Origin of the sequence: Thioalkalivibrio sp. ALE22 (genome assembly GCF_000381445.1) — a bacterium.
Classification (GTDB): Bacteria; Pseudomonadota; Gammaproteobacteria; order Ectothiorhodospirales; family Ectothiorhodospiraceae; genus Thioalkalivibrio.
Genome location: NZ_KB906500.1, coordinates 55,629 through 111,994, shown reverse-complemented (window position 1 = coordinate 111,994; position 56,366 = coordinate 55,629). Strand labels below are relative to the sequence as shown.

The following is a 56,366-nucleotide window of genomic DNA, read 5'->3' as shown; positions in this document are numbered from 1 at the left end:
GGCTTCGCCGACGGGGCTTCCGCAGGTTCGTCGCCCGCGGGGCTGGGGACCGCCCCGGTAGCGGCCGGCCCGGCGCCCTTGGCCTGCAACTCGTCCAGCAGGTTCTCGAATTCGTCGTCTGTGATCAGGTCGCCGGAGCCACCCTCACCCTCCGCAGCCGGTTCTTCTCCGGCCGCATCGCCCGCGGTGGAGTCCGTCTCCACCGGCTTCGGCGGCTGATCGCCGTGCAGGCTGTCGAGCAGGGCCTCGAATTCGTCGTCGGTGATCTCGTCACCGGCACCGACCATCGCGTCGCCATCCGCCGCCGGTTCCGCATCCGTATCCGCTTGCGGTTCGGGTTCTGGCTCCGGCTCGGGTTCCGGGGGTGGCGGCGCGGCGGGCTCCGCCGCCACGTCCTCGTTGTTCGCCATGCGCCGGAGGTTTTCCACCAGATCGGCCTCGGCGGGTGTGGGATCCACGCCGGAGCGCAGGTCCCCGAACATTACGTTCAGGGTGTCCAGCACCCGCAGCATGGTGTCCATCAGGTGACTGTCCGCCCGCCGCTCACCGTTACGCAGCAGGTTGAAGACGTCCTCCGCGTGATGGCACACGGTCACCAGGGGATCCAGGCTCAGGAAGCCGGCTCCACCCTTGATGGTATGGAAGCTACGAAAGACCGCATTCAGCAGATCCCGGTCATCGGGATTCTGTTCCAGGTCGATGAGTTGCTCGTTGAGCCCCTCCAGCAGTTCCCCGGCCTCGATCAGGAAGTCCTGAAGGATTTCGTCATTGGGGTCGATGGCCATTCAGTCTCTCCGGTCGCGTGGCGCCATTCGCATGAGGGGAACTGCCTAGAAGCCCAGGCTCGATAGCAGATCGTCCACCTCGTCCTGTCCTTGAACGACATCCGCGGCGGAATCTTGAGTCTTGGGCACGCTGGGACCGTGACCCTTGCGGTCCGCCTCGCGCTCCTCCTCGCGTTGTTCAAGCGACGCCTCGGCCGCCTCGACCTGCTCCATGCGCCCGCTGGAGAGCCGGATCAGGGACACCAGGTTCTCTTCCAGGTCGGTCACCAGCTGGATCACGCGGCGAATCACCTGGCCGGTAATGTCCTGATAGCTCTGTGCCATCAGCACCTCGGAGAGCAGCCGGCGCAGCTCCTCGGTGTCTTCCCCCGCCTGCGCGAAGAACGTGTCGAGCTCGCGGGCAAAGTCCCGGAACTCCTCCACCGAGAGCTGGCGGTTGCGAAAGCGCGTCCACTTCGCCGTCAGGTCGGCCGCCTGCTGGCTGAACGACTCCGCGATCGGCAGGCTCGACTCGATGGCATTCATGGTGTCGTGGGCCGCCTGTTCGGTCATCGTGACCACGTAATTCAGGCGTTCCTTTGCGTCCGGGATCTCCGCCTGGGTCAGTTCGACCAGACGCGAATCGCCGCGGAAGCTTTGCAGGGCCTCGTGAAGATCACGGGTCAGCTTGCCCAGCTCGTCGAAGAGTTCGCGGTCATAGGGGCGCGCCAGATCCTGCACCAGCGCCCGGGCGCCCGTGTCGTCGCCCGCCTCCAGCGTCTTGACCAACTGCCGCGCAAGCTCCAGCTGATCGTCGCGTGGTGGGTGTTCCTGTTCAGTCATGAGAAGCCTCTTGCGGGTACGGCGCGGAAGGTTTCGGACGACGCCCGCGGCGGTCGGTGCCACGGGCGTCGGGCATATCGGTCACAGGCCCATGATTATCCCTGTGCTTCAATGCGTTCGAAGATCTTGTCGATCTTTTCCTTCAGCGTCTCGGCGGTGAACGGCTTGACCACGTAGCCGTTCACGCCCGCCTCGGCCGCCTCGACGATCTGGTCGCGCTTGGCCTCCGCCGTCACCATCAGCACCGGCATGGACTTGAGGTTCGGGTCGGCGCGCACGGCCTTCAGCAAGTCGATCCCCGGCATGTTGGGCATGTTCCAGTCGGTGATCAGAAAGTCGAAATCGCCGTTCTGCAGCATCGGCAGCGCAGTGCTGCCGTCGTCGGCTTCCTGGGTATTGTTGAAGCCAAGATCACGCAACAGGTTCTTGATAATGCGCCGCATCGTGGAAAAGTCGTCCACGATGAGAATCTTCATTCCCTTGTCCACACGTCACTCCGGGATTCGTAGGGTGGGTTTTAGAATAACTGCAAAGCCGTACCGTCTTCGAGCCACGAACCCAGGCGGGCACGCAGTCGAATGGTGGCCTGACTTCGGATCTGGCTGACGCGCGACTCGGTCACGCCCAGCACGGCACCGATCTCGCGCAGGTTGAGCTCTTCGATGTAGTAGAGCGACAGCACCAGCCGCTCGCGTTCGGGGAGGTCGCCGAGGGCTTCGGCCAGTTCCTGACGGAACTCACCGGCCTCGAGGGTGCGGGCCGGCGACACCTCCTGCCCTTCGATCACGCGATCAGCCCCGTCGTCACCCCCGCCGAGGTCGTCCAAAGCGAACAGGTGGGCCCCGGCGTGATCCTGCAGCATCTCGTAGTACTGGTCGATCGGCACGTCCAGCTCGGCGGCGACCTCGCTGCCACGCGCCGCCCGCCCCTCGCGCGCCTCGACGGTCTGGATCGCCGCGGCAATACGCCGACTGTTGCGGTGCACCGAACGCGGTGTCCAGTCACTGCGGCGCAGCTCGTCGATCATCGCGCCACGGATGCGGATGCCGGCGTAGGTGGCAAAGGTCGCGCCCTGGCCGCCCTCGAACTGGCGCGCCGCCTCGAGCAGCCCGATCATGCCCGCCTGAATCAGATCATCCACCTGCACCGAGGCGGGGAGCCGCGCCATCAGGTGATGGGCGATGCGGTGGACCAGCTCGACGTGATCGGCAATCAGCTGTTCGTGTCCGCCGCTGGCCGCGGAGGTCGCCTGATAGCCGGAAAGTCGATTACGCGTCGTCATCATGCGCTCTGCAGCATCCGTTCCACGAAAAACCCGACGCCACCGTGGTCACCGCCCCCCACCGGCCAGCGGTCCACGGTCCGTGCCAGTTCGGCAAAGGCCTTCCCCGCCGGGCTCCCGGGGTACTGCTGTACCACTGGCGCGCGTTTCTGCACCGCCTTTCGCAGGTGATCGTCCATCGGAATATAGCCGGCCAGGTCGAGCACCACCTCCGGCAGGTAGTTGCCGCAGACGGTATTGAGCTTCTGCATCAGTCGCTCGGCGCCTTCGCGGCCGTCGACCATGTTCGTCACCATGCGGAAGCGACGCAGGCCATGATCGCGGTGCAGGACCTTGATCAGGGCATAGGCGTCGGTAATCGAGGCGGGCTCGTCGCAGACCACCACCAGGGTCTCCTGGACCGCGCGGCAGAACGACGTCACGGATTCCTGCAGGCCGGCCGCGGTGTCCACGATCAGCACATCCAGGGGTTTGCGATAGGCGCTGAAGGCATGGATCAGACCGGCATGCTCGGCCGGCGTCAGGTTGGCCATCGCCGCGATCCCCGAAGCCGATGGCACCACCTTCACCCCGTCCGGCCCCTGGACGAGCACGTCCTCCAGGCTGTCCACGTCCCCGGTCACCAGGTCGTGCAGCGTGCGCTCGGGACGCATCCCCAACAGCAGGTCCACGTTGGCCAGGCCCAGATCGGCGTCGAACAGCATGACCTCGCGCCCGAGCCGGGCCAAGCCCACCGACAGGTTCACCGATACGTTGGTCTTGCCCACCCCGCCCTTGCCCGAGGCAACCGCGATGACCTTCAACGGCTTGTTAGTGCGTGGCATAGCGCCCCTTCCCGACCGGTTGAATCAGTTCCAGCGTGGCGGGCTCCGCCGCCCGTGCCGGACGTGCCTGGGCGCGCGCGCGTCGCGGCGGTTCCATCTCCGCCAGGCGCTCGGCCGCCCAGGTCTCGCGGGCATTGGCCGCTGCCCCGGCCCCATCGGCGGCATCGTCCAGGGCCAGTCGGGTCAGATAACCGGTATCGACCCGGTGAAAGTCCTCGGCAAAACGCTGGCCATCGCTGACGAACCCCAGCCCCAGGTGCTGATCGAGCAGTACGGACAGGACCTCGCCCAGCTCCTCGGCCTCGTCCAGCTTGGTCAGCACCAGCGCCGAGGGCTCCGCCTTGCGAAATGCCTCCAGCACCCGCCGCAATGCGCTGCCCTGGGTCGTCGCCGACACCACCAGCCAGCTCTCGGCCCGGATGTCCGGCGGAAGGTGCGCGAACAGGGATTCGTCCTCCACTGCCCGCGGGGCCTGTCCCGCCGTATCCACCAGGATCAGGTGCCCATCCTCCACGCGGCGCGCCAGTTCGCGCAACTCTCTCGCGTTCTGCAGCACACGCACCGAGATCCCCGCCATCTGGGCGAAGGCCTGCAACTGGCGCGTGGCCCCGATGCGCTGGCTGTCCAGGGTCACCAGCGTAACCGAATCCGGGCCCATGCGGCGGATCTGGCGCAGCGCGATGCGGGCCAGCGTGGTGGTCTTGCCAACGCCGGTAGGCCCGACCAGTGCCAGCAGGCCGCCCTCGTCCAGGATGTCCGGCCGGTGGGTGGCAATCGCGCCCGACAACCGTGCCCGCAGGCGTTCCCAGGCCTGTTCCGGCGAGCTGTCATCGAGAATGCTTCCGGCCAGGCTGCGCGCCAGGGATTCGCTGAACCCGCGGTCGATCAGGCGCGCCTTGCATTCCGCCGCCAGCGGGTGGCGGGCCGCCCAGCGCGCCTCTTCGCTCTCCGCATACTGGCGCGTCATCAGGCTGCGCAGGTCGCGCAGCTCCTGCCGCATGGCGGTCAGCTCCGGGTCGGCCGGCCACGACGCCGCGGCCTGACCGGCGCCGCGCTCGCGGGCCGGCCGGGCGGTTGTGCTCGCTTCGCGGCTCGTCGCGGGCGCGTCCTGCGCGGCTACCGGCTCCGACGCTGCGCCGTCCTCCAGCGCCGCGACCACCTCCAGCCAGCCGTCGACCCGGCGACTGGACAGGATGACCGCGTCCTCGCCCTGCTGCTCGCGCACCTGGCGCATCGCGTCACGCATGTCCCGGGCCCGATATCGTCTGACGTTCATGCTTTTTCTCCTGCGCCGCTCGCGCGGCGGAACCCTTCATCGTGTCGTTCAGGCGGACTGCTTCTGCGACTCTTCCTGGCCGACCGTGGCGACCACCCGAATCCGGCGGTTGTCCGGAATCTCGGTAAAGGCCAGCACGGTCAGACTGCGGACCGCGCCGCGCAGCCACCCGGCGATCCAGGAGCGGATCTCCGGTGCCACCACCAGGACCGCCGGCTGTCCGGCCGTCTCCTGGCGGCGGGCCGCATCGGCCACCGAGCGCTGCAGCCGCTCCGCCAGCCCGGGCTCCAGTCCAACCGTGCCGCCCGAGCTCCCCTGCAGGGACTTATGCAAGAGCTGTTCCAACGACGGATCCAGCGCGATCAGGGGCAGCTCGTCCTCCGGCCCCACCAGGTCCTGCACGATCGAGCGCGCCAGGGCCACCCGCACCGCCGCGGTCAAAGTGCCGGGATCCTGACTCTTGACCCCCTCGTCTGCCAGGGTTTCGGCGATCGTGCGCAGGTCGCGGATCGAGACCTGCTCGGCCAGCAGGTTCTGCAGCACCTTCAGCACGATGGACAGGGACAGCGTCTTGGGCACCAGGTTTTCCACCAGCTTCGGCGAATGGCGCGCCAGCTGGTCCAGCAGGTGCTGCGCCTCCTCGTGGCCGATCAGGCGATGCGCGTTCTCGCGGAACACCTGTGACAGATGGGTCGCGATCACCGTGGCGCAGTCGACCACGGTATAGCCGGCACCCTGGGCCTGGTCGCGGTCCGCCGGGTCGATCCACAGCGCATCCAGATTGAACGTCGGGTCCTTGGTCGGCGTGCCCGGCACCGTCCCGAACACCTCGCCCGGATTGATCGCCAGTTCGCGCTCGGGGAAGACCTCGGCCTCGGCCACGGTCACGCCCAGCAGGCTGATGCGGTAGGCATTCGGGCTCAGTTCGAGGTTGTCGCGGATATGCACCGGCTGCAGCAGGAATCCCAGCTCCTGCGAGAGCTTGCGCCGCACGCCCTTGATCCGGCCCATCAGCTGGCCGTCCTGGGTGCGATCCACCAGCGGGATCAGGCGATAGCCCACCTCCAGCGACACCAGATCCACCGGCGGCACGTCTTCCCAGGTCAGGTCGCGATCCTCGGACCGGGCCCCGCCCTCGTCTTCCTGCGGGATGCGCTCCACCTCCACCTCGGCCTCGCGGGCCTGGCGCTTGAGCAGGTACGCTCCGCCGAAGATCAGCGCGGCCAGGCCCAGGAACACGGCATTGGGCATGCCCGGCACGATCCCCAGTGCGGCGATCACACCCCCGGCCACGTACAGCACGCGCGGGTTGGAGAACATCTGGCCGAAGACCTGCTGCCCCATGTCCTGGCTGCTGGTCACGCGGGTCACGATGATCGCGGTCGCGGAGGACAGCACCAGCGACGGGATCTGCGCGACCAGACCATCGCCGATGGTCAGTAGCACGTAATTGGTCGCGGCATCGCCGATCGTCATGCCGTGCTGGACGGCCCCGATGGTCAGGCCGCCGATGATGTTCACGAACAGGATCAGGATGCCGGCGATCGCGTCACCGCGAACAAACTTTGAGGCCCCGTCCATGGAGCCATAGAAGTCCGCCTCGCTGGCGATCTCCTCGCGGCGCTTGCGCGCCTCTTCCTGGGTCAGGATGCCCGCGTTCAGGTCGGCGTCGATCGCCATCTGCTTGCCGGGCATGGAATCCAGGGTGAAGCGGGCGCTGACCTCGGAGACTCGCCCCGCGCCCTTGGTCACCACCACGAAGTTGATGATGATCAGGATGGCGAACACCACCAGGCCGACGGTGTAGTTGCCGCCCACCACGAAGTCGCCGAAGGCCTGGATCACCTTGCCCGCCGCGTCGGTCCCGGTATGGCCTTCCAGCAGGATCACCCGCGTAGACGCGATGTTCAGCGCCAGGCGCAGCAGCGTGGCGACCAGCAACACGGTCGGGAACACGGCGAATTCCAGCGGCCGCGGCGTATACACCGCAACCATGATGACCACCAGCGACAGCGCGATATTGAAGGTGAACAGCACGTCCAGCGCCAGCGGCGGGAGCGGCAGCACCATCATCGACAGCATGGCGATCAGCAGGATCGGCGCGCCGAGCCCCCACTTGCCGACGTTCCCGAGGCGGTCGAAGAAGGCCATCAGCGATCCCTCCGCTTGCCGCGCTGTTTGTCCGGATCGAGGTAATCCTCCGGCACTGGCAGGTCATCCGGCATCTGCGCGTCGGCGTCGGCCCGCTTGAGCTGGTAGACATAGGCCAGGATGCGTGCGACGGCGACGAACAGGCCGTTGGGGATCTCCTGGTTCAGGTCCGTGGTGAAATAGATCGCGCGGGCGACGCGCGGCGCCTCGACGCGGACGATCGCGTGTTCGTCGGCGACCGCACGGATCGAGGCCGCGACCTCGTCGGCGCCCTTGGCCACTACCTTGGGCGCCGCCATGCGCGAGGCCTCGTAGACGATGGCCACGGCGTAATGGGTCGGGTTGGTGATGATCACGTCGGCCTTCGGGACCTCCTCCATCATCCGCCGCTGCGCCATCTCCTGCTGCAGCTGGCGGACCTTCTGCTTGACCTCCGGCTTGCCGTCGGTCTCCTTGTATTCGTCCTTGACCTCCTGGCGCGTCATGCGGAGCTGCTTCTGGTGGTTCCACATCTGGAACGGCGCATCGATGGCCGCCACCACGATCAGCGCGGCCGATACCGCGATAAAGGTCCCCAGCACCAGCTGGGCGGTATGCGCGATACCCTGATGGATCGGCTCGTAGCCCAGCATCAGCAGGCGATCGGAAAAGGTGGCGAGCACCGCGACCGCGACGCTGGAGATCAGCACGAACTTGGCGAAGGTCTTGCCGAACTCCATCAGCCCCTGCCAGGAGAAGATGCGCTTGAGCCCCTTTCCGGGATTCAGCTTGGAGGCCTTCGGGGCCGCCGCCTTCCAGGAGAAGTTCGCGCCCCCGATCACGATCGGCGCCATCACCGCCGCAACGATCAGCACACCGAACAGCGGAAACAACGTGCGCAGGGTGCGGAAGAGTTCCTGGACCAGGTAGGGCAGCAGCAGCGACGAGTCGTACGCCATTTCGGGATCGAAATCGAAACGACTGGTCATCTGTTCAGCGAGTTGCGCGCCCATGTTCGGGCCATACATCAACATGAACGCCCCCGCGGTCATCAGCACCAGGAAGGTGCTGAGCTCGCGTGACCGCGGGACCTGACCCTTCTCCTTCGCCTCGCGCAGGCGTTTCGGAGTGGGCTCTTCGGTTTTTTCCTGCCCGTTCTCGTTCTCGGCCATGTCAGAACCCCATCCGGGTCTGCATCAGGTTGAAGGCCTCGAGCATCAGCTCCCCGAAGCGTTCCGGCAGCCCCGGAAAAGTGAACATGAGCAGCACAAAGCCGATCAGGATCATCATCGGGAAGCCCACCGCGAAGATGTTGAGCTGCGGCGAGGCGCGGGTGATCACGCCCATGGAGATATTCACCAGCAGCAGCGAGGCGACCGCCGGAAGCGCCACCAGCACCGCGCCAACGAACATCGTCGATCCGAACGCGACCAGCGCGTAGAAGGCCTCCGCATTCAGGCCGGTCGGCGCGATGGGCATGGTCTCGAAGCTGGTCAGCATCAGTTCCAGCGCGATCAGATGGCCGTTCATCGCCAGGAACAGCAGCGTCGAGAAGATCACGAAGATGGTCGACACCACCGGCACCTGCACGCCCTGGGCCGGGTCCACGATGGACGCGAAACCCAGCCCCATGCCCAGTGCGATCACCTCGCCCGCCTGGGTCACGGCGGAGAAGACCATCTGCAGGATGAAGCCCATGAACACCCCGATCGCGATCTGGTGCAACGTCACCACCACGCCTTCGAGGCTCAGGGGGTCGATATCGGGGAGCACCGGCCCCTGCATGGCGACAAAGATGGCCAGCAGCAGCGCCAGCCCCATGCGCACCCGTGCGTTGACCGTGTCGGCGCCGAAGATCGGCATGGCGACGAGCATGGCGCCAATGCGCGCGAACGGCCACAGGACCGCCCCCACCCACAGCACCAGCTGTTCCGCCGCCAGGGTCATCGGTCTACCCCACCATCCCCGGCGCGCCCTCGTAGAGGCGCTCGGTGTAGTCGATCAGCAGCGCCAGCATCCAGTGCCCACTGATCAGCAGGGCCGCGAACATGGCCAGCAGCTTGGGGATGAACGACAGGGTCATTTCCTGCACCTGGGTGGCGGCCTGAAGCATGCCGATCGCCAGGCCCACCGCCAGCGCCGTCAGCAGCGGCGGCGCGGCCAGCAGGACCACCACCGTGAGCGTCTCGCGCCCGATATCGACCACCAGTTCGGGTGTCATCGGAACCTCCTAAACAAAAAAGCTGGTGGCAAGGGTGTTCATCATCAGCGCCCAGCCATCGACCAGAACGAACAGCATCACCTTGAACGGCAACGAGATGATCAGCGGCGAGAGCATCACCATCCCCATCGACATCAGGACCGAGGCCACCACCAGGTCGATGATCAGGAACGGGATCAGGATCAGGAAGCCGATCTGGAACGCGGTCTTGAGTTCGCTGGTGATAAACGCCGGCACCAGCAGGCTTAGCGGGATATCGTCGGCATCCTCGAAGCCGTCGATCCCGTTGATCTCGGCGAACATCGCCAGGTCACTCTCGCGGGTATGCGCCAGCATGAACTCGCGCAGGGGCTGCACCCCGGCCTGCAGCACCTCCTCGGTCCCCATCTCCTCGTTCACGTAGGGCACGAACGCGGTGTCGTAGATCTCCTCGAACACCGGGGCCATCACGAACAGGGTCAGGAAAAACGCCAGACCAATGAGGATCTGGTTGGACGGCGTCTGGGTCGTACCCAGGCCCTGGCGCAGGATGGCCAGCACCACCAGGATGCGCGTAAACGCGGTCATCATGATCAGGATCGACGGCAGCAGGGTCAGCAGCGTCATCAGCAGGATGATCTGCAGCGTCACCGAATAGGTCTCGCCACCATCGCCGTTGGTGGTCACCGTCAGGGCCTCGATGCCCTGCGCGACCTGCGCTCCGGCCAGGCCCGGCAGGGCCAGCAGAGCCAGCCCCAGACCAATCCGCAGCAGCACCGACATCACGATTGCCCCCGCTCGCCGGTGGCCGGCGCACGCCGCGTCACCGCGCGCTTCAACGCGCTGGAGAAGTCCGGAGTCTCGCCGGCCGGCGCCAGCACCGGTTCGCTCATGGTGTGCAGCGTGCGCATGCCGGCGGGTCCAACCCCGACCAGGACCTGTTCGTCCCCGACCTGGACCAGCACCAGGCGCTCGCGCGCGCCCACCGAGCGCGCCGCGACGATCTCGATCACCTGCGAGCCGCGATTGAGTCCGCCCTGTGTGCGCCGCAGGATCCAGCCCAGCACCACGATGGCGCCGATCACCAGGACCAGGCCGCCGATCAGCTGGGCCAGATACCCGGCGGCACCGCCGCTATCCCCCTCGGCGAGGGCGGTCAGTGGCCAGAGGCTCCCCGAGGCGGCCGTCAGGACGAGGGCCGCGATGTGCGTATAGCGTTGATTCATGGCTATTTGAGCTTGCGGATCCGTTCGCTGGGGCTGATCACGTCGGTCAGTCGAATACCGAACTTCTCGTTGACCACCACCACCTCGCCATGCGCAATCAGCGTCCCGTTCACCAGCACATCCAGGGGCTCGCCGGCCAGGCGGTCCAGTTCCACCACCGAGCCCTGGTTCAGCTGGAGGAGGTTGCGGATCGGGATGCGCGTGCGGCCGATCTCCATGGAGATGGTCACCGGTACATCCAGGACCATCTCCAGGTTCATCTCCTCCCCGTCGCCCTGCACCGCGCCCGATAGCTGCTCCGGTTGCAGGGTTTCCGCGCCCGGGTCCGGCTTGTGCTTGCGGTCCCGCTTCTCGGCCTTCGGCGCTTCCTGCGCCGGTTCGTCGGACGCCCCGCCCTGCGCCTCGTTCAGCAGCGCGTCGGGGTCGCCGGCCGCCTCGCCATCCTCGTCCTTCTGCTCCGCAAGGGCGGCCGCCCATTCGTCGGCCAGGGCCTGGTCATCGGAACCGCCCTCCGTCTCCGGATTCTCGGCGGCGGCCTCCGCGTCGGGGCCGGGGGTGTCCTGTTTGGGATCGTCGGTGTCTGCCATGCTGCGGCCCTCTATCGTTTGATGATGCGTTCCGAAATCTGGATCGCATTCAGCCCATTGGATACGCCGAACTTCCCGCGGAACATCGGGATGTCTTCGACCTGCAGGGAAATCTTTTCGGGGAGATCAACCGGGATGATGTCGCCCGGCTGGATATCCAGCAGCTCGCGCACGGTCACCTCGGTCTCGGCCAGGATGGAGCTGATCTCGACCTCGGCGGTCTGGATCTCCTCCTCGAGTGCGTGCATCCAGCGCTGGTCCACGTCGGAGCGGTCCGACTGAATACCGGTATCCAGCTGCTCGCGGATCGGCTCGATCATCGAGTACGGCAGGGTCACGTGCAGGTTGCCACCGCCCCCGTCGAGCTCGATGTGGAACTCGCTGATCACCACGATCTCGGTCGGCGAGACGATATTCGCGAACTGCGGGTTGACCTCGGAGTTCAGGAACTCGAACTCCAGGTCCATGACCGGCTGCCAGGCCTTCTGCATGTCCTCGAACGCGCCTTCCAGCACGCCGTGCACCACCTTCATCTCCATCGGGGTGAAGTCACGTCCCTCGATGCGGGTGTAGTAGCGCCCGTCGCCGCCGAAGAAGTTGTCCACCAGGATGAACACCAGCTTCGGGTCGAACACAAACAGCCCGGTACCGTGCAACGGATGCGCGCGCACCAGGTTCAGGCTGGTGGGCACGAACAGCGAATGCATGTACTCGGAGAACTTGGTGATGCGGGTGCCGACCACCGAGATCTCGGCGGAGCGACGCAGCACGTTGAACAGACGGACCCGCAGGTGACGCGCGAAGCGCTCGTTGATCATCTCCAGCGTGGGCATGCGCCCACGCACGATCCGGTCCTGGGTGGCGAAGTTGAATTCGCGTGCCTGGCCATCACTCGGATACGGGTCTTCGGTCTCGACGTCGCCCTCGTCCACGCCGTGCAGGAGGGCATCGATCTCGTCCTGGCTGAGGATATCCGTCTGTGCCATGACGGGGCTCCTACTGCATCACCAGTTCGTTGAACAGCACGGCCTCGACCGCGTCCGGGGCATCGCGGGAACGCAGGATCCCGGCGATCGTCTCTTTCAGTTCTTCCGCCAGGGCCTCCTTGCCCGCGCGGGTATTGAGATCCTCGTAGCGCTGTTCCGCCAGGATGCCCAGGAGGTCGTTTCGGATTGCCGGCAGGTGCCGTTCGAAGGCCTCGGCGACCGCCGGGTCATGGGTCACCAGCGACAGTTCCGCGCGCAGGTAACGGATGCGCCCCGGGGCCTCGATGTTCACCGTCATCGGCTCGAGGCTGGTGTACAGCCGCTCGGGCGGGCCGGCTTCGACCTGCTCGGTATCGTCACCGTCCGCCATCAGGAAGAACCAGGCGGCCGCCGCACCGCCGGCTACGAGAAACAGGACGACCAGGATCAGGACGATCAGCTTGCCCTTCCCGCCCTTCTTCGGGGCGCCGCCTTCGTCGTCGTCCAGATTGACTTCCTTCTCTGCCATATCGCACCCGCTGTCCGGTAAACCGAGGATTCGTTCTCGGTACAGACCATAGCAAGGCTGATGCCAGAAGTCGTTTTAGTCTTTTTAATCCGTCAGTTACGGGTGGTCACTGGCGGTTTTCCGGGGCAAACGCGGGCGCGGAAAACATGAAGAACGTCAAGAATCGGCCGCCCGGCCGCCGTGAAAGACGGAATCTTGGCGGCACACGGGAACATGGGGGAAGCCGGCATAAGCGCAGGAACGGGCCTGCAGCCACGGCCGCAGGCCGCGGCTGCACCCAAGCACGGCCGGTCAGGCAAACAGGTCCAGGCGCCGGTTCAGCATGGAGAGCGTGCTGCCATCGGCGGCCTCGCGGTCCTCGGCCTCGGCGGCCTCGTCATCCGCCGCGAGCGCCGTCTCGCCGGCCTCCTGCTCCGCCTGCTCCTCGGCCGCGTGGTCGGACACGGTCGCATCGTCCAGCATCAGGCCGCTCTCGGCCAGGCTGTCACGCAGGCGCGGCATGGCCGCCTCCAGCACCTCGCGGGTCACCGGGTTGGCACTGATGAACTGGATACTGGTGCGATCACCCTCGACCAGCACACGCACATCCAGGCTGCCCAGTTGCGGCGGGTGCAGCTTGAGTTCGGTACGCCCGCCCTGCGCCTGGGCCAGCATGCGCACCTGGTCGGCCAGCTCCCGGGCCCCGTTGGGCTGCTGCAGGAGTCGTGTCAGATCGAGGCGCGGCAGCGCCCGCGCCCCGTCCGTCCCTTCGGCTTGCCCGAGCCCCTGGGCCGGCAGCACCCCGCTCAGGGGGTCGGAACGGCCGCGGCGCGCCTCGTCACCCCCCTGCCCCATCCACTGGGCGAGGATCTCCAGGACGTTGTCGCGGGCCATGCCTCCCTGCGCACCCACCACGTCGGGCTTCAGGGCAACCGCGCCATCCCGTCCGGCATTGGCCTGGGCCGCTTCGACGAACAGCCGCATGACCGCGGCCGGCAGCGGCTTCACTGGCAGGGCCCGCTCCTCGCCTCCTCCCCGGGCCGGGGTACCTTCGGCGCGGGGCACCTCGGCTCGTCCCGGTTCCTGGGTCGCAGCCATCAGCGCGGCGACCGGCAAGGCATTGCCACCCCCTTCGGGATCCGCGGCCAGGGGCTGCCCGTCCAGCAAGTCCTGGAGTCGCGCCAGCATCGCCTCCAGGTCCAGGCCTTCCAGTTCCTCGCCGGGAACGCCCAGGCTGGCCAGCAGCGACTCCATCTGGGGCTCCAGGATGGCCAGGAAGTCCTCGCCGTCCTGGCCCTTGAGGCGGCCTTGCAGGCCTTTCAGGTCGTCCAGGCCCTGCATCGAGCTGCCGCCCAGCAGTTGCAGCAGCGGCAGCATGCCCTGGCCCGTATTCTGTGTTGCGATCATTGCCGGATCCTCGGTCTGCCGGGGTCATCCCCGGGCCCATGCCTCAATCGATACTCAGGGTCCATTCAAGAACCCTGCCAACGCGCGTCTGCCTCGCGCGCATGGGCCTGGCGGGTGGCCCACATATCCTGTTCTGTCTGCTGGCGCCGCGCGTCATGCCGCGCGGTCTCGGCCCGCCGGCGCTCGAGCAGCTTCTCCAGCGAGAGGCTGTTTCGATGGCGTTCCAGCCACTCCTGGCGCGCCGTCTCCACCTGGGACTCGGCCGCCTGGATGCGCAGATCCTGCTGCTCCAGCGCGGAGCGCAACTGGTCGCGCATGCCGGCCAGCCACTTCAGCGCATTGGCATCGTCCGGCAGGGTTGCCTGCAGGTATTCCCGCTGATAGGTCTCCAGGCGCTCGCGCTGGCCGGCGATGGCATCCAGTTGCTGCAGCCGCTCGCCCAGCTGGCGCGTCGCCTCGCTTTCCTCGATCTTGCGCAGCCGCAGCAGGCGCTCCAGGCGCTTCGGGTTCATGCCGCGCCACCCCCGACCAGGGCCAGCAGATCATCCCGGGCGCGGTCGAAGCTGACGGCCTCGTCGCGGCCCTGCCCCAGATAGGCCTCCAGGCGTTCATGCATCGCCACCGCCTCATCCAGATGCGGATCGGCGCCCTTGCGGTAGGCCCCCACCGCGATGAGGTCGCGATTGCGCATGTAGGTGGCGGCCAGATCACGAAAGCGGCGGGCCGCGCGTTCGTGTTCCGGAGTGATCAGTGACGACATCACACGCGAGACCGACGCCCCGACATCAATGGCCGGGTAGCGGCCCGTCTCCGCGATCTCCCGCGAGAGCACCACATGACCGTCGAGGATGGCCCGCGCTGCGTCCACGATCGGGTCGTTCTGGTCATCACCCTCGGCCAGCACGGTGTAGAAGGCCGTGATCGAGCCCCCGCCGACATCGCCATTGCCCGCTCGCTCCACCAACTGTGGCAGGCGCGCGAACACCGACGCCGCATAGCCTTTGGAAGCCGGTGGCTCGCCAATGGCCATCGCGATCTCGCGCGCCCCCTGGGCAAACCGGGTCAGGGAGTCCATCAGCAGGAGCACGTGCAGCCCCTGGTCCCGGAAATGCTCGGCCACCGCCGTGGCCACCCAGGCACCATGCTGGCGCAGCAGCGGCGACTGATCCGCGGGAACCGCGACCACCACGGTACGGGTACGCGACTCCTCGTCCAGGATCTCGTGGATGAACTCATTCACCTCGCGACCACGCTCGCCGATCAGGCCGACCACGATTACGTCCGCTGTGGTGTTGCGCGTCATCATGCCCAGCAGAACGCTCTTGCCGACCCCCGAACCCGCGAACAGGCCCAGCCGCTGGCCGCGCCCCACCGACAGCAGGCCGTTGATCGCCCGGATCCCGACATCCAGCGGCTCGCGCACGGGCGCACGCTGCAGCGGGTTGATCGGACGCCCGGCCAGCGGCCCAAAATCATGGGTGCGGATCGGCCCCTGGCCATCCAGGGGTGCCCCGTTGGCATCGATCACCCGTCCCAGAAGCCCCTCGCCCACCGGGATCTGGCGCTGGTTGTCCAGCGGTTCGATGCGCGCCCCGGGGGTCAACCCGGTGGCCAGCTCCTCCGGCATCAGGAAGGTGCGCTCGTTCTGGAAACCGACCACCTCCGCCGGCACCGGCTCCCCGGTTTCGCCGTGGATCAGGGCGCGCCCGCCAATCGGCAGGCGCAGACCCTCGGCCTCCAGCGTCAGGCCGGTCAGGCGCGACAGATGCCCCTCCGCCTGGGGTGGGTTGACCCGCTCCACGCGCCCCCGGGACTGCTGCAACCGGTCCAGAAGCCCCGTGCTCAGACGTTCGCGGCCCTTGCGGCGCAGTTCGTCGATCGGAGTGCTCATGACTCCTCCGCATCCGGGCGGTCGGACGCCTGATGGGCGCTGTCATCCCGGGGCTCGGTGTCAGCGGCCGGGGCATACTCGCCGTTCCACAGGGCCTCGACCGCATGCTGCAAGCGCCGCTCCAGGCTCGCGTCCACGCTCGCCGCGCCCGCCTCCACCCGGCACCCGCCGCGTGCCAGGCCCGGATCCGAGACCCAGGTGATGCGCGCGTCCGCGCGCTCGGCGTAGGTCTCGACCAGCCCCTGGTCCTCCGGGTTCAGATGCACCCGCACCTCCTGGTTGCGTCCCGGCAACTGAGCCAGCGCGCCCTCGAGAACCGCCCGGATCTGCTCCGGCCGGGACTCCAGCTCGCTTTGCACGACCTTGCGCGCCAGGACCGTCACCAGGGCCAAAAGCTCCGGCTCCAGGGCGTCGGCTGCATCGGCCAGCGGATCGGCGAGACTGCCGGCCACCGCCTCCAGTGCGGCCACCGTTTCGCGCAGTTTCTTGTCCTCGCGCGCCCGGGCCGCCTTTTCCGCCTCCTTCTGGCCCAGTTCGTGACCTTCGGCATAGCCAGACTCGAAACCGTTCTTGCGCGCCTCTTCCTCGATCGCCTCGATCTCGGCGGCGGTGGGCAGACGGCGCGGCGGATGGACACCGTCGTCACCGATCTCCGGCGGCTCCCACAGCGACGCCGAGGCGTCGGTATACAGCCTGGCCGCCGAGCTGTCGCTCACAACATGGCCTCGCTACCGCCACCGCCAAGCACAATGTCGCCGTTCTCGGCCAGGCGCCGAGCCACCGACAGGATCTCCTTCTGCGCGGCCTCGACCTCGCTGACACGCACCGGGCCCTTGGCCTCGAGATCCTCGCGCAGCATCTCGCCGGCACGTTTGGACATATTGCGAAAGATCTTGTCCTTCAGGTCGTCGTCGGCGCCCTTCAGCGCAAGCACCAGGGATTCGGTCTGGATCTCGCGCATCAGCGTCTGGATGCCACGGTCGTCGATATCCACCAGGTTATCGAAGACAAACATCTCTTCCTCGATACGCGTGCCCAGATCGGAATCCGACTCCTTGATCGTCTCCATGATCTCGGCCTCCCGCGAACCCTCCATCAGGTTCATGATGTTGGCCGCCGAGCGCACGCCCCCCAGCATCGAGGTCTTGCTCGCCGCATTACCGGAGAGTTGCCGGTCGAGGATCTCGTCGAGTTCCTGCAGGGCCTGGGGCTGCACGCCATCCATGGTGGCGATGCGCATCACGATGTCGGACTGCACCCGCGCGGGCAGGTACTGCAGGGTGTCGGAGGCCTGGTCGGAATCGAGATGGGACAGCACGATGGCCACGATCTGCGGATGCTCATTGCGCAGCATGTCCGCGATGGCGCGCGGGTCCAGCCACTTGAGGGCCTCGATGCCCTTGGAATTGCGTCCCAGCAGGATGCGGTCGATCAGGCCCGAGGCCTTGTCGCCCAGCGCGCTCTCCATGACGCTGCGCACGTATTCGTCGGCGCCCACGCCCAGCGCGGTCTGTTCCTGCACATGGGTGGAGAACTCGTGCAGCGCGGCGTTCACATCGCTGCGCGAGATGCGGTCCATCGAGGCCATGGCGGTGCCGATCTTCTGCACCTCCTTGGGCCCCATGTGGCGCATGACCTCGGCGGCGGCATCCTCGCCCAGGCTCATCATGAACACGGCGGCGCGCTCGGCGCCTTCCAGCTTGGAGTTCTTGTCAGCGGCCATCGTCACCCAACCAGGTCTTCATTACCTGCGCCACGCGCTTGGGATCCTCGCGGACCATCTCGCGCACGGCCTCCAGATCCATCTCCTGCTGATCCGGACCCTTGGGACCCGTCAGCGCGGCCACGGCCGAACCCTCGCTCGGCCCCATGCCGGCCTCGCCGCCGGACTCGTCGGTCAGGGCCTCGCGGTCATCCTCGCGCCGCGGGGGCGGTGCCGGACGCTTCATCAGTTGCTTCATTGCCGGGCGCACCACCGTCAGCAGGATGATCAGGGCCAGCAACAGCGCCGCCACGATCTTCAGCACCTCGATAAACCAGGGCTGCTCCCAGAAGGCGATCTCCTCCGCCGGGATCTCGTCCGCGGGCGCCTCGAACGGCGCGGTCACCACATTGATCGTATCGCCTCGTTCGGCGTTGAATCCAACCGCCTCGCGCACCAATGCCTCGATGCGCTCCAGTTCCTCGGCGTCCCGCGCCACCTGCACCGTCTCGCCGTCCTCGTTGACCTCCTGACGGAAGTCCACGACCACCGCGGTGGAGACCCGGCGCACGCCGCCCGGCATCTCGCGGATGTGGTTGATGCGGCGATCGACCTCGTAGTTTCTGGTCACGTTGGTGCTGCGACTGCCCGGGAGCGGCGCCGGAGCAGCGGCACCTTCCTCGCCCTCTTCCCCGACCACGCCGCCCTCGGGGGGCTGATTGGTCAGCGCGCCCGGGACGCCCCCGGCACCGCCTTCGGGACCCGTGCGCTCTTCCTCCCGGCTTTGTTCGGACCGCAGCGCGATGGTCTCGGGATCGTACAGCTCCTCGGTTCGCTCCACGCGCGAGAAATCAATATCGGCATTGACCTGAACGCGCACCTTGTCGCGCCCGACGATCGGGATCAGGAGATCCCGAACGCGGTCGGTATAGCGGTTCTCCACATCCCGTGTGAAGTTCAGGCGATCGCCACTGCCGCCCATGCCCGCCTCGCCGCCGTCCTGGGTCAGCAGCGTGCCGCGCTGGTCGACCACGGTGACCCGCTCGGGATCCAGATCGGAGGTGCTGGAGGCCACCAGATGCACGATGGCTCCCACCTGCGTCTCGCTCAGGGAGCGTCCGCCGCGCAGGTGCACCACCACGGAGGCGCTGGCCGGCCGGCGGTCGCGCACGAACACCGACTGTTCCCCCTCGGCAATGTGCACCCGCGCGCGATCCACCGCATCCAGGGAGGCGACCGTGCGCGCCAGCTCGCCTTCCATCGCCCGGTGATGACGCGCCCCCTCGATCATCCGACTGGTGCCAAGCCCGGTGTCCTCCTGCAACAGTTCGAAGCCGAGGTCGCCGGAGCGCGGCAGCCCTTCGCCGGCCAGCTGCAGCCGCGCGTCGGCGACATCGCCCTGCGGGACCTTCACCTGCCCGGTCGTGGAATCCACCTGGTACTGGATGCCGGCCTGCGACAGCACCTGCACGACCTCGGCCGCGTCCTCGGCGTCCATGCGCGGGAACAGCGGCACGTAGGTGGGGCGCATGGCCCAGTAGAGCAGCGCCACGATCACCACGATCGCGCCGGCCAGCATCCCGATCAGGGCAAGCTGGCGGCCCGCGGGCATCCCGTTGAACTCCTTGAATCCCCCGGTCACCACCGCGGGCAGGGACTGTGCATTGTCGGCCATCGTCCGTTCTCTCCCTCAGCCCGTCCGGCCGATCAGACCTGCATCCGCATGATTTCCTGGTACGCCGTCAGCAGCCGGTTGCGCACCTGGTTGGTCGCCTCGAAGGCGATACTGGATTTGCTCATTGCGGTCATCACCTGCGGCAGGCTGACGCTGTCGTCGCCCAGCTCGAAGCGCGTCTGTAGATCCGAAGCGGCCTGCTGGGTCTGGTTCACGCCGCGCAGCGACTCGGTCAGCACGTTCTGGAAATCCGCCCCGCCCACCCGCTGCGGTTCGCGATTGGGGTGGGCCGGGTTGGTCCCCTCGATCCCGCTGGTCTGCGTCAGCTGACGCATCTGCTGCAGGACGTTCTGAATCTGCATCTCGCTCATCTTTCCTACCCTCGGGGGTTCTCGCTATGGCGACCCGGCGCTCTGCACGGAACCCTTGTGCTCCCATGTGCGCGGCTTACCGTTTTCTTCAAAACTCCAAGCAATCCATATGCCAGCCTCGCTGGGCGTCATCCCGACGCCGGAACCGCAAAGCCGTTCTCGCGCAGGCGCGCAATCTTGTAACGCAATGTTCTGGGGCTGATTCCCAGTCGGTCCGCGGCCTCCTTGCGCCGCCCGCCGGACTCGCGCAGGACATTCAGGATCACCCGGCTCTCCTGGGTCTGCAGGGTCTGCTCCAGCATCGGCGTCGGGTTTTCGTCGCTGGCCGACCACTCGGGCGTGTTCATCCGGATCGCCTGATTGCCGGAGTCGCCCGAGCTCCAGGGCGCCAGCATGTCCGCATCCAGCCAGACCGCCTCCAGCGTCACCCGGTCGTCATCGCCTTCGTGCAACGTGATCGCGCGCTCCATCACATTGGCCAGCTCGCGGACATTGCCCGGCCAGTCGTGCTCCCGCAGTCGCCGCTGCGCCGCGGCGTCCAGTTCCCCCAGGCGCCCGCGGCTCAGCCGCCGCAGCAGGGCCTGTGCCAGTGGCACGATATCCTCCGGGCGCTCCCGCAGCGGCGGGATGCAAAGCGGGAAGACGTTCAGGCGGTAATACAGATCCTCGCGCAAGTGGCCTTCGGCCACCGCCTCGCGCAGATCGCGATTGGAGGTGGCGATCACCCGCACATCCACACGCTGTGCCTGGCGCCCGCCCAGCGGCTCTACCTCCCGCTCCTGCAGCGCCCGCAACAGCTTGGCCTGCAGGTGCACGGGGATTTCGGTCACCTCGTCCAGCAGCAGGGTCCCGCCGTGGGCCCGCTGGAACTTGCCGGGCCGGGCCTCCAGCGCACCGGTAAAGGCGCCCTTGGCATGCCCGAAGAGCATCGCCTCCAGCATGGCCTCCGGGAGCGCGGCGCAGTTGATCGCCTCGAACGGCCCGCGGCTGCGGGGGGAGCGCGCGTGCAGCTGCCGCGCCAGGACCTCCTTGCCCACCCCTGACTCGCCGGTCACGAAGACCGTGGCGGCGCTGCGCGCGATCCGCGATACAAAACGATCGATCCCCTGCATCGCAGCACTGCGGGCCACCAGCGCCGGCGCTTCGAATTCCTGCGCCGAGACCAGCAGCGGCCGCAGCCACTCGGCCAGAGCGTCCGCCATCTCCGGCAGGGCAAAGTGCGCGTCCACCCCGGCTCGCATGGCCGACAGCTCGCGTTCGCGACTGGCTTCCAGACTGATCGCGGCGACGCAAGATCGCGGTTCGGGAAGGACTTCTCCGCTCAGGGCGGGTTCACCGCCCAGCAGCACCGCTGCGGGACGGGCCCCTTCCACGGTTTGCGGCAGGTCGGCCGCTTTGCAGGCCTGCAGTCGGACTCGAGGAATCGTGGCCAGGACCCGGACCACGGCCTCGCGCAGTGCCGGTTCGGCATCCACCAACAGGATTGTGGCTCGCGACATGAACGTCTTCCCATAGAGATTCGGGGAAGGTTCAGCAAAAAACGCGCCAGCGTTACAGGTAACTGATTAATTGGGGGTTTATCCAAAACGGGAGGGCAACCCGTCAAGCATCCGTCGACCGTCGCGCGGGAATTCAGGGCTTGTGGTGACGGGATCCCGACCTCCACTACGGTCGGGGCCCGTCTGGCCGGAGGCCGGGTCAGGCCTTGCCGAGCCCGAACTTGCGCATGCGCTCCACGAGTGTGGTGCGGCGCATCCCCAGGCGACGCGCCGCGCGCGCCACCACATGCCCGGTCTCGTCCAGCGCGCGGGTGATCATGTCGCGTTCGAGATCATTGAGGAAGCTGCGCAGATCGACCCCCTCCGGCGGCAGTCCACCGGCCAGCAGGCTGGCGCCCGCCGACCCCGACTCGGTGCCGCCGGGTGTGGGGGAGGTCACGGCCAGATCCTCGATCCCTTCCGGACGGACCCGGGGAGGCAGCTGTGCCAGATCCACCGGCAGGTCGGGATACATGATCGCCAGCTGTTCCAGCAGATTGGCCAGCTCGCGGATATTGCCGGGCCAGTTGAGCTGCCCCAGGTGCGCGACCACGGCCGGCGTCAGGTGGGCCGGGGTCATGCCCTGCTCGCGCAGCCGTTCTTCCAGCGCGCCGATCAGTTGCGGCATATCGCTGGTGCGTTCGCGCAGGGGCGGCAATTCGATGGGGAACACGCTGAGGCGGAAGAACAGGTCCTGGCGGAAGCTGCCATCCGCCACCGCGTCATCCAGGTTGCGATGGGTGGCGGCAATGATCCGGGCCCGCGCCGGGAGCGACTTGTTGGAACCCACGCGCTCGAAGACCCGTTCCTGCAGCACGCGCAGCAGCTTCACCTGCATCGGCAGCGGCATGTCGCCGATCTCGTCCAGGAACAGCGTGCCGTCCTCGGCCAGTTCGAAACGCCCCGCGCGCGCGGTGAAGGCGCCGGTGAAGGCGCCCTTCTCGTGCCCGAACAGCTCGCTCTCCAGCAAGTCTCCGGGGATCGCGCCGCAGTTCACCGCCACGAACGGCTTGTCCGCCCGGTCCGAGGCGTTGTGGATGGCGCGGGCCACCACCTCCTTGCCGGAGCCGGTCTCGCCCAGGATCAGCGCGGTGGCGTCGGTGCGGGCCACCTGGCCCACCAGGCGCTTGACCGCCTGCATGGTCGGATGCGACCCGACCAGCCCGGGCATGTCGTCGTATCCCGGCTCGCGGCCGAACCGAAGCCACTGCAGGACCTGCGAAACCCGCGCTATGGAAAGCGGGTGTTCCACCACGCAGTCCACCCCTTCGCCCTGGACCTCGCCCCCGTCGGTGGGCTGCACGACCACCGCGGCGTCTTCCGTTCGCGCATCCTGCAGTCGGGCGGACAGCTCCGCGGCGGGTCCACAAAGCCAGATCGCGGCGGGGGCGACGTTCTCGAAGGTGCCAGTGGCCGGCTGATGCTCGGCCTCGCAGCCCAGGCAGTTCAGGATCGCCCGGGTGGCATCCGTCGTGCCCGAGTCACCGCTGAGTGCAATACGCATCGCCTGTTGCTGTTCGCCCGGATCCCGCATACCGCTGTGCCCCGATGTTCGCGACCGGATGTGGCAACGGGTGACGCCCGGCCCGCATCCGATGATGTGATCGAGTTCGCAGTATCCTGTCTAATTGCGATTGCCGTCAACTTTCTGGCGTTTCTCCGCCACCTCGCGGCGGTGCAGGCGGAAGATCCACCGCCCGAGCGCCTCTTCCAGAGGCCCCTCGACCCCCGTCCAGCGAGTCATTTGCTGGCCTCCGCGGGTTGTCGGAGTCTCGACACCCAGGACGCAGGGCTGCGGCAGCAAGCGGCTCAGATAGACCTCCACCCGCTCGCAATCCTCGGGCAGCGTACCCGTGGGCAGCACCATGCCACGCCCGCTGAGTACCAACTCGACCGGGTCCGGGCGTTCCGGGTGCAGCGACTCCGCCACCAGGTGCAGCAGCAGGTCCAGCTTGTGTTCCAGGCGCTGCACCTCGGGGGCACCCTCGTCCTCGTGGGGCATCGCTCCGCGCGGGTGTGCGTCGTCGAACAGGTCGAGGCTCTCGATCAGGCGCTGCGCCAGCACGGGATCCGTAACCGGGCGTTGCGACGGGCCGATCATCAGAGTCGTCGTAACCCGCAGGTCCTCCCCGAGGAATTCGTCCTTGCTGGCGTCATCCATGTCCGTACCCGCCTCGTCTGTCCGCCGACCAAATGCCTTCGTTATAGACCATCGACCCGGCGCGCTTCAGCCGACGAATGCGCGCGCATTGCGGAACAGCCGCAGCCACGGTCCGTCCTCGCCCCAGTCCGCCGGGTGCCAGCTGTGCTGCACGGTCCGGAACACGCGCTCCGGGTGCGGCATCATGATCAGCGCGCGACCGTCCTCGCTGGCAAAGCCCGTGGCGCCGCCCACGGAGCCATTGGGGTTCGCCGGGTACTGCGACGCCGGCGTGTCATCGGCCTCGACATAGCGCAGCGCGGCCTGGTCGTGGATCGGCGCTCCATCGGCATAGTATGTACGCCCCTCCCCGTGCGACACCGCCACCGGCAGCACCGAGCCGGCCATCCCCTCCAGCAGGATCGCCGGGCCCGGTTCGATCCGCACCTGGGACAGGCGCGCCTCGAACTGCTCGGAACGGTTGCGCACGAAGCGCGGCCAGTGGCCCGCGCCCGGAATCAGCGGGGCCAGGTGGGACAGCATCTGGCAGCCATTACAAACCCCCAGGGTGAAGGTCTCGGGGCGTTCGAAGAACGCCTGGAAGGCATCCCGCAGCGCCGGGTGGTTGAGGATGGTCTGCGCCCAGCCCCCACCGGCACCCAGCACATCGCCGTAGGAGAATCCACCACAGGCGGCCACGCCCTGCATCGAACCCAGATCCTGGCGACCGTCCAGCAGGTCGGTCATGTGCACGTCCACCGGGGCAAACCCCGCGCGCTCGAAGGCCGCCGCCATCTCCAGCTGGCCGTTAACCCCCTGCTCGCGCAGGATCGCGATTCGGGGGCGTTCCCCGCGCGCGATCATCGGCGCGGCCACGTCCTCGGCGGGATCGAAGGTGACCCGCGGCTGCAGGCCGCCGTCGGCGTCCACCCGGGCGAGCTCCTCGTCGGCGCACTCCGGATCGTCCCGCAGCCGCTGCATCCAGGCCGAGGTCTCCTGCCAGTGGCGCTGCAACGCCGCGCGCGTGGCGGAGAAGGCCTCCTGGTCGCCATGGCGGATCACCACGCGCTCGTCGTCGGTCCGTCGGGCCACCGGATGCAGATGCGCCTCCAGGCCAGCCTCCGCCATCGCGTCGCGCAGGGCCGATTCGGCACCGGGCGCGACCTGCACCACGGCGCCCAGCTCCTCGTTGAACAACCACGCCCCCGGCGCTTGACCCTCCGGGACCGCGATCTCCAGCCCGCAACGCCCGGCAAAGGCCATCTCCAGCAGGGTCGTGATCAGGCCGCCGTCGGAACGGTCGTGGTAGGCGCGCAGCAGGCCGTTGCGACGCAGAGTCGTGATGGCCTCGAAGAAGGCGCGCAGGCGTGCGGCATCGACCACGTCCGGCGGGGTCGCGCCGACCTGCCCGTAGGCCTGGGCCAGGGCGGAGCCGCCCAAGCGACCATGCCCCTCCCCCAGATCGATCAGCCAGAGCCGGTCATCGGCCTCCGGGTCGGGCTGCGGCGTCAGCGTCCGGCGCGCATCGGCCACCGGGGCAAACCCGGATACGATCAGCGATACCGGCGCGTGCATGTGCCGCGCCTGCCCGTCCGCGGTCTCCCAGACCGTCCGCATGGACAGAGAATCCTTGCCCACCGGGATCGAGATGCCCAGTGCCGGGCACAGGTCCTCCGCGATCGTGCGGACGGTGTCGAACAGGTTGGCGTCCTCCCCGGGCACGCCGGCCGCGGCCATCCAGTTGGCGGACATACGGATCGCGTGCGTGCCGTCAATATCCGCCGCCGCCAGATTGGTCACCACCTCCCCGATCGCCATGCGCCCGGAGGCCGGGGCCGACAGGATCGCCAGCGGCGTGCGCTCGCCCATGGCCATCGCCTCGCCGGTATAGCCGTCGAAGTCGGTCAGCGTCACCGCGCAATCCGCCACGGGTACCTGCCACGGCCCCACCATCTGGTCGCGCGCGACGAGGCCGCCCACGCTGCGGTCCCCGATGGTGATCAGGAAGTGCTTCGCGGCCACCGACGGCATGTGCAGCACCCGCTCCAGCGCCTCCCCCAGCGGACAGGCCTCGGCGTCGAACGCCGTATTCGGCGGTGGCAGGCGCCGGTCCTCGCGCGTCATCCGCGGCGTCTTGCCCAGCAGCATGCCCATGGGCATGTCCACCGGCGGTTCGTGGAACAGGCTGTCCTCGACCTTCAGGTGGCCCTCGTCGGTCGCCCGGCCCACCACCGCGAACGGCGCGCGTTCGCGCGCGGCCAGGGTGCGGAAGGTCTCGAGATGCTCGGCGGCGATCGCCAGGACGTAGCGTTCCTGCGCCTCGTTGCACCACAGCTCCATCGGCGACAGGCCGGGCTCCGCGGTCGGCAGGTCCCGGAGCTGGATCACGCCCCCGCGCCCGGCGTCGTCGAGGATCTCCGGGATCGCGTTGGACAGCCCGCCGGCGCCCACGTCGTGGATCGACAGGATCGGGTTGCCCGCCCCCAGGGCCGTGCAGCGATCGATCACCTCCTGGCAGCGGCGCTCCATCTCCGGATTGCCGCGCTGTACCGACGCGAAATCCAGTTGCTCGGAGCTCGCGCCACTGGCCATGGACGAGGCCGCCCCGCCGCCCAGGCCGATCAGCATGGCCGGACCGCCCAGCACCACGATCGGGGTCCCCGCCGGCACATCCTGCTTGTGCACGTGCTCGCCACGAATCGACCCGACCCCGCCGGCCAGCATGATCGGCTTGTGGTAACCGTACAGCGTCTCGCCACCCGCCGGATTCGGCAGCGCCATCTCCAGCGTACGGAAGTATCCGGCCAGCGCCGGACGGCCGAACTCGTTATTGAAGGCCGCCGCGCCAATCGGGCCATCCAGCATGATCTGGCGCGCGCTCTCGATGCGCCCGGGCCGGCCGAAGTCGCGCTCCCAGGGCTGCTCGCGGCCCGGGATCCGCAGGTTCGATACGGAGAAACCAGTAAGCCCCGCTTTCGGCTTGGAGCCTTGCCCGGTGGCGCCCTCGTCGCGGATCTCGCCCCCGGAACCGGTCGCGGCGCCGGGGAACGGCGAGATCGCGGTCGGGTGGTTGTGGGTCTCCACCTTCATCAGGATCGGCAGATCCAGCGTTTCACGTCGGTATTCACCGGTGATCGCATCCGGCATCAGGCGCACGCCCGTGTGACCGGCGATCACCGAGGCGTTGTCGCTGTAGGCCGAGAGCACCCCCTCGGGGTGGCGCGCATGGGTCTGGCGGATCATCCCGAACAGCGTGCGTTCGTCGGCCTCGCCATCCAGCACCCAGGCGGCATTGAAGATCTTGTGCCGGCAGTGCTCCGAGTTCGCCTGCGCGAACATCATCAGCTCGGCGTCGGTCGGAGCACGCCCCAGCGCGGAGTATCCGTCCGCCAGGTAGTCGATCTCGTCCGGGGAAAGCGCCAGACCCAGCTCCCCGTTCGCGTGCTCCAGGGCGGCGCGGGCGTCCTCGCCCAGCTCCACGCGCGCCAGCGAGCGCGGCGTCTCGCTGTGAAAGAGCTGTGCCGCGGCCGCGGGATCCTCGATCACCGCCTCGGTCATGCGGTCGTGCAGCAACGCGGCCAGCTCCTCCAGGTCCGCGCCGGCCGCCGCCTCGCCCCCGATCTGCCAGTGAATGCCGCGCTCGATCCGTTCGACCGCGTCCTCCAGCCCGGCGTGATGGGCAATCTCGGTGGCCTTCGACGACCACGGGCTGATCGTGCCGAAGCGCGGGATCACCACCAGCTCCCGCTGCACGGCGAACTCGGGCGCTACCCAGGTCTCGCCCTCGCGCAGCAGGCGCGTCAGCACCGCCTCCTCGTCCGGCGTCAACCGCCGCCGGGTCTCCACGAAATAGACAAACCGCGCGGCCAGCGGGCCCGCGCCCGGTACGCTTGCCCGCAGCCCTGCCTCCAGAGCCCGCAGCCGAAACGGCGAGACCGCCGCGCCCCCTTCCACAACCCGCATTGCGCTTCCTCGAACCGGACGTGCCAAAAGCAGCGCATTGTACCGGACCCGCCCCCCGCGCGGGACCTGCCAACCCGGCGCATCTGCCCCATTCGAAGCCGAAGTACGGCATTTTCACCACGAAGCACACGAAGGCACGAAGAAGTTCAAGGGCGACCCGCGGGAAGCCAGGAAGCTAGCGCAGGCCATCTCATAGATGCCCCGACCCCGCGGACCGGTCCATTCCAGAGCAAATTATCCAAACCCTTCCCAAGCGCCCCGTCTTCCTGTGGACCGCTCTTGACCTGGCCCTCCTTCGTGCCTTCGTGAGCTTCGTGGTGAACCCGCCCTTGACCTTCTACCCACCGATGAATCACATGGCCGGGGAACTTCGGATGCGCTACCATGTCCATGACAGTACTTGGGGGCGACTTGGCTTCGACGCGGGTCGCGAAACCTTAGGTGCATGCCGAGGCTGTAGTGGACCTCGTAAAAACCGCTGCAAAAAAATAGTTGCCAACGACGACAACTACGCACTCGCCGCTTAAAAACCGGTAGATGCCGTCCGACTGGAGCCGTGCTTATGCGTCCAGTATCGGGCGTCGACTCTCATAAGCTCGTGGTGAAGCGTGCCCGGCGTGGATCCATTAAAACTCAACCGGGATCGCCAGTTGCATTCCCTGCCTGTCGGGTAGCGGCTGGTTAAACTCAAAGACAGAATAAGCATGTAGAGCCGAAGGCGGAGGTCCTGCGGACGCGGGTTCGATTCCCGCCGCCTCCACCAAATTAGTCCGACCAATCAAGCGCCTGCGGGCGCTTTTTTGTTTGCATTCGAGGTAGATGCATGGCCGTGTACCAGGACAGCCTGACCCAGCAGACCCGCGGCCGCGGCACGCTGAACATCACCCAAGCCGTGGAGCACATCGTCCGTGCCTCCGGCATCACCACCGGCACCTGCCACGTCTTCCAGCACCACACCAGCGCCTCGCTGCTGGTCACCGAGAACGCCGATCCCGACGTCCGCGACGACCTGGAAACCCTGATCGCCCGCATGGCCCCGGACGGCGACCCCGCCTACCGCCACGACATGGAAGGCGACGACGACATGGCGGCCCACGCCCGGGCCATGCTCACACACAACGACCTGACGCTCCCGGTCGGCCAGGGGCGGCTGATCCTCGGCACCTGGCAGGGCGTCTTCCTGTGGGAACACCGCTATGCCGTCCACACGCGCCGGCTGACCATTACCGTGCAGGGCGAATAACGCCCGACTCAGTCGCGCTGCACGTGGACCGTGATCTCCTCGCGGTCGTGGTAGAGCTGTCGCGCCTGCATCCGGTGGGCGATCCGGGCGTCCAACAGGCGCTCCTCGATATGGTCCAGGCACTGGTCCACCGTCTGCCAGCGCCGTTTCATCGGCAGCTTCAAGTTGAAGATCGCCTCGCGGCACCAGCCCGCCTCCAGCAAGTCCGCCATACGCGCCGCCACGCGCCCCGGCTTGTCGACAATGTCGCAGACCAGCCAGGTCACCGGATTCGGGGGTTCCCACGAAAACGCATCCTCGCGGTGATGCTCCACCTGGGTGGTGGCCATTAACCGGTCATCCATCGGCCCGTTGTCCACCGCGTGCACGTACATCCCGCGGCGTACCAGTTGCCAGGTCCAGCCACCGGGTGCCGCCCCGAGATCCACGGCCTGCATGCCTTGCGCCAGGCGCGTGTCCCAGTCCTCCCGGGGGATGAAGGTATGCCACCCCTCTTCCAGCTTCAGGGTCGAGCGGCTGGGGGCCTCGCGCGGCGAGCGCAGGTGCAGGATGCCGCCCGGCCACTCGCTGCGCTCCCCCGGCCGGCTCACACCGAGCTGCACGCAATCGCCCGCATGCCAGAAGACATGCAACCGCTGCCCGTCCGCCTGTGCCCGCAGCACCCCGCGCTTGCGCAGTACTGCGGCCAGCGGCCGCTCGACCGCCTTGACCAGGCGGCGCAGCCCTTTCCCTTCGTTGGTATCCGGCATCTCGTGCCAGACGGAATCCACTGCCAGACCGGAGGCCTCCGCCTGCTCGATGATCGGCGTCAGCCGGTCCGCGCGATCCAGCCCCTCGAGGACCGGAAACGCCGGGAACACCTGCCGCGCGAAGATCAGCGCGGAGAACGGAAGCGCCCCCGCGAGCGCCTCGACGGAGCCATCTGCCGGCTCGAAGTGAACCGAGCCGCTGCCGGCGCGCACGCGCGCGAAGCCACCCAATCCCGCCCGCGCCGCGCGGTCGGTCAGCTCCGCCGTCAGATCCGCCTCGAACCCCGGCCGGCAATACAGCAACAGGCCCGAGAAGCCCGGTTCGTTTGTCTCCATCTCCGGATCGCTCCCACAAAAAAGCCGCCGTGCGGGCAGTGCACGGCGGCTGCGAGACTAACCGGCCCGCTCGCGCGGGCCAAGCCAGGGTGGTCGATCAGCGATCCAGACCGGGATCGCCCTCGACGTTCTTCAGTCGCGGCAGGTAGGGCTTGCCGGGGCTGATGGTGTCGTGCTCGCGCAGGTAGTTGGCGACCACGTCCCAGACCGGGTCCGTATCCAGCGGCTCGTGGACATTCGCCCAGCCGGCGACCACGTACTTCCTGTCCGGATCCAGCGGCTCGCCGTTGATGTGCATATCACTGATGCGGCTGCCCATGGATTCATGCGGATCGATGGTGTACTCGATCCCCGAGGTCCGGACCATGTCGCCCCCCCGGTGGTGATAGGGGTTGGAGTTGAAGATCGAGTTGGCCACGTCCTCCAGCGCGTTCTTCAACTGCTCGCCGGTCATCTCGTTGCGCTGGGTCTCCGAGTAGGTGGTCGCGGTCTGCGTCATCAGCTCCTCGAAGGTGATGGGCGAGCCCGGCAGCACACTCACGCCCCAGCGGAAGCCCGGCGAGAGGGCCACCTCGGCATCCATCTCCTTGATCATCGCGTCCATGATCACTTCGTCGAAGGTGCCGTTGAAGTTGCCGCGTCGATACAGCACGCCGTCGGTAACCGCCAACTCTTCGCTCAGCTTGTCCTCGTAGGGCTCGCGAACCTTGCGGATATGCTCTTCCATCTCCGCGTCCGCCTCGATCAGGTTGGAGAACACCGGCAGCAGCGTGAACTTGTAGTCGCGGATGCCGCTGTCGGTCACATCCAGGTCCATCACGCCCACGAACTTGCCGTTGGAGCCGGCATTGGTCACCAGGGTCCGCTCGCCGCCGGCATTCTCGATCTCCATCGCCCCGGGCACGGCATCGTGGGTGTGGCCACCCAGGATCACGTCCACGTCGCGCAGGCGGCGGGCCATCTCCATGTCCGTGACCATGCCGTTGTGCGACAGGATCGCGACCACCTTGGCCCCCTTCTCGCGGCATTCGTCAACCATCCGCTGCATGTTTTCGTCGCGGATGCCGAAGCTCCAGTCCGGGAACATGTAGTCGGGGTTGGCCACCGAGGTATACGGGAAGGCCTGGCCGATCACCGCCACCGGGACCCCGTTCATCTCGCGGATGGTGTAGGGCTCGAAGACCGGGTCGCCCCAGTCGCGATCCTCGATGTTCTGCGCCAGGAACTCGATGTTGTTGGGCTTGAAGTCGTTCTCGATGACCTCCATCACCCGTTCGTCGCCAAAGGTGAACTCCCAGTGGCCGACCATGATGTCCACGCCCAGCAGCTTCTGCGCATCCACCATGTCCTGGCCGTTGGTCCACAGCGACGTGGCCGAGCCCTGCCAGGTGTCGCCACCGTCCAGCAACAGGGAGTTCGGGCGTTCCGCCCGGAGCTTCTGGATCAGCGTGGACAGGTGGGAGAACCCGCCCAGGCGCCCGTACTTCTCGGCCGCATATTTGAAATCCATGTGCGTCACGGCATGCGCAAGCGGCGTACCGGGCTTGATGTCGAAGTATTCCAGCAGTTCCTTCCCGGCCATCACCGGCGGCTTGCCCTGCATGTCGCCAACCCCGATGTTCACGTCCGGCTCGCGGAAATACACCGGCTTCAGCTGCGCGTGGCAGTCCGTGTAGTGCAGCAGCGAGACATTGCCGAACTTCGGCAGGTCATACATATCCGCATCGGCCGGTCGCCAGGATCCCTTCTCGCCAGCCCAGGCATTCATCGAAAAGCCGGCGGCGCTTGCGGCCACCATGGCCTCCAGGAACTCTCGGCGTGTCAGACTCATGTCGCTCTCCTTGGTGATCTTCTGGATTTCTCGTCAAACGACGGGGCATTACGGCGGCCCCACGCAGTTCCCGACGCGCAAAAACCATTAATGTTCCGCCAGAGCCGGCCAAGCGAGCCTGCGCTAACCACATTTTCCCGGACATGGGCAGGAGAAGCGCCCACCTTCGCCACCCCTTCCCGCGAGATCGCGAAACTTTGAATTCCTGAGGAATGCGTCACAGTTCGGCAGGCAATCGACACAAAAAAGCCTGCTATCCGGAGATAGCAGGCCAAGACGCGACATACACCGTCGGAAGCATCCGGCCGCCTGCACGCTGGGGGATCGTGCGCTCCTTGGCGGCCGTTGTTCGGATCCGACGGTTTCAGGCTAGTCAGCCATCCGCCGCTCTTTCTTGATCCAGATCAATAGATCCCCCAATCCGTGGACCCGGCCGTGGATCCGGCCCTGGATCCAGGCCATGCGGCATTAGCTTCAGGCCGCGTACTTGCCCTGGGCCGCCAGCCCGTTGTCGCGGGCGCGCTCGTACACCGTCTGCTGGGCCTTCTCGAAATTGGCGCCCATGTCCTTGCCCCACAGCTCCATCGCCGCCTGCTGCATGCCGCGACCATAGGAGAAGGACAGCGGCCACGGAGCCCCGCCGATGCGGTTCATCGCATCCAGGTGATTGGTGGCGTCGGCATCGCTCTGCCCACCGGAGAGGAACACGATCCCGGGCAGGATCGCCGGCACAGCGGACTCCAGGCAGCGCAGCGTCGCATGCGCGACATCCTCCACGCTGGCCTGCTCGGGGCAGTCCTTGCCCGGCAGCACCATGCTGGCCTTCAGGATGGTGCCCTCCAGCAGGACATGATGCTCGTAGAGCGCCTTGAACACCGCGCGCTGGGTCGCCTCGGTCACGCCGTAGCAGGTCTCGATGTCGTGACTGCCGTCCATCAGGACCTCCGGCTCCACGATCGGGACGATGCCCTGCTCCTGGCACAGCGCGGCATACCGCGCCAGCGCGTGCGCATTCGACTCGATGCAGGTGTCGGTGGGCATGGTGTCGCCAATCGTGATCACCGCGCGCCACTTGGCGAACCGCGCGCCCATTTTGGCGTATTCCTCCAGGCGTTCGCGCAGGCCATCCAGGCCCTCGGTCACCTTCTCGCCGGGGAAACCGGCCAGGTCCTTCGCGCCGGTATCCACCTTGATGCCCGGCAGCATGCCGGACTCGTTCATCACGTCGACGAACGGCTTGCCGTCGCGGGTCGACTGGCGGATGGTCTCGTCATACAGGATCGCGCCCGAGATGTACTCGTTGAGCTGCGGCGTGGTCAGCAGCAGTTCGCGATAGGTCCGCCGGTTCTCCTCGGTGTTCTCGACCCCGACCGCGCCGAGCCGCTTGCCGATCGTCCCGGTGGATTCATCGATGGCGATGATGCCCTTTCCAGGGGCCACCATCGCTTCGGCCGTCTCTACCAACTGATCGATCTTCATGCCAGCTCCTTGCGTTGCTGCTTGGGAATTTGAAGAGTAGTCACCCACCCCGGGTTCTTCCAACACGGGTCCTTCCAACCCGACAGGCGAAACCCCAGCACAGTTTCCCGAACAGCACGAAAGGCCGTGTTCGCGACGCACAAAAACCCGCTCAGACGTACATGCCCGCCGCGTACCCGGAGGCCCAGGCCCACTGGAAGTTGTGTCCGCCCAGATGCCCGGTCACGTCCACGACCTCGCCAATAAAATAGAGCCCCGGGATCGAGCGGCACTCCATCGTCTTCGAGGACAGGGCGGCGGTATCCACCCCGCCCAGCGTCACCTCCGCGGTGCGGTAGCCCTCGGTCCCGGACGGCCAGACCGTCCAGGGCTGACAAACCCCCGTTACCTGCTCGATATCGGCATTGCTCAGGCGCTCCAGCGGCCGGTTCTCCACCCACAGCTCGCACCAGCGCTGCGCGACCCGGCGGGTCAACTGCTCCCCCAGCACGCTCTTCAGCTCCAGTTTCGGGCGCTGCTCCCGCAGCTCGCGCAGATGGGCGGCCAGGTCCATGCCCGGGAACAGATCGATCGCCACCGGCTCCCCCTCCACCCAGTACGACGAGGCCTGGAGCACCGCCGGCCCGCTGAGCCCCCGATGCGTGAACAGCAGGTTTTCCCGAAACCTCATGCCCCCGGCGGTCGTCACCGTGTCCAGCGACACACCCGACAGCCCCTCCAGCTCCTCCAGGGGCCGCCCGCCCAGGGTGAACGGCACCAGGGCCGGCCGGGTGGGCTGGACCGCCAGGCCCAGCGAACGCGCCAGGTCCAGCCCGAAGCCCGTGGCCCCCATGCGCGGGATCGAATAGCCCCCCGTGGCGATCACCAGCGACTCGCAGGCCATCGCATCCCCGCCGGCCTGCAGCCGATGCGGCGCCCCCTTGGCCACATCCGTCACCGGTGTATCCGTGCGCACGGTCACGCCGGCCGCCGCGCACTCGTCGAGCAGCATCTGCACAATGTCCTTCGACGACCGGTCACAGAACAGCTGCCCCAGCTTCTTCTCGTGGTACGGGATGCCGTGCTTCTCCACCAGGGCGATAAAGTCCCACTGGGTGTAGCGGCTGAGCGCGGACTTCACGAAATGCGGATTCGCGGAGATGAAATTCTCCGGCTCGCAGTACATGTTGGTGAAGTTGCAGCGCCCGCCACCGGACATCAGGATCTTCTTGCCCACCCGGTTGGCGTGGTCCAGCACCAGCACCCGCCGCCCGCGCCCGCCTGCCGTCAGCGCACACATCAGCCCGGCCGCGCCGCCGCCGATCACGACCACGTCGAAGTCCACTGTTGCCGCCCCCAGTTCCGTCACCACGCGTTCCCCGAGGACAGCGGGATGTGGCGCAGCCGCCCGCCCACGCTCAGCGCACCCACTCCTTGCGCACCACCAGGGTCTGCGCAATCAAGTCGTGCAGCGCCTGCCGGCGCCGGGTGAAGGCCACCATGATGTAGCCGATCATCAGGATCATCCCGGACAGAATGGTCGCGAAGTGCCGCCCGGTCGCGCGCAGGAACGAGATCCGCTCGCCGTTGAAATCCACCACCCGCAGCCCGAACACCATCTTGCCCAGCGTGGCCTGATACCGGGAGCTGTGCATGCCCGCCCAGTACAGCCAGGCCACCAGCATATTCACCAGAAACCAGGCCACCTCCGCCGGCGGCACCGGCTCATCCGGCCCGCGCACCGCCATCGTCTCCGGGCTGATCACGGCCTGCGCCACGATCTGCGGCACCCCGATGATCACGCCATCCACCAGATAGGCCCCGACGCGGACCCAGAACCCGCCATAGGCCGCGCGGTCCTCGGGCGGGCCGTCGTGCCCACCGGCTCCGGCCGCCATCGGCGCCCCGCACTGGATGCAGAACCGCGCGTCCGGCGGGTTCTGCTTGCCACACTGTCCACATTCCATGATCGCTCGCTCTCCTTTCCTTGAGTGTCTGGGCCGCTGGCCGGCCTCTACCGTCTGGCCGGCCCCTACAATAACGGCTCGACCGGAAGAATTCGGGTCACGCCGGACACGAACCGGCGCCACAGCCCGGCCTTGGGCTCGTAACGGTGGGCATTGCCGGACCCGTCCCGCCACACCAGGCCGCCGGTCGCATCCCGCCCCACCCGGTAGGCCACCTGCGGCCGAATCCCTTGTTGATGCAGCGCCGCGAGCCGCTCCACCAGAACCGGCTCGCGCAGGAACACGCCCGACTCGCTGTTGGTATGCGCCGAGCGCGGATCCAGATTGAACGAGCCCACAAAGGCCTCGCGGCCGTCGAACACCAGCAGCTTGGTGTGCAGGCTGGCCTGCGAGGCATCGATCCCGCGGTCGCGCTCCAGGCGCGCCCAGCGCGGCGGCCCCGTGGGGCGCAGCTCGAACAGCTCCACGCCGGCATCCAGCAAGGCGTGGCGCCGGCTCGCATACCCCGCATGGGTAAAGGCCACATCATTGGCGGCCAGCGAATTCGTCAGCACCTGAATCCGGACCCCCGCCTCGCTCATGCGCGCCAACTGGGCCGCCCCGTCGCGCCCCGGCACAAAATACGGCGACACGATCAGCAGTTCCTCTTCCACGCCCAGCAGCCGCTCGCCCAGCGCATTCGCAACCCGCGAACCCTCGCCGCGCCCGCGCGCCTTGGCCTCGTCATCCACCACGAACTCGGCCTGCGTAGTCCACACATAGGCCGCCCCATCCGCCACCGGCTGCGGCACCGGCAATCCGTTCAGGGGCTCCATCTGCATCAGGGGGTGGGTGTGGTTCTGTGCCAGCCAGGCGCGCAAGGCCCCCTGCTGCATCGCCAGCCGCTCCGGTGAGGCGTTCTCCCGCGCCAGACGCTCGACCCCGATCGCCCCCGGACTGTTCCAGAACTCCACAAACGAAAGATCGATCTCCCGGACCAGCGGCCCCACCACCACCAGGTCCAGGTCCGCAAAGTTGTAGTCCGGGCTGGCCTCGAAATATTCGTCCCCGACATTGCGCCCACCCGTGATCGCCAGATGCCCATCCACGATCCAGGCCTTGTTGTGCATCCGGTGGTTCAGGTCGCTGCCGCGGAAGAAGAACTCCGCACTCGCGCGCAACAAGCCCTCGCGGCTGCGAAACGGGTTGAAGACCCGCACCTCGATATTCGGGTGCTGATCGATCGCGGCCAGGGTGGCGTCGCGCCCGCGCGCATCGATGTCATCCAGCAGCAGCGACACCCGCACCCCGCGATCCGCCGCCCCCAGCAGCTCGCCCATCAGCACCCGGCCCGCCGCATCGTCGCGCCAGATGTAGGACTGAACCTGAATGCGCTCGCGTGCCATGCGCACGCTCATCACGCGCCAGCGAAACGCCTCCGCCCCCTCGTCCAGCAGCCGGAAGCCCGTCTTGCCCTCGTCCCGGGCTGGCGGATGCCCCTGCAGCCACGTCGCCAGCGGCCCCTCGGTCGCCGGCGGCTCCAGCCCCTGCCAGGCACGCTCCGGCGCCGGCTGCAGCGGGGCACAGCCAGCCACCAGCGCCAGCAACAGCACCGCCACAAGCCAGGAAAACCAAACCGGATAACGCATCACCAAGCAATCGCCGGACGCGAAGCCCCCTCTTCTAACCGCATGCGAGCGCTCAGCCTGCCGCCTCTACACGGCCCTGTCGACGCGCCCGCCCGAACCCCGGACACAAAAAAAGCGAGCCGGGCGGACCCTGACTCGCTTTTTTCTACAAACTGGTAGGCGCGATTGGACTCGAACCAACGACCCCTACCATGTCAAGGTAGTGCTCTAACCAGCTGAGCTACGCGCCTGTCGTCTTCGAGCCGCGTATTGTACCGACTCCCCGCCCCCTGTCAAAGCCCATCGCAACGCATCCCCGTCCGGCTTTCCCAGGGGCAACGCGACGCCGCTGACCCGGCCAGTCTGCGCGACAAGCCATCGCTCAGTCATACGGCCCGGCGAACTTGAACCAAGGGGGCTCACCATGCACCCGAAGCGCATCACGGTATTCGGCGGCACCGGCTTTCTCGGCCGCGCCACGGTGCAAGAACTGCTCGACGCCGGGCACACCGTGCGCATCGCCTCGCGCCGCCCGGTACTACCCGATTCTCTGCAAAATCACCCCCGAGTGGAGCACTGCCGCGCCGACATCCGGGACGATGCCGATGTCGCCCGCGCCGTGGAAGGCGCCCGGGGCGTTATCAACGCCGTCAGCCTGTACGTGGGGCAACGCGACCTGCGCTTCACCACCATCCACGTCGAAGGCGCCGCGCGCCTCGCCCGCGCCGCCCGAAACGCGGGACTGGAGCGCGTCGTGCAGATCTCCGGCATCGGCGCCGACCGCCGCTCGCCCTCGTCGTACATCCGTGCCCGAGCGCAAGGCGAAGCCGCCGCCCTCCGCGAATTCCCCGACGCCATCATCGTGCGCCCCAGCGTCCTCTTCGGCCCGGGCGACGCCTTCCTGCGCAACCTGGCCGGCCTCGCGCCCCTGCCGGTGATTCCCCTGTTCGGCCGCGGCACCACCCGCCTGCAACCGGTACACGTCAGCGACATCGCCCGCGCCCTCACGAGCCTGTGCGCAGACGAGCCGCCCACACACCCCATCTACGAACTCGGCGGCCCGGACATCCTCACCTACCGCCAGATCGTGGCCCTGGTCCTCACGCACCTGGGCCGCAAACGCCCCATGCTGCCCATGCCATTTACCGTCTGGCACGTCCCGGCCGCCCTCGGCTCACTGCTCCCCAACCCGCCCCTGACCCGCGACCAGCTCTACCTGATGCAACAGGACAACATCGCCAACCCCACCCTCGGCACCTTCGCCGACCTCGGCATCACCCCCCACTCGCTCGAACAATCCCTACCCGACTGCCTCCCAACCAAGTAGCGCCAACCGAACACATCACCCCACTGTTGCCCGTCTCCCCCTGTAGGAGCCTGCTTGCAGGCGAAGCCCCTGCCAAAGCCGGACACAGTCAAAGGCTTCGCGTGCAAGCACGCTCCCACAGCACACTCCCACAATTTGTGCCCCACCACACACCGTCATCCCGCCCGCAGCCCCCCTCGTCATCCCGGCCGCAGCGAAGCGAAGGGCCGGGCATAAACGGGATCGCGCGGCCCTCAATCAACAGGTGAGTGAATCCGTTAGGATGCCCAGACCAAGGCCAACAGTCTGAGGAGCGAAGATGAACGCAGATTCGAACGGCACAAAGAGCCTAGAAGAGCTGGCTTCCCGGGTAGAGACGTTCGTCGAGGAGCGCGACTGGGCCCAGTTCCACTCGCCCAAGAACCTAGCGATGGCGCTCGCTGGCGAGGTTGGTGAACTGATTGAGCACTTCCAGTGGTTGACTCAGGAGCAGTCGCGGGAGTTGTCCGGCGAGGCATACGAGTCGGTTCGGCAAGAGATCGCCGATGTGCAGATCTATCTGCTACTCCTGGCCCGCAAGCTCGATATCGATCTCGTGCAAGCTGCCAGCGACAAGTTGGAGATGAACGCGCGGAAGTATCCCGTGGAAAAGGCGCACGGCAACGCCCGCAAGTACTCGGAGCTGTAACACCGCCGTCGCAAGACCCCAACACGGCTGAGGCGAGCGCTCGGCAAAATCAGCGCCTGGGCGAAGTCCCTCAACTATCGAGCTGACCGACGTATTCGCCCACGACCACGAGCTCGGACAGCGCATCGTCCTCGAGTACGATCGGCTGATAGCCCGGCAGACTGGATTCCGGCTTGAGGATGATCCGCGCGTGGCGCCACTCCGTATCCGGGTCGGTGGTTTTCTCGCTGTGGTAGCGCTTGATGGTGAAACTCGCGCCGGTATCCGGGTCGTCGATGTCGCGGTGCTGCACCAGTACGATCTTGCCCTCGCGCGTACCGCCCCCAGGCGGCGCGAACAAGCACCACGCCCCATCCGGAATCCGGCGATTCATCGATTCCCCGACTACCTGGGCGATGAACATGCCGGGCTTTGGTGCGATGAAGTCGGGCGGTGTCACCCAATCGAAAGCCTCCGGGTTCTGTTCAACGTTTTGCAGTTCGCTGAAACCGCCAGCAGCCGCCTTGAACGAAACCACCGGCAACGCATTTTCGAAAGGCTCGACCTCCTCCAGTGCTAGTTTCGGGAACGGCAGGGTATCCGTATCGCCCCCTTCTCCATCCACTACGTCCGGCTCTCCCACGTGTCCATGGACGAGCGCGCGGAAGTAGTCGTTAGTCTCCGGGTCCGCCGACCAGATCAAGCAACCCTTCATCCCGCGGCTCATCAGAGTGCGGTAGGTGTTCTTGATGATCTGGTCGGCCTTCTTGCGCGCCTGATCCGGGTTTTCCTTCAGCGCCTTCTTGTAGCCCTTGATGGACGCATCGTTCTTTGAACGCGCCTCCGGGACCGTGATCACTTCGCCATCGCGTACGATCAGGTCCGGCCCGATGATCACGCCCACATAATCCAGCTCCAGCCCCTGGCTGGTATGGATACAGCCGATCTGGTGGACCGAATCCGGCTGAATCATCCAGGTGGAACCGTCCTTGTCCAGGTTCCACTGCATCGCGAAGTTGTGCTCCGCGAACCGGATATCCATCGCCTCCGCGTTCTTCTTGCTGTCCCAGTCCCAGCAGTAGCCAGCCAGCAGCCGCGCCCGGTTGGCCTCCACGTTCAGCGCGAAGATGCGATCACGCAACTCGGTGGGCGAATCGACGACCTCTACCGAGTAATCCAGTTCGTCCAGGTCCTCGTTCGCGGTCTCCCGGATCTGCAGCGCCTGATCCAGCCAAGCCAGGTAGCCGTCCGAACCGGCACAGCGAAACTGGGAGCGCAACTCGGCGTAGTGGATGGTTGCCCCGGCGGCCTTCGCCCACCGTTCGATCTCCTCGCGCGAGCCAATATCCTTCCAGTGGATCCGCTGCTCCTCGTCCAGAAAGAAGACCGCCGTGCGTGCGGCGCGGATGATCTCCTTGGCCTGGTTCTCCCCCAGGTTCTGATACATGCCCGACTTCTCGTTCAGCCGGTGAGCCTCGTCCACGATCAGGGTGTCGAACGTTTCCGCCTCCGTCTCGTGATAGGAACCGGAACCTCGGAACAGGTTGCTGATCCGGCTCTTCTTCATCGTGCCGGTCAGTCGGGCCTCGTATACCGCCCTGGGCGCCGCATTACGCGTCACGTACTGGGCCACCTTGCCCTGCCGGGTTAGCTCCCCGAGCAGGTTCACAGCCACGACCGACTTCCCGGTCCCCGGTCCGCCCTGCACGATGAACACCTGTTTCCCGTGCTCTTCGGCGATCGCGGAAAGATCCAACGCGCTCTCGAAAACCAGCTTCTGGTCATCGATCATCAGGAACTCGGCATTGCCCTCGAGAAGTGACGCCAGATGATCCGCCAACGACTTCGACGGACGGATCCGACCGTGCTCGACCCGATAGAGGATGTCGTTGGCATCCCCCTCGCGCACATGCTGGCTCAGGAACCGGGCGAGCTTTTCGGTATCCGCCTTCAAAAAGGCCGGTGCGCGTTCCAGATGCTCGTGATACCGCTCATCCCCGATCGCAGGCGACATGCTGTTGTGCAGGTAGGCGCAGGGATGCAAACCGATGTTGTCGGTCTGAACAGTTTCGTTGTAGTCCTCCAGCAGCGCCGCATAGGACCACGCCTGGTAGGACGGATGCGTGACTTCCCGTTCCCGTCCGCCGACGAAGGTGCGCACGATCGCATCCTTCTCGGTCGCCTCCACATGCTCCCACTGCTTAAGCTCGACGATCACTGCAGTGTCATGCCCGTCGCTGTTGCGCCCCGTCAGAATGAAGTCCACCCGCTTCGAGGTCTGCGGGATCATGTATTCGATCGCCACGCCCGCATCGTCCGGGATCCTGGATGCGCTGAGCACGTTTTCCATGTACTGCATCGAGTTGCGCCAGGACGTGATCTCGTTGGGAGAGGGCTTGCCCTTCCCGCTTCCCAGCATCCTTGCCAGAATGCGATCCTCGATCTCGTTGCCGCGCACATGCTCGATGAACCGGCGCTTGTCGGCCGTGTAGATCAGCATCGCGACGCTCCCTGCCCCCGCCTAAAACTGTGCCTCCTAACGCGCACTACCACGCTCCTTGTCTGCCGAATATGTAAACCGTTCGGAGACAACCGCCCGGCCACCCCCGCCAGTCCCTGCGCGCTCCCTCGTCATTCCCATCCCTTGGCATCAATGCCGTTGTTCCCTGGCATCGTATCGAACTCCGCCCTGCTCCAGTAATCGCGGCTACGCCTGCATGCACACGCGCCATTTGCTCAAGATTGATATGGTCTCCCCGAAGGAACCGACGAACAACCTGGACAACCAACGAGAGAGCTGCACGGATGGGGCTATCAGACCGAGATTACGACCGCGACGGGCCGCCCCGTCGTAAACGGGGACGGCAACCTCGTCACTCGGAAGAGCCGGCGATGGACCGGAGCACCAAGCAACTCCTCATGGTCGTGCTGATCCTGGCGCTCGTGCTCGCCCTAGCCTACCTGTTGCACTACCACATGCAGATCCGGGCCGTGAACCAGATGCTTGAGCGCCTCGGAGTCCTTCAGAACGAGGCAGCAGAGCAGCTCGTCAAACCGGCGATCGACGGCCTGCGCAGTCAACAGGAACGCCTGCAACAGCAACACCGGCGTGAAGAGGCGGCCCGTCAGCGCGAAGAGGAGATCCGTCAGCGCGAAGCCGCCGAGGCCCGCAGGGAACGAGCGTTTGAACGCGCGTTCATCGCCCAGTATGAGGTCCCGGCAGGCTGCGACAGCTGGGACTCCGAAGCGCAAATGGTCGAATGCACCAACCACCGCATCCGCGCGCGCCGCGAGTTCCGGGGCGAATACTTCCGCGAACCCGCGCCCAACCAGCTCCTGCTGGAGGGTCCTCGGTGATGACGGCGCAGACATCCATCGGCCTGCTCCTGCCCTCCGTCCCGCGTCACCCAAGCAAAAGGCACGGCCTGCAATCGGCGTCGTCCACCGAAAGCGGCCTTGTCTCACTCCTAAACGAACCGCACGACGACCTCGACCGCGCCGTCTTCAACGCCTACGGCTGGAACGACCTCGCCGACCGCCTCGTCGGCCGCCCCGGTGCCACCACCCCGTTGCCGGACAAGCCCGCCGACCAGGCCGAAGCCGAAGAAGAACTCCTCAGCCGCCTTGTCGCGCTCAACGCCGAACGCGCCGCCGAAGAAGCCCAGGGCCACATCCGCTGGCTGCGCCCCGACTACCAGGCCCCCGAAGCCACCCAGACCACCGCCACGCTCGAAGCCAAACCCGAGGCCGCCGCCGACACCCCGACCGAACCGGCCAAAAAGCCCACCTGGCCCAAATCCATGCCCGATCAGGTCGAAGCCGTCCGCCGCCTCCTCGCCATCGGCCCCCAAACCCCGGACGCCCTGGCCAGCCACTTCAAGCGCAAACCAACGAAGTCAATCACCCAGGTCCTCGCCGCCCTCCAAATCCTCGGCCAGGCACACCACGAGACCGATCACAACCATTGGCGTCTGACATGACCATCGACCACCAGCATCAAGGCTTCATTGCTCGTCCCAAGCCCCTAACCGCGTCAACACACACGCATGCAGCTTTATTCAATACAACTGCGCACTAGACACTCGCTTATAGGAATTTCAATATGATCGATCTATATGCATTCGATGAATCCAATATGGTCCACTTGGTTGGCTTATACGCCATCCTTCAGATCATAGGTACGTTGGTTTTGGCTTTATTCTCATTCAGAGGAATAAAGATCTCCCCAAGCTCGAACACATTTGTCAGTGGCAAGCCAGTTACCCATGTGACCATTGTTGCTCCCTGGCTAAGGGCTGCACAGGTTGGGTTAGTCCTACTTTTGGTGGGACTCTTCATATCGGGAATTAAGGGTATTATCGGAGCAGTGCCTGGCTAACTCTTGCGGGACCCCGGAGTCAGACCTTGCTTTTTGCCCTTGGTCAGCTAAAGAGGCAAAAAGCAAGCCCTGACCCTCTATCACTGTACAGGAACAAGGATTTCCTATGACTGACATGGATGATCAATACGAGCTCTATCTCGATTACCAAAGAGGCGCTGGTGATCCGGCTCGTATATTTCATGTTACGGGTGGAATGATCGATGCCCTTTCCGCCTTGGACAAAGATCTCGCTTCTGTAATCTCCGCTTCGTGCATTCCGCATGTCGAGCTTTCCGACATCGAGGTAAGCTCCTTGCGGACCAAGCTACGTAACTTCTTGGAGGACCTACCTGACGAAGCGCTTAAGAACGTTGACGTACGACGATTAGTCGGACATTTCCTAATAAAAGCGAAGTACGCGGTTATACGCTGGTGCGAGGATAAAGAATCGATCGACGACATAAATGAGGTACGCTCTCTTGAAGAGCAGATTGAGAACCTTGCGCATGAAACCGACATAAAGCAGCTCCCTGCATATAGCCCAATCGATCGCAGATCGCTACTCCATCATATCAACAGCATCACTAATATATTGAGATACTTGGGAGAACACGACAAACTCGAATACAGAAGCCGATTCGGAAGTGCTTACTTCAACAGGAATCTGGGGATTTCGGCCGACGCAATCATGGACATTCTCACGCGGGAATTGGTCACCAGCCGAGAAGTCGCTATTCTCAAGGTCAAGAAGCCCGACTATCTCGGACATTCAAAATGGTCTGTCTTAAAAGACGGGCACCCCATCGATGTCAGAATAGCGGACGAATACTGGCTATCCGAATTTCAAATAGGAAAGGTGGCATTGCAACCAGGGGATTCTATTCGCGTTACACTCAGGCACGACGTCGCATACGGCCACAACAACGAAGTAGTGCACGTATGGTATGAGGTAGAAGATGTTCACGAGGTCCTTCCAGGTCCCGGCCGAAGCCAGAGCGTTTTGTTTTAGACGGGGATAACCCACCGGCCACTCCGTAACGGGGCGGAAAATAACGGGGGTCGGACCACGGTAACTTGCTGTAGAAAAGGGACTTTAACAAAAACGTTAACAAAAACGGGGACAGATTTATTTTCTCATGCCTGACGTAACGGCGGACGGCCTGGACGACAAAAGGGGACAGATTTATTTTCTCATGTCTCACGTGACGGCGGGCGGCCAGGACGCCGCCGCTCAACGCGCCAGCCGATGATCTGCTCCACCTCATCCACAAAACGCTGGTTGCCGGTGAGTTGGCCGCGCTGCAACGCCTCGCGCATCAGCGACAGCTCCTGCTCCGGGACGCCCTGCTCCACGAACCGCGCATAGCGGACACGTCGTTCGGCGTTGTCATCCGCGAGGTCGCGATACGCCGGGTCGAGATCTATCCAGCACTCCGCCTCACCCATGCGCTGGCGGAAGCTGGACCAGGGGTACTCTCCGGCGGCCGGCACCATTTGCGCTCGTACCGGGTTCAACTCGATGTAGCGCGTACAAGCAAGAAGATACGTCTCCGTCTGCACCGGGCTGGACTTGTAGCGCCCTTCCCACAACGTACCGGAGCGCCCCTCCAGCCGATTGCGATACCGCGTGGCGCGCGCCGCCAATGCCTTCATCAAGCGGCCCATTGAGGCCACTTCTTCGCCTGGCCCCAGCAACAGATGCACGTGGTTGGTCATCAGGCAGTACGCGTACACCCGAATATCCAGCGCGCTACTCAGCTCGCGCAGGTCCTCCAGGTACCGCTCGTAATCCTCGTCCTCCGCAAACACGATCTGCCGATTGTGCCCGCGCTGCACCACATGGTGCGGCATATGCGGCAACACCACTCGCGCCATCCTTGGCATAGCTCTCCTCCTGCATCACCGCCGCATCCTTGCGACCGAAAATAAATCTGTCGCCGTTTAATGCTTGTCCCCGTTTAATGTTGCTGTTTAAGCCCCGGACGCCAGAGGTTCAGAGCCTGTCGTAATGGCCGCCGATCGCGAAGACGTAGATGGCTTGATCGTCGAAGCGGTAGATCAGGCGATCCCGGGAGGAGAGACGTCGGGACCAGAAGCCCGACAGCGAATGCCGAAGGCGCTCCGGCTTACCCGTTCCCGTAGCTGGATCGTTCCGGAGCATTTCCTTGAGGATCCGGCGCAGGGCTCGATGCAGCTTTGGGTCGCGCTCCCGGAGCGTTTCGTACGCCGCCCAAGGAAAAATGGGGACAGATTTATTTTCCCGAGGGTTCGCCAATCATTGGGTCAGACCACGGTAACAGTATGACTTTAAACCGGTTGTGGAATCTGAAGGGCTGTTCCAGGGACTTAAACGGCGCATTCCGGCCCATAAATGGGCTCTTGCTCTGGGATTAGATCCCACTCGGGCACCGCAAAGGGGATCGGTAGAGGCTCGGGCCGCTCCGACGGATTGCCGCGGCCTCTTCGAGGCCTCGCAATGACGGCGGGGAATGACGGGGCAGACGTTGCTTTGGCCCTCCGCCTCATATTCGAGTAAGAAATCACGGTTCGATCCGATACTATCCGGAATCCGCGCGACAGTGCGGGGCGCTTGGCCCATGGGACGGGGGCTCCCCATGCTCGCCCCTTGGAAGGAGTAGTCGATGCAGTTCTCGCAAAAGGTGCAGCGGATCAGCGGGCGGTTGTTGAACGCCATCACGGTCGCTTTCGTGGTCCTGCTGGCGGGCATGATCGTGATTGTGGGCAACAGCCTGTGGCAGAACCAACGCCTGCTGGCCGAGCTGCATCACATCACCGAGGAGCGAGGACAGCGCATCCAGCTGGCGTCCGATCTGCTGGAGGCCGCCTACAATCGCCACCAGACCATGGTGAATCAGGTCATCACCGACGACCCCTTTGAGCGTGATGACCTAATGATGGAGTACCACCGCTGGGGGAACCGGGTCGGCGAGGTGCGCGCGGCTCTCGATGAGCGCGTGACCGAGGATGAGGCGCGGGCAAGGCTTGAGGAACAGGATGCCCTGATCCCGGACATCGTGAAGCTGCAAGACCAGGTGGTGGACCTGGCGGCCCGCGAGGAGATCGCGCCGGCAATGGCGATCCTGAGCGAGCGTCTGTTTGATCTTGATCGGAAGTTCGACAGTTCCATCGAAGCGTTGCGAGCACATGAACGCGCACAGATGGAAGCGGCAGCCGAGCGCGCTGGCGAAGTCGGGGAGCACACGCAGCGCTTCATGCTGGTGTTCGGTGGGGGCGGAGTGGTGTTCGCGTTGGCTCTGATTCTGCTCACCCGGCGGACCCTGGTGACCATGCACCATGATTTGCGCGAGCAGGCGTCACAGCTCGACAAGGCCGGACGCCAGCTGCAGCACGAGGCTAGCCACGACCCGCTGACCGGTCTACCCAACCGGCGTGCTTTCTATAAGCGCCTGCAGGACGCAATCGCCTGGTCCCAGCGGACCGGCGAAGCGTTCGCCGTAGGCTTCATCGATCTCGACCAGTTCAAGCCGGTGAACGATCGGTTCGGACACGCGGCGGGCGACGAACTGCTGGGGGTGGTCGCCCGCCGGCTGGAGGAGGCACTCAGCGAGCCGGCCTGTGTGGCCCGGGTCGGGGGTGACGAGTTTGCGGTGCTACTGTTTGGCGACGATTCAACCGAAGCCGAGGGGAAGCGACTGCAGGCGGCGGTGTCCCGGCCGGTCCAGCTTGCTGCGGGCGAGGTCACGGTGGCGATGACTCTGGGTTGGGCCTACGGTCCGGGAGACGGCGATCCAGACGAACTGCTGGGGCGAGCCGACCGCGCGATGTATGGTCTCAAGGCGGGGCGCGGGACGTAGCCGGAGAAAGAGGACACCACCTTTCCGATCCGATCCGGCACCGCGAATGCTACCAACAAGGTCTCGGGCCAGTCCGGCCGATTGGTGCGGCCTCTTCGAGGCCTCGCAACGACGGTGGGCCGGGCTTGCGTGCGCTCAAACGCCACGAACCGTGAGCGGAGATCTGGTGGCTGCCTAGTTCTTCTTCGACGCTCCACCAGGGAGGTGCAGCAGGCGTTCGCTTCGCCAGACGCGGACAACCCTCACCCGATCGGGATCACGCCGGTACACGATGCGGGACGGTGGATGGACGACCTCTCGCAGGAGCGGCTGGTCAAATTCGGGCACTACCCTGCCGATGTCGGGGTGGTCGTTCAGGGCCTGGACTCGTTGGAAAATCTCTTGCACCAGCCTCTGTCCGACCTCCGGCACACCTTGCTCCGAGTACCACTCCTGCATCTCCTTGAGATCGCGCAGGGCGGATTCGGCAAACGTGATGGTAATGCCGGGCATATTGCTAGTTGGAAAAACGGGGACAGATTTATTTTTCCGCGGCCAAAACGTCATCCCGGCCGGAGCGAGGCGGAGAATCGAGATCGCTGACGCTAACGCCTGCACCGCCGGCCGAGATTGCGGATAACCGGTTTGCGGTTTCCGGGATGGCGTTCAAACGCCACAAACCGTGAGCGGAGATCTGGTGGCTGCCTAGTTCTTCTTCGACGCTCCACCAGGGAGGTGCAGCAGGCGTTCGCTTCGCCAGACCCGGACAACCCTTACCCGGTCGGGATCACGCCGGTACACGATGCGGAACGGTGGATGGACGAGCTCTCGCAGAAACGGCTGGTCAAATTCAGGCACTACCCTGCCGATGTCGGGGTGGTCGTTCAGGGCCTGAACTCGTTGGAAAATCTCTTGTACCAGTCTCTGTCCGACCTCCGGCACGCCCTGCTCCGAGTACCACTCCTGCATCTGCTTGAGATCGCGCAGGGCGGATTCGGCAAACGTGATCGTAATGCCGGGCATATTGCTAGTTGAGACCGAGCTGCGCCCTGGCCTCGTCCAGCGAGACTTCCCGACCGCCCTCCAGGTCCGCCAGACCCGCCACGACGGCGCGCATGAATTCCCGCTCTTCCTCGGCCTTTTCGTAATCCGCCACCGACTGAACCACGGCAACACCCCTGCCCCGACTCGTCAGCAGTACGGGCCGGTGAACCTCGGCCACGTGTTTCATAACCCGTCCGGGATTCGTCTTCAGGTCGGTCAGGGGCACTAGGTCTTCGGAAAATTTGATCATCACAATCCGCTCCATCATAAGCCGCCGTTAGGGTGGACTATAGCACCTGTTAAAAGGGCTATGGAGAGCACCCTGCGGAGGAAGAGAACACCCATCCTCTTCGAAGTGCCACGCCGTCATCCCGGCCGGAGCGGAGCGCAGCGCCGGGATCTCTGACGTCCGCCCCGGCCACGGAGCCCGAGATCCCGGAAAACCGCTTTTCGGTTTTCGGGATGACGTTGCAGGCTGAGCGAAAGGACAATTCCTGGAACGATCCGAACGGTTGGCGCAGTTTCTGCGGTGTCTGGCAGTGACGGGGTACCCGTACGGTTTACGGAACGTACGCCAAGGCGTACTCTTTATCTAAGCCCACACACTTGCGAGGTGCGCCATGACGGGAATTACGGCTACAGAGGCGCGCAGCAACCTCTACCGGCTGATCGACGAAACGGCGGAATCCCATGAGCCGATTGTGATCACCGGCAAGCGGAACAACGCAGTCCTGCTATCCGAGTCGGATTGGTCAGCCATTCAGGAGACCCTGCACCTGCTATCGGTGCCGGGTATGCGCGAGTCGATCCGCGAGGGGATGGATACTCCGGCGGATGAATGTCACGAGGAGCTGGATTGGTGACATGGAAGTTGGTCTACACCCGGCAGGCTCAAAAGGATGCGAAGAAGCTGGCGGCCAGCGGCCTGAAGCCGAAGGCACAGGAACTGCTGACGCTGATCGCGGAAGATCCGTATCGAAAGCCCCCACCGTTCGAGAAGCTGGTGGGTGATCTCTCCGGCGCGTACTCGCGGCGCATCAATATTCAGCGCCGGCTTGTGTACCAGGTGCTTGAAGACGACAGAGTGGTCAAGGTGATTCGTTTATGGAGCCACTACGAGTAAGCCGGCTACACGATTCCCCGGAAACGGGGACAGATTGATTTTCTCATGCGTGACGTGACGGCGGACGGCCTGGACGCCGCCGCTCAATGCGACAGCCGATGACCTGCTCCACCTCATCCACAAAACGCTGGTTGCCGGTGAGTTGGCCGCGCTGCAGCGCCTCGCGCATCAGCGACAATCGTTACCGGAAGAGGACATCCATCTTGTTTACATGCCGCAGCAGCCCCTCCTCCCGCAGGAGCCCAGGCCTTCGGGCGACGAGGTGCTGGATACGCCCGATCGGCGAGAGGGCTCGCCTCCTACAGTTATAGGGCCCCAGCCTCGAGAAAGAGGACACCCATCTTCTCCCTGGCGGCAGACCGCGTGGTCTCCGGGGCCAGACCTTGCTTTTTTCCCTTGGTCAGCTAAGGAGGCAAGAAGCAAGGTCTGACCCTCTACCACCTCTCTACCACCCTCCGATCAGCGCTTCGGCTCGACCAGGCCCGGGTCGTCCTCGACCGGACGATTCACTCGGCTCGAAACGGCGTAATAGCGCAACGTGTCCGGCGGAAAGCGGCGAGTCTTGGCCCGAATGTCGTCACGCTCGGACAGTCCTGGATCGAGCCAGTCCCACCGACACTGTGCGTCGAGTATCAGCGGTTGGCGGTCATGGATATGTGCAAGTTGATCGTTGGCGGGTTCAGTGATGATCGCGCAGCAGGCACCCCCATCGACCATGGGTTCCCAGATACCCGCCATCATCAGGATCTCCTGCGGTGCGCCCTCGGCCAGGGTGATGTAGTACGGCTGCTTGCCCTGTTCGGTCTTGCGCCATTCGTACCAACCGTCGGCCAGCACGATACAGCGCCGGTTCGCAAACGCCGATCGAAAATACCGACTGGTGGCGACCGTCTCGGCCCGAGCGTTGATCGGTCGCGGCCCGTCCTCGACGCGCCTCGGCCGAAAGCCCCAGAATATCGGCTGGAAGGCCGCTGGCGCATCCTCGCCGGCCCGGAACGCTTCCAGATGGGTACCGGGGGCAACGTTGTACCTGGGTACGTCGAACCCCTCGTCGACGGGGACCTGGAAGTACCGCATGGCGAGTTCGCTGGTCGCGCTATAGCGCGTCATCCGTCCGCAGATGGCTTCTCTCCCTCCTGGGGTCGTGGGGGTAGCAGCATTCTCGTGTGGCCGACCTCACGATCGCCTCCCAGTGCTGCTCCAGCATCATCACACCGGACATTGGTCCACCGCTGCGAGTGGGTCAGGTGTTGCTATCGTCCTCCGACTGGTTCCACGGGAGACGGCCCTCGATCTCCAGGTGCAGGGCAAACACGAGCAGTGTGCGTATGAGAATAATCAGGGCCAGCATGAGTACGTTTTCCATGGAGTACTCGATCGCTACGGTCATGATGATGTCGGCCGCGACCAGGAACTCCAGTCCGAGAATCAGCCCGCGCACGCTGCGACGGCGATAATCGACGTAGGCCTCGTGTGTGCTCATGCGGCGCATGTTCACCAGCCAAACCACTGTTGCCAGCACGAATCCACCGATGATCACGGCGATGCCGACTGCTTCGAGCCCTAGTACCAGTGCGTTGGCGATCTGAAGAAAGACATCGTTCATGTCTGCATCCTTTTCGGGTCAGCGACTTGCGGCAAGTCTACTGCCGGCGGTTGGTCGCCGCCCAATGTTGAACCGCCAGGAGTCTGTCGGGCCCGGGGAAGAACGGGGCTGAAGCGCGCCTCTTCCGTGGGGTGGTTTCGGTATGCTCGAAGGCATGTGCCCGCCCAAGGACCGCGAATCCGCATCCCTCGGCCGCGCGACCGCGACCTTCCGGTTGTATGCCGAGCTGAACGACTTCCTCGCGCCCGAACGGCGATACCAGAGCTTTGAACACGCGTTCGACGGAACCCCTTCGGTCAAGGACCGCATCGAGTCGCTGGGCGTGCCGCACACGGAGGTTGACCTGGTACTGGTCGACGGGCGGGCAGTGGATTTCGGCCACCGGCTGCGCGGCGGTGAGCGGGTGGCGGTCTACCCGGTGTTCGAGGCCTTCGACGTAGGCGACGTCTCCCGCCTGCGACCCCAGCCGCTGCGCGAACCACGCTTCATCCTCGATGTGCATCTGGGACGGCTGGCCGGTTACCTGCGTGCGCTGGGCTTCAACTGCCTGTATGCCAACGACTTCTCCGATGGGTTCATCATCCGCACCGCGCAGGACGAGCACCGCATTATCCTCACGCGTGACACTGGCCTGCTGAAGGACGGCCGGGTGACTCACGGGCGGTACGTGCACGCTACGGACCCATTGCAACAGCTTCGCGAGGTGGTCGACCGCTTTCAGCTCGCCGGGCTGTTCGAGCCGTTCTCGCGTTGCATGCGGTGTAACGGCGAGCTCCGGTCGATCGATGGCGCTGCACTCGCCGACTCGGTCGAGCCGAGCGAGGTGCCGCCCGGGGTGCTCGAGCGCTTCGTCGCATTCGTGCGCTGCAGCGGCTGCGGCCGGGTCTACTGGCGCGGCAGCCACTACGATCGACTGCGTCAGCGCTTTCGGTCGGTCGGCATCGACATCTGACCCTGTGCGGCCTGGCATGATCTCCGAGGTCACCAAGCCCCTGAAAACGGTGATCTGCAGGATGTTCAGAAGCCAATGCGCAGGCCCCGGATGGGGCGCGTTACACCCGGGAAACGGGGACAGATTGATTCTCTCATGCCTGACGTGACGGCGGACGGCCTGGACGCCGCCACTCAATGCGACAGCCCATGATGCTCCACCCCATCCACAAAACGCCGGTTGACGGTGAGTTGGCCGCGCTGCAGCGCCTCGCGCATCAGCGACAGCTTCTGTTCCGGGACGCCCTGCTCCACGAACCGCGCATACCGGACACGTCGTTCATCGTCATCATCCCCTCAACGTGCTCGCGCGCCGCGTGGCAGCAGCAATGCGCTCCGCGAGCATCTACAGGGGCAGCGTCGTTTGTCGGCTGGCTTCCAGCTGGGTGTTCCGTGACGCCGAGGCCAGCTTGGTGACGCGCACGCCCAGCAGTCGCAGCGGTTGACCCAGGTCGATCCGGCGCAAGCAGCCACGGGACGCGGCCAGAATCGCCTGAGGGTCGTCCGTCCACGTGTCCAGCGTAAGGTCGCGAGTAACCGTGCGGAAATCGCTATAGCGCAACTTGATCCCGATCGTCCGGCCCAAGTAGCCCTTGCTACGGAGATCCCCGGCAACCCGTTCGCATAGGGCCACCAGGATGCGAGTCAGCTCGTCCCGATCCGCCCGTGGATGCAGGTCCCGCTCGAAGGTGGACTCTCGGCTGATGGATTTAGGCTCCCGCTCGGTGACTACGGGGCTGTCGTCCCGGCCATGGGCCGCCTCGTGCAGCCACCAGGCATAGGTCTCGCCAAAATGCTGGCGCAACCGATACAGATCGGCCTTCGCCAAATCGCCAATCGAAACGATCCCCAGCGCTTTAAGGCGCTCGGTCGCGTTTGGCCCTATACCGTTCACCTTCCCCACCCCCAGCGCCCAGATGCGCGCCTCGAGGTCGCCTTCGCCCAGCACCGTCATCCCCGCCGGCTTCTCCAGATCCGAGGCGATCTTGGCCAGCAGCTTGTTCGCGGCCAGGCCGATGGAACAAGACAGCCCCGTCTCGGCCTGCACCGCATCGCGAATCCCTCGCGCCGTCACCACCGGATCGCCCTTCACGTCGGTCAGATCGATGAACAGCTCGTCGATGCCGCGATCCTCGACCTTATCGGCCCGCGCCCGGACCGCCTGCTTGAACTGGTGCGAATAGGCCCGATAGGCATCGAAATCCGCCGGCAACAAAACCGCATCCGGCGCCAGCTGCCCCGCCTTCATCAGCCCCATCCCGGAATGCACCCCGAACGCCCGCGCCTCGTAGGTCGCCGTCGTCACCACGCCGCGCCCTCGATAATCGCCGAGCCGTTCGAACCGATACCGCCCATCTGCCCCTCGCTCCGGCACGGAGAGACGTCGCCCGCCGATCACCGCGGGCCGCCCCCGTAGCTCCGGATAGCGCAGCAGATCCACGGATGCATAAAACGCATCCATATCGAGATGAGCGATGGTTCTCACGGAATGCCAATCAGACCCGGACTCGGCTTTAAGGCACGCAGCACGCTGCGCGCCCTGAAGGGGCAGTCTAACAGCCAGCATCCCGACCACACCGATGAATTACCGCCCCATCCCACCCTACTGTGGGAGGCCAGCCTCTGGCCGAGGGGCATGGCTGGCGCTGGATCGACCAGAGGGCTGGCCTCCCACAACAGAGAAAGAGGACACCCATCTTCTTCCTAGATATCGGAAGAGGAGACCCATCTTGTTCACATGCCGCCACAGGCCCCTTCTCCGGTAGGAGCCCAGCCCTCTGGGCGATGGGGCGCTGGACATGCCCGATCGGCGAGAAGGCTCGCCTCCTACAGTAGGGAGGCTTCAGCCTCGGTGACGAACAGGCGCAAGCGCTTTGGGGCGGCATCGTCGTTTCGGTGATGGCTGGCTTCTCGCGCAGCTCGCTGACGGAACCTGCGGGGATCAGGGGCTTACCTTTGGATTTCGCGGGCCGGTGCTTGTCTTTTGCCGCTGCCTCGGCCAGAGGACCGACCTGAGCTGTTGAGCGCGCACCGCGCTGTGGTAGCTGTCTCTACGAATAGTCCCATCAAGGGGCCACTTATAGCCCGTAATGGTGACACGCCCAACGCCGTGGCCTATCCGACGTCAGGATGCGTCAAGTCGGTTGTTGCGCCACCGCCGGTCCTGCGGCACCCTCGCGAGACGGTCGCCCCTGGCGGGCGCGTTTCCATCGGTATCCTCCGAGCGAAGGCCATGAGTGAAGCGACAATGACGGCGGTGGCCCGGCAGCGACTGCTGCTTCAGGGGCAACTGTCGACCGCCCTGGCGCGGCTTGTGGGCCCCTGCGCCGAGAGGTGGGGCGATCGTGAGGCCCTCGAGCAGCGACTCGCCGTGGCCCTGGGCGCGCTGCCGTCCTGCAAGTACCTCTATGTGCTCGATCCGCGCGCTCACCAGGTGACCGCCAACGTATCCCCGGAAGGCCCCTTGCCGGACCAGGCCGGACGGGATCGCAGCACCCGGCCCTACATGGCCGATGCCCTGGCGGGTGCCGAATTCTCCATGTCGTCGGCCTACATCAGCCGCAATCGGCGCCGCCCTACCCTGACGGCCGTGCAACGGCTGACCCAAAGCGACGGCACACTGCTGGGGTTTCTGGGGGCGGACTTCGACCTGCGGGAGCTGCCCCTGACCCGCGACCTCTATCAGCAGCCGGACCAATGGATGCAGCTGAAGGGGGATCCAGCGATCCGCGGGGGCCTGTTCAACCAGCATCGGGTGGACAGCCCGCTCGACACCCGGATCGACGAGGTACTGGATCTCCTGACCGAGCTGGTGGCCGCCCACGGCGTATTCCACGGCAAGCTGCATTTCTCCAGTTCCCGGGCCACCTTGTGGCTGCGCGACGACCCGTTCCGCTACCGCTTGCTGGACTACGAGGACCTCACGGATCCCGGGATCTGTCTCGCCTATCCCCAGCGGTCCTACCCCGAGGAGGCCTTACTCTCCACGGATCAGGTCGCAGCGGTGTTCCGTACCTTCCGCGAGCTGCGCTTCATGGACGACACGATCTACCTGCGCTCCGGGTCCCTCAATATCTTCAACGGCATGGTTGGCCTCAACTTCTCCTGTGATGGGTCCCACTACATGAGCGGGCAGGAGTTTCTCGCCAAACGCCTGGACTTCTGGCTGGGCTCCGGAGAAGAGCACGAACGCCCGTAACCCCTCGGTGCCTGGATGTCTGCCTTCGGATTGACCCCACATCGCCCCGAGCGGAGAGACGGCGAAGCGTGAGGAAGTGGGCGCCCTTCTCCTTCCACGCGCCACACCGTCATCCCGGCCGGAGCAAAGCGCAGAGCCGGGATCTCTGGCGTCCGCCCCGGCCCCGGAGCCCGAGTTCCCGAATAACCGCTGTGCGTTTCCGGAATGACCGCCTGTTCGGAACTTCGCCTGCAAGCAGGCTCCTACGGGGGTTGGTGGTCTGGATCGATGAGTGGCCGCTATATGCTGCTGGCGCGCTGGCTGGCATCCTGACCGGCGGTCGTACTGGCAGGTCTCGCCACCACCAGACAGGAGGCGCGAGCCCCGTGGGTGGCGAGCACGGTCCATTCCTCGACCACCAGCCCGGCCGCCGCCAGCTGGGCACGGAGATCCGCCTCGTAGGTCACCTGCCCGAAATCGATGGTAGTGAGCCGTCGCAGCAGGGGCTTGAGGCGCTCCATCCAGCGCGCAGGCCGGCGCTGGATGGTTTGCGTGAACAGGAAGCGGCCACCCGGTCGAAGCTGGCCGGTGGCGTGGCGCAGGGCCTGCTCCGGATGGGGCAACAGCATGAAGCTCGCGGAGAAATACACCACATCGTAGGGACCCCCCTGGTGGTCGTAGACCGACTCCTGCCGCACCTCGACGCGCTCACTCAGTGGCGATGCCAACAGACGCCGGCGCGCGCGCCGGACGTAGTCCCCGTCGATATCGATCCCGGTCACGTGCAAGCCCTTGTGCGCAACGCGCGCGGCGTTGGCCAGAAGCGCCCCGCCCGTACCGATGCCGACATCCAGTACCCGGGCCCCGTCGGGGATGCGCTCCAGGGCCTCCGCATACCAGCGGGCGGTCATCCGGAGGATCAGGAAGTCGTAGATTGCGCTTCGCATGGCGTATCCGATAAGGGGCCGATGATCACTGACTCGATGCGGATGACGAGGGATGACTTGCTCGCGACGGTCCCCGTATGTCCCGGCTCAATCCTCGCGCGCCAGGCTGCGCAGGTAGCGCTCCTGGTCGGGGCTCTCGATCGCACCGGGGCGGGCCTTGCGCACCGTCTGAATGGCCTCGTCCGGCGTGTATCCGCGTTCAATGAGCGTAAGGGCCGCGATGGTCCCCGCGCGACCCTGCCCGCCACCACAATGAAAGGCCACGCGCTCCCCCGCCCGCAGCCACTGATGGATGCGGGGCCCGACGTCTCCCCAGCCTGTTTCCCAGGGACGGTCCGGGGCGGCCATGTCCCCGATCGGCAGGTGCACCCAGCGCATGCCGGCTGCCTGGACGCTTGCGCCCAGGTCCGGCACCCCGAGCCCCGTCAGCTCGCGGTTCTGGTTCAGGGTCACGACTGTCCCCGCGCCCCAGTCCCGCAGGGCCACAAGATCCGCCTGAACATCCCGCGGCCCGCAGACCCGTTCATTCGGGCGTTTTCCAGGGCAGCGGGTCATGCCAATGGCCCCGCCCTCGGGAAGCGGAATACTGCCGATATCGAGAACGGGCGAATCGGTGCGTGGCGGGTTCACAAGGCGCTCCAGCGCGTCGGGAATGTCCCCTCAGTGTAGCGCCACTGCAGGCGGTGAGGTGCATTCCGGGACCCTCCGCGCGGGCCCGGTTTCTTGCGTGCGCCGCTGTACTGTTTTTATATACAGTATATGGAAGACACCCCGCCCCCTCAGCCCGCAAGCCCGGCGTATGCCGAGTTGACGAGCGTCAGCAACTTCTCGTTCCTGCGCGGGGCCT

General features: G+C 65.7%; 54 protein-coding genes, 1 tRNA gene, 1 other RNA gene and 3 pseudogenes (2 of these 59 cut by a window edge). 13 read left to right on the top strand and 46 right to left on the bottom strand.

Features of this window, described 5'->3' with window-relative positions; translation table 11 throughout:
• From F793_RS0102210 to purL, 26 genes and pseudogenes are all read right to left on the bottom strand, one after another.
• A protein-coding gene (locus tag F793_RS0102210) for a chemotaxis protein CheA (protein ID WP_018882110.1) crosses the window boundary here: on the bottom strand, positions 1-785 show its beginning. The gene continues 1,333 nt to the left of window position 1, outside the view; the window shows 785 of its 2,118 coding nt (coding positions 1-785); it begins with the start codon at positions 783-785; the stop codon falls past the left edge of the window.
• 45 nt (positions 786-830) lie between these two features.
• Positions 831-1,607, bottom strand: coding sequence for a protein phosphatase CheZ (locus F793_RS0102205; protein WP_018879080.1), 777 nt, complete (start codon positions 1,605-1,607; stop codon positions 831-833).
• 95 nt (positions 1,608-1,702) lie between these two features.
• On the bottom strand, positions 1,703-2,083 hold the full coding sequence (gene cheY / locus F793_RS0102200; RefSeq protein ID WP_017942246.1) for a chemotaxis response regulator CheY: 381 nt from the start codon (positions 2,081-2,083) through the stop codon (positions 1,703-1,705).
• A gap of 41 nt (positions 2,084-2,124) precedes the next feature.
• Positions 2,125-2,892: an RNA polymerase sigma factor FliA gene (locus tag F793_RS0102195; RefSeq protein ID WP_018875438.1), complete on the bottom strand. Its 768-nt coding sequence runs from the start codon at positions 2,890-2,892 to the stop codon at positions 2,125-2,127.
• Positions 2,889-3,713 (bottom strand): MinD/ParA family protein, encoded by an 825-nt coding sequence (locus F793_RS0102190; protein WP_038028158.1) that lies wholly within the window; start codon positions 3,711-3,713, stop codon positions 2,889-2,891. The genes F793_RS0102195 and F793_RS0102190 overlap by 4 nt, the downstream gene beginning before the upstream one ends.
• Positions 3,714-3,881: 168 nt before the next feature.
• Positions 3,882-4,989, bottom strand: a pseudogene (flhF, locus tag F793_RS0102185) (flagellar biosynthesis protein FlhF); the annotation flags it as partial.
• A gap of 48 nt (positions 4,990-5,037) precedes the next feature.
• Positions 5,038-7,140, bottom strand: coding sequence for a flagellar biosynthesis protein FlhA (gene flhA / locus F793_RS0102180; protein ID WP_018866259.1), 2,103 nt, complete (start codon positions 7,138-7,140; stop codon positions 5,038-5,040).
• Entirely contained in the window at positions 7,140-8,291 is a 1,152-nt protein-coding gene (gene flhB, locus F793_RS0102175; RefSeq protein WP_018882112.1) for a flagellar biosynthesis protein FlhB, read from the bottom strand. The genes flhA and flhB overlap by 1 nt, the downstream gene beginning before the upstream one ends.
• Position 8,292: 1 nt before the next feature.
• Positions 8,293-9,066 (bottom strand): flagellar biosynthetic protein FliR, encoded by a 774-nt coding sequence (gene fliR / locus F793_RS0102170; protein WP_018882113.1) that lies wholly within the window; start codon positions 9,064-9,066, stop codon positions 8,293-8,295.
• 4 nt (positions 9,067-9,070) lie between these two features.
• A complete protein-coding gene (gene fliQ / locus F793_RS0102165; RefSeq protein WP_018866256.1) occupies positions 9,071-9,340 on the bottom strand; it encodes a flagellar biosynthesis protein FliQ in 270 nt (89 codons plus the stop codon).
• A gap of 9 nt (positions 9,341-9,349) precedes the next feature.
• Positions 9,350-10,102, bottom strand: coding sequence for a flagellar type III secretion system pore protein FliP (fliP, locus tag F793_RS0102160; RefSeq protein WP_018866255.1), 753 nt, complete (start codon positions 10,100-10,102; stop codon positions 9,350-9,352).
• Positions 10,102-10,545 (bottom strand): flagellar biosynthetic protein FliO, encoded by a 444-nt coding sequence (gene fliO, locus F793_RS0102155; RefSeq protein WP_018882114.1) that lies wholly within the window; start codon positions 10,543-10,545, stop codon positions 10,102-10,104. The genes fliP and fliO overlap by 1 nt, the downstream gene beginning before the upstream one ends.
• A gap of 2 nt (positions 10,546-10,547) precedes the next feature.
• On the bottom strand, positions 10,548-11,132 hold the full coding sequence (fliN, locus tag F793_RS0102150) for a flagellar motor switch protein FliN (protein WP_018879075.1): 585 nt from the start codon (positions 11,130-11,132) through the stop codon (positions 10,548-10,550).
• Between the two features lie 11 nt (positions 11,133-11,143).
• The gene (gene fliM, locus F793_RS0102145; protein WP_018879074.1) at positions 11,144-12,118 is read right to left on the bottom strand and encodes a flagellar motor switch protein FliM; all 975 of its coding nucleotides are present in this window, start codon (positions 12,116-12,118) and stop codon (positions 11,144-11,146) included.
• A gap of 10 nt (positions 12,119-12,128) precedes the next feature.
• A complete protein-coding gene (gene fliL, locus F793_RS0102140) occupies positions 12,129-12,626 on the bottom strand; it encodes a flagellar basal body-associated protein FliL (protein WP_018875432.1) in 498 nt (165 codons plus the stop codon).
• 291 nt (positions 12,627-12,917) lie between these two features.
• Positions 12,918-14,012, bottom strand: coding sequence for a flagellar hook-length control protein FliK (locus tag F793_RS0102135; protein ID WP_018882115.1), 1,095 nt, complete (start codon positions 14,010-14,012; stop codon positions 12,918-12,920).
• A gap of 65 nt (positions 14,013-14,077) precedes the next feature.
• Positions 14,078-14,524, bottom strand: a complete 447-nt coding sequence (fliJ, locus tag F793_RS0102130; protein WP_018866249.1) for a flagellar export protein FliJ — start codon at positions 14,522-14,524, stop codon at positions 14,078-14,080.
• Positions 14,521-15,903, bottom strand: a complete 1,383-nt coding sequence (locus F793_RS0102125; protein ID WP_018866248.1) for a FliI/YscN family ATPase — start codon at positions 15,901-15,903, stop codon at positions 14,521-14,523. Before F793_RS0102125 ends, fliJ begins: the two co-directional genes overlap by 4 nt.
• On the bottom strand, positions 15,900-16,619 hold the full coding sequence (locus F793_RS0102120) for a FliH/SctL family protein (protein WP_018879073.1): 720 nt from the start codon (positions 16,617-16,619) through the stop codon (positions 15,900-15,902). The genes F793_RS0102125 and F793_RS0102120 overlap by 4 nt, the downstream gene beginning before the upstream one ends.
• Complete coding sequence (fliG, locus tag F793_RS0102115; RefSeq protein ID WP_018866246.1) at positions 16,616-17,626, bottom strand: flagellar motor switch protein FliG; 1,011 nt, start codon at positions 17,624-17,626, stop codon at positions 16,616-16,618. The genes F793_RS0102120 and fliG overlap by 4 nt, the downstream gene beginning before the upstream one ends.
• Entirely contained in the window at positions 17,616-19,280 is a 1,665-nt protein-coding gene (fliF, locus tag F793_RS0102110) for a flagellar basal-body MS-ring/collar protein FliF (RefSeq protein WP_018866245.1), read from the bottom strand. Before fliF ends, fliG begins: the two co-directional genes overlap by 11 nt.
• 32 nt (positions 19,281-19,312) lie before the next feature.
• Positions 19,313-19,651, bottom strand: a complete 339-nt coding sequence (gene fliE / locus F793_RS0102105; protein WP_018882116.1) for a flagellar hook-basal body complex protein FliE — start codon at positions 19,649-19,651, stop codon at positions 19,313-19,315.
• 128 nt (positions 19,652-19,779) lie between these two features.
• Entirely contained in the window at positions 19,780-21,150 is a 1,371-nt protein-coding gene (locus tag F793_RS0102100) for a sigma-54-dependent Fis family transcriptional regulator (RefSeq protein ID WP_018882117.1), read from the bottom strand.
• Positions 21,151-21,349: 199 nt separating this feature from the next.
• Positions 21,350-22,723, bottom strand: a complete 1,374-nt coding sequence (locus tag F793_RS0102095) for a sigma-54-dependent Fis family transcriptional regulator (RefSeq protein WP_018879069.1) — start codon at positions 22,721-22,723, stop codon at positions 21,350-21,352.
• 90 nt (positions 22,724-22,813) lie between these two features.
• Entirely contained in the window at positions 22,814-23,350 is a 537-nt protein-coding gene (locus tag F793_RS0102090; protein ID WP_018882118.1) for a PilZ domain-containing protein, read from the bottom strand.
• 66 nt (positions 23,351-23,416) lie between these two features.
• Entirely contained in the window at positions 23,417-27,292 is a 3,876-nt protein-coding gene (gene purL / locus F793_RS0102085) for a phosphoribosylformylglycinamidine synthase (protein WP_018882119.1), read from the bottom strand.
• Positions 27,293-27,694: 402 nt separating this feature from the next.
• Here purL and ssrA point away from each other — a divergent pair.
• Positions 27,695-28,055, top strand: a transfer-messenger RNA (tmRNA) gene (gene ssrA, locus F793_RS13515).
• Positions 28,056-28,115: 60 nt separating this feature from the next.
• Positions 28,116-28,535 carry a secondary thiamine-phosphate synthase enzyme YjbQ gene (locus F793_RS0102080; RefSeq protein WP_018877354.1) on the top strand — a complete coding sequence of 140 codons (420 nt, stop codon included), beginning with the start codon at positions 28,116-28,118 and terminating at the stop codon, positions 28,533-28,535.
• A gap of 8 nt (positions 28,536-28,543) precedes the next feature.
• On the opposite strand, the gene rlmM is transcribed toward F793_RS0102080, so the two are convergent.
• The 7 genes from rlmM to F793_RS0102040 form a co-directional block, all read right to left on the bottom strand.
• Complete coding sequence (rlmM, locus tag F793_RS0102075; protein WP_018882120.1) at positions 28,544-29,620, bottom strand: 23S rRNA (cytidine(2498)-2'-O)-methyltransferase RlmM; 1,077 nt, start codon at positions 29,618-29,620, stop codon at positions 28,544-28,546.
• Positions 29,621-29,717: 97 nt separating this feature from the next.
• On the bottom strand, positions 29,718-31,451 hold the full coding sequence (soxB, locus tag F793_RS0102070) for a thiosulfohydrolase SoxB (RefSeq protein WP_018877352.1): 1,734 nt from the start codon (positions 31,449-31,451) through the stop codon (positions 29,718-29,720).
• A gap of 474 nt (positions 31,452-31,925) precedes the next feature.
• A complete protein-coding gene (locus tag F793_RS0102060) occupies positions 31,926-32,930 on the bottom strand; it encodes a class I fructose-bisphosphate aldolase (RefSeq protein WP_018882122.1) in 1,005 nt (334 codons plus the stop codon).
• A 151-nt stretch (positions 32,931-33,081) separates the two neighbouring features.
• Positions 33,082-34,254 (bottom strand): NAD(P)/FAD-dependent oxidoreductase, encoded by a 1,173-nt coding sequence (locus tag F793_RS0102055; RefSeq protein WP_018882123.1) that lies wholly within the window; start codon positions 34,252-34,254, stop codon positions 33,082-33,084.
• Positions 34,255-34,327: 73 nt separating this feature from the next.
• Positions 34,328-34,876: an RDD family protein gene (locus F793_RS0102050; protein WP_018879064.1), complete on the bottom strand. Its 549-nt coding sequence runs from the start codon at positions 34,874-34,876 to the stop codon at positions 34,328-34,330.
• A gap of 65 nt (positions 34,877-34,941) precedes the next feature.
• Entirely contained in the window at positions 34,942-36,504 is a 1,563-nt protein-coding gene (locus tag F793_RS0102045; protein ID WP_018882124.1) for a phospholipase D family protein, read from the bottom strand.
• Positions 36,505-36,657: 153 nt separating this feature from the next.
• Positions 36,658-36,734: transfer RNA gene (locus tag F793_RS0102040), tRNA-Val, on the bottom strand.
• Positions 36,735-36,907: 173 nt separating this feature from the next.
• Between F793_RS0102040 and F793_RS0102035 the strand changes: the two genes are divergently transcribed.
• Positions 36,908-37,810, top strand: coding sequence for a complex I NDUFA9 subunit family protein (locus F793_RS0102035; RefSeq protein ID WP_018882125.1), 903 nt, complete (start codon positions 36,908-36,910; stop codon positions 37,808-37,810).
• A 298-nt stretch (positions 37,811-38,108) separates the two neighbouring features.
• Complete coding sequence (locus F793_RS0102030; RefSeq protein ID WP_018882126.1) at positions 38,109-38,477, top strand: nucleotide pyrophosphohydrolase; 369 nt, start codon at positions 38,109-38,111, stop codon at positions 38,475-38,477.
• 70 nt (positions 38,478-38,547) lie between these two features.
• Here F793_RS0102030 and F793_RS0102025 read toward each other — a convergent pair whose 3' ends face one another.
• Positions 38,548-40,956 (bottom strand): DNA/RNA helicase domain-containing protein, encoded by a 2,409-nt coding sequence (locus F793_RS0102025; RefSeq protein ID WP_018882127.1) that lies wholly within the window; start codon positions 40,954-40,956, stop codon positions 38,548-38,550.
• Between the two features lie 392 nt (positions 40,957-41,348).
• Between F793_RS0102025 and F793_RS0102020 the strand changes: the two genes are divergently transcribed.
• The 3 genes and pseudogenes from F793_RS0102020 to F793_RS0102010 all read left to right on the top strand — a co-directional run bounded on the left by F793_RS0102020 (position 41,349) and on the right by F793_RS0102010 (position 43,825).
• Entirely contained in the window at positions 41,349-41,813 is a 465-nt protein-coding gene (locus tag F793_RS0102020) for a hypothetical protein (protein ID WP_019592764.1), read from the top strand.
• A gap of 89 nt (positions 41,814-41,902) precedes the next feature.
• A pseudogene (locus F793_RS0102015) lies at positions 41,903-42,436 on the top strand (hypothetical protein); the annotation flags it as partial.
• 504 nt (positions 42,437-42,940) lie between these two features.
• Entirely contained in the window at positions 42,941-43,825 is an 885-nt protein-coding gene (locus F793_RS0102010) for a hypothetical protein (RefSeq protein WP_018882130.1), read from the top strand.
• A 182-nt stretch (positions 43,826-44,007) separates the two neighbouring features.
• Here F793_RS0102010 and F793_RS0102005 read toward each other — a convergent pair whose 3' ends face one another.
• Both F793_RS0102005 and F793_RS14225 read right to left on the bottom strand, forming a co-directional pair.
• Entirely contained in the window at positions 44,008-44,700 is a 693-nt protein-coding gene (locus F793_RS0102005; RefSeq protein WP_018882131.1) for a transposase, read from the bottom strand.
• Between the two features lie 109 nt (positions 44,701-44,809).
• Complete coding sequence (locus F793_RS14225) at positions 44,810-45,058, bottom strand: Txe/YoeB family addiction module toxin (RefSeq protein ID WP_081618672.1); 249 nt, start codon at positions 45,056-45,058, stop codon at positions 44,810-44,812.
• A 400-nt stretch (positions 45,059-45,458) separates the two neighbouring features.
• Between F793_RS14225 and F793_RS0101995 the strand changes: the two genes are divergently transcribed.
• Positions 45,459-46,652 carry a diguanylate cyclase domain-containing protein gene (locus F793_RS0101995; RefSeq protein ID WP_018882133.1) on the top strand — a complete coding sequence of 398 codons (1,194 nt, stop codon included), beginning with the start codon at positions 45,459-45,461 and terminating at the stop codon, positions 46,650-46,652.
• A 174-nt stretch (positions 46,653-46,826) separates the two neighbouring features.
• On the opposite strand, the gene F793_RS0101990 is transcribed toward F793_RS0101995, so the two are convergent.
• The 3 genes from F793_RS0101990 to F793_RS0101980 form a co-directional block, all read right to left on the bottom strand.
• The gene (locus F793_RS0101990; protein ID WP_018882134.1) at positions 46,827-47,144 is read right to left on the bottom strand and encodes a type II toxin-antitoxin system RelE/ParE family toxin; all 318 of its coding nucleotides are present in this window, start codon (positions 47,142-47,144) and stop codon (positions 46,827-46,829) included.
• Positions 47,145-47,336: 192 nt separating this feature from the next.
• Positions 47,337-47,654, bottom strand: a complete 318-nt coding sequence (locus F793_RS0101985) for a type II toxin-antitoxin system RelE/ParE family toxin (protein WP_018882135.1) — start codon at positions 47,652-47,654, stop codon at positions 47,337-47,339.
• A gap of 4 nt (positions 47,655-47,658) precedes the next feature.
• Entirely contained in the window at positions 47,659-47,943 is a 285-nt protein-coding gene (locus tag F793_RS0101980; protein WP_018882136.1) for a type II toxin-antitoxin system Phd/YefM family antitoxin, read from the bottom strand.
• A 352-nt stretch (positions 47,944-48,295) separates the two neighbouring features.
• Here F793_RS0101980 and F793_RS0101975 point away from each other — a divergent pair, with 352 nt between their 5' ends.
• Positions 48,296-48,538, top strand: a complete 243-nt coding sequence (locus F793_RS0101975; RefSeq protein ID WP_018882137.1) for a type II toxin-antitoxin system Phd/YefM family antitoxin — start codon at positions 48,296-48,298, stop codon at positions 48,536-48,538.
• The gene (locus F793_RS0101970) at positions 48,535-48,798 is read left to right on the top strand and encodes a Txe/YoeB family addiction module toxin (protein WP_018882138.1); all 264 of its coding nucleotides are present in this window, start codon (positions 48,535-48,537) and stop codon (positions 48,796-48,798) included. The genes F793_RS0101975 and F793_RS0101970 overlap by 4 nt, the downstream gene beginning before the upstream one ends.
• 43 nt (positions 48,799-48,841) lie before the next feature.
• On the opposite strand, the gene F793_RS14220 is transcribed toward F793_RS0101970, so the two are convergent.
• From F793_RS14220 to F793_RS0101955, 3 genes are all read right to left on the bottom strand, one after another.
• Positions 48,842-48,967 carry a hypothetical protein gene (locus F793_RS14220; protein ID WP_018879056.1) on the bottom strand — a complete coding sequence of 42 codons (126 nt, stop codon included), beginning with the start codon at positions 48,965-48,967 and terminating at the stop codon, positions 48,842-48,844.
• A 290-nt stretch (positions 48,968-49,257) separates the two neighbouring features.
• Complete coding sequence (locus F793_RS0101960) at positions 49,258-49,908, bottom strand: SOS response-associated peptidase (protein WP_018882139.1); 651 nt, start codon at positions 49,906-49,908, stop codon at positions 49,258-49,260.
• 133 nt (positions 49,909-50,041) lie between these two features.
• Positions 50,042-50,404, bottom strand: coding sequence for a DUF1622 domain-containing protein (locus tag F793_RS0101955; protein ID WP_018882140.1), 363 nt, complete (start codon positions 50,402-50,404; stop codon positions 50,042-50,044).
• A gap of 142 nt (positions 50,405-50,546) precedes the next feature.
• On the opposite strand from F793_RS0101955, the gene F793_RS0101950 reads away from it, so the two are divergent.
• Complete coding sequence (locus F793_RS0101950; protein WP_018879054.1) at positions 50,547-51,356, top strand: Mut7-C RNAse domain-containing protein; 810 nt, start codon at positions 50,547-50,549, stop codon at positions 51,354-51,356.
• A 133-nt stretch (positions 51,357-51,489) separates the two neighbouring features.
• On the opposite strand, the pseudogene F793_RS14120 reads toward F793_RS0101950, so the two are convergent.
• A pseudogene (locus tag F793_RS14120) lies at positions 51,490-51,682 on the bottom strand (transposase); the annotation flags it as partial.
• 58 nt (positions 51,683-51,740) lie between these two features.
• Entirely contained in the window at positions 51,741-52,880 is a 1,140-nt protein-coding gene (gene dinB / locus F793_RS0101940; RefSeq protein ID WP_231366521.1) for a DNA polymerase IV, read from the bottom strand.
• Between the two features lie 762 nt (positions 52,881-53,642).
• Between dinB and F793_RS0101935 the strand changes: the two genes are divergently transcribed.
• A complete protein-coding gene (locus tag F793_RS0101935; RefSeq protein WP_018882143.1) occupies positions 53,643-54,593 on the top strand; it encodes a PDC sensor domain-containing protein in 951 nt (316 codons plus the stop codon).
• A gap of 278 nt (positions 54,594-54,871) precedes the next feature.
• Here the strand turns inward: F793_RS0101935 and F793_RS0101930 are convergent, their stop codons facing one another.
• Both F793_RS0101930 and F793_RS0101925 read right to left on the bottom strand, forming a co-directional pair.
• Positions 54,872-55,519, bottom strand: a complete 648-nt coding sequence (locus F793_RS0101930; RefSeq protein ID WP_018882144.1) for a bifunctional 2-polyprenyl-6-hydroxyphenol methylase/3-demethylubiquinol 3-O-methyltransferase UbiG — start codon at positions 55,517-55,519, stop codon at positions 54,872-54,874.
• Between the two features lie 87 nt (positions 55,520-55,606).
• Positions 55,607-56,149: a cyclin-dependent kinase inhibitor 3 family protein gene (locus F793_RS0101925; protein WP_026280846.1), complete on the bottom strand. Its 543-nt coding sequence runs from the start codon at positions 56,147-56,149 to the stop codon at positions 55,607-55,609.
• A 129-nt stretch (positions 56,150-56,278) separates the two neighbouring features.
• On the opposite strand from F793_RS0101925, the gene F793_RS0101920 reads away from it, so the two are divergent.
• On the top strand, positions 56,279-56,366 hold the start of the coding sequence (locus F793_RS0101920; RefSeq protein WP_026280847.1) for an error-prone DNA polymerase. 3,056 nt of this gene lie beyond the right edge of the window; 88 of the gene's 3,144 nt are visible here — the first part of the coding sequence; it begins with the start codon at positions 56,279-56,281; its stop codon lies beyond the right edge, outside the window.

Excerpts from the sequence above, each read along its gene's own strand:
- F793_RS0102205 (WP_018879080.1), bottom strand. The coding sequence starts at position 1,607 with ATGACTGAACAGGAACACCCACCACGCGACGATCAGCTGGAGCTTGCG.
- cheY (WP_017942246.1), bottom strand. The coding sequence starts at position 2,083 with ATGAAGATTCTCATCGTGGACGACTTTTCCACGATGCGGCGCATTATC.
- F793_RS0102195 (WP_018875438.1), bottom strand. The coding sequence starts at position 2,892 with ATGATGACGACGCGTAATCGACTTTCCGGCTATCAGGCGACCTCCGCG.
- F793_RS0102190 (WP_038028158.1), bottom strand. The coding sequence starts at position 3,713 with ATGCCACGCACTAACAAGCCGTTGAAGGTCATCGCGGTTGCCTCGGGC.
- flhA (WP_018866259.1), bottom strand. The coding sequence starts at position 7,140 with ATGGCCTTCTTCGACCGCCTCGGGAACGTCGGCAAGTGGGGGCTCGGC.
- flhB (WP_018882112.1), bottom strand. The coding sequence starts at position 8,291 with ATGGCCGAGAACGAGAACGGGCAGGAAAAAACCGAAGAGCCCACTCCG.
- fliR (WP_018882113.1), bottom strand. The coding sequence starts at position 9,066 with ATGACCCTGGCGGCGGAACAGCTGGTGCTGTGGGTGGGGGCGGTCCTG.
- fliQ (WP_018866256.1), bottom strand. The coding sequence starts at position 9,340 with ATGACACCCGAACTGGTGGTCGATATCGGGCGCGAGACGCTCACGGTG.
- fliP (WP_018866255.1), bottom strand. The coding sequence starts at position 10,102 with ATGTCGGTGCTGCTGCGGATTGGTCTGGGGCTGGCTCTGCTGGCCCTG.
- fliO (WP_018882114.1), bottom strand. The coding sequence starts at position 10,545 with ATGAATCAACGCTATACGCACATCGCGGCCCTCGTCCTGACGGCCGCC.
- fliN (WP_018879075.1), bottom strand. The coding sequence starts at position 11,132 with ATGGCAGACACCGACGATCCCAAACAGGACACCCCCGGCCCCGACGCG.
- fliM (WP_018879074.1), bottom strand. The coding sequence starts at position 12,118 with ATGGCACAGACGGATATCCTCAGCCAGGACGAGATCGATGCCCTCCTG.
- fliL (WP_018875432.1), bottom strand. The coding sequence starts at position 12,626 with ATGGCAGAGAAGGAAGTCAATCTGGACGACGACGAAGGCGGCGCCCCG.
- F793_RS0102135 (WP_018882115.1), bottom strand. The coding sequence starts at position 14,012 with ATGATCGCAACACAGAATACGGGCCAGGGCATGCTGCCGCTGCTGCAA.
- fliJ (WP_018866249.1), bottom strand. The coding sequence starts at position 14,524 with ATGAACCCGAAGCGCCTGGAGCGCCTGCTGCGGCTGCGCAAGATCGAG.
- F793_RS0102125 (WP_018866248.1), bottom strand. The coding sequence starts at position 15,903 with ATGAGCACTCCGATCGACGAACTGCGCCGCAAGGGCCGCGAACGTCTG.
- fliG (WP_018866246.1), bottom strand. The coding sequence starts at position 17,626 with ATGGCCGCTGACAAGAACTCCAAGCTGGAAGGCGCCGAGCGCGCCGCC.
- fliF (WP_018866245.1), bottom strand. The coding sequence starts at position 19,280 with ATGGCCGACAATGCACAGTCCCTGCCCGCGGTGGTGACCGGGGGATTC.
- fliE (WP_018882116.1), bottom strand. The coding sequence starts at position 19,651 with ATGAGCGAGATGCAGATTCAGAACGTCCTGCAGCAGATGCGTCAGCTG.
- F793_RS0102100 (WP_018882117.1), bottom strand. The coding sequence starts at position 21,150 with ATGTCGCGAGCCACAATCCTGTTGGTGGATGCCGAACCGGCACTGCGC.
- F793_RS0102095 (WP_018879069.1), bottom strand. The coding sequence starts at position 22,723 with ATGCGGGATCCGGGCGAACAGCAACAGGCGATGCGTATTGCACTCAGC.
- F793_RS0102090 (WP_018882118.1), bottom strand. The coding sequence starts at position 23,350 with ATGGATGACGCCAGCAAGGACGAATTCCTCGGGGAGGACCTGCGGGTT.
- purL (WP_018882119.1), bottom strand. The coding sequence starts at position 27,292 with ATGCGGGTTGTGGAAGGGGGCGCGGCGGTCTCGCCGTTTCGGCTGCGG.
- F793_RS0102080 (WP_018877354.1), top strand. The coding sequence starts at position 28,116 with ATGGCCGTGTACCAGGACAGCCTGACCCAGCAGACCCGCGGCCGCGGC.
- rlmM (WP_018882120.1), bottom strand. The coding sequence starts at position 29,620 with ATGGAGACAAACGAACCGGGCTTCTCGGGCCTGTTGCTGTATTGCCGG.
- soxB (WP_018877352.1), bottom strand. The coding sequence starts at position 31,451 with ATGAGTCTGACACGCCGAGAGTTCCTGGAGGCCATGGTGGCCGCAAGC.
- F793_RS0102060 (WP_018882122.1), bottom strand. The coding sequence starts at position 32,930 with ATGAAGATCGATCAGTTGGTAGAGACGGCCGAAGCGATGGTGGCCCCT.
- F793_RS0102050 (WP_018879064.1), bottom strand. The coding sequence starts at position 34,876 with ATGGAATGTGGACAGTGTGGCAAGCAGAACCCGCCGGACGCGCGGTTC.
- F793_RS0102045 (WP_018882124.1), bottom strand. The coding sequence starts at position 36,504 with ATGCGTTATCCGGTTTGGTTTTCCTGGCTTGTGGCGGTGCTGTTGCTG.
- F793_RS0102035 (WP_018882125.1), top strand. The coding sequence starts at position 36,908 with ATGCACCCGAAGCGCATCACGGTATTCGGCGGCACCGGCTTTCTCGGC.
- F793_RS0102030 (WP_018882126.1), top strand. The coding sequence starts at position 38,109 with ATGAACGCAGATTCGAACGGCACAAAGAGCCTAGAAGAGCTGGCTTCC.
- F793_RS0102025 (WP_018882127.1), bottom strand. The coding sequence starts at position 40,956 with ATGCTGATCTACACGGCCGACAAGCGCCGGTTCATCGAGCATGTGCGC.
- F793_RS0102020 (WP_019592764.1), top strand. The coding sequence starts at position 41,349 with ATGGACCGGAGCACCAAGCAACTCCTCATGGTCGTGCTGATCCTGGCG.
- F793_RS0102010 (WP_018882130.1), top strand. The coding sequence starts at position 42,941 with ATGACTGACATGGATGATCAATACGAGCTCTATCTCGATTACCAAAGA.
- F793_RS0102005 (WP_018882131.1), bottom strand. The coding sequence starts at position 44,700 with ATGCCAAGGATGGCGCGAGTGGTGTTGCCGCATATGCCGCACCATGTG.
- F793_RS0101995 (WP_018882133.1), top strand. The coding sequence starts at position 45,459 with ATGCAGTTCTCGCAAAAGGTGCAGCGGATCAGCGGGCGGTTGTTGAAC.
- F793_RS0101990 (WP_018882134.1), bottom strand. The coding sequence starts at position 47,144 with ATGCCCGGCATTACCATCACGTTTGCCGAATCCGCCCTGCGCGATCTC.
- F793_RS0101985 (WP_018882135.1), bottom strand. The coding sequence starts at position 47,654 with ATGCCCGGCATTACGATCACGTTTGCCGAATCCGCCCTGCGCGATCTC.
- F793_RS0101980 (WP_018882136.1), bottom strand. The coding sequence starts at position 47,943 with ATGATGGAGCGGATTGTGATGATCAAATTTTCCGAAGACCTAGTGCCC.
- F793_RS0101975 (WP_018882137.1), top strand. The coding sequence starts at position 48,296 with ATGACGGGAATTACGGCTACAGAGGCGCGCAGCAACCTCTACCGGCTG.
- F793_RS14220 (WP_018879056.1), bottom strand. The coding sequence starts at position 48,967 with ATGCGCGAGGCGCTGCAGCGCGGCCAACTCACCGGCAACCAGCGTTTT.
- F793_RS0101960 (WP_018882139.1), bottom strand. The coding sequence starts at position 49,908 with ATGACGCGCTATAGCGCGACCAGCGAACTCGCCATGCGGTACTTCCAG.
- F793_RS0101955 (WP_018882140.1), bottom strand. The coding sequence starts at position 50,404 with ATGAACGATGTCTTTCTTCAGATCGCCAACGCACTGGTACTAGGGCTC.
- F793_RS0101950 (WP_018879054.1), top strand. The coding sequence starts at position 50,547 with ATGCTCGAAGGCATGTGCCCGCCCAAGGACCGCGAATCCGCATCCCTC.
- F793_RS0101935 (WP_018882143.1), top strand. The coding sequence starts at position 53,643 with ATGACGGCGGTGGCCCGGCAGCGACTGCTGCTTCAGGGGCAACTGTCG.
- F793_RS0101930 (WP_018882144.1), bottom strand. The coding sequence starts at position 55,519 with ATGCGAAGCGCAATCTACGACTTCCTGATCCTCCGGATGACCGCCCGC.